Annotated in this window: 53 protein-coding genes and 1 tRNA gene (2 of these 54 only partly in view); 38 read left to right on the top strand and 16 right to left on the bottom strand. The window is 68.9% G+C overall.

Translation table 11 applies throughout. From position 1 onward, the window contains the following. Positions 1 to 308, top strand: partial view of an ADP-ribosylglycohydrolase family protein gene (locus ABZX79_RS26430; RefSeq protein ID WP_355262544.1) — the 3' portion only. The gene continues 577 nt to the left of window position 1, outside the view; 308 of the gene's 885 nt are visible here — the last part of the coding sequence; the start codon falls outside the window, past its left edge; its stop codon occupies positions 306 to 308. A gap of 343 nt (positions 309 to 651) precedes the next feature. On the opposite strand, the gene ABZX79_RS26425 is transcribed toward ABZX79_RS26430, so the two are convergent. The 9 genes from ABZX79_RS26425 to ligD all read right to left on the bottom strand — a co-directional run bounded on the left by ABZX79_RS26425 (position 652) and on the right by ligD (position 9,027). Next, on the bottom strand, positions 652 to 1,128 hold the full coding sequence (locus ABZX79_RS26425) for a DUF3291 domain-containing protein (protein WP_355262541.1): 477 nt from the start codon (positions 1,126 to 1,128) through the stop codon (positions 652 to 654). Between the two features lie 66 nt (positions 1,129 to 1,194). Continuing rightward, entirely contained in the window at positions 1,195 to 2,652 is a 1,458-nt protein-coding gene (locus ABZX79_RS26420) for a penicillin-binding transpeptidase domain-containing protein (protein WP_355262538.1), read from the bottom strand. Continuing rightward, positions 2,649 to 4,028 carry an FtsW/RodA/SpoVE family cell cycle protein gene (locus tag ABZX79_RS26415; protein WP_355262535.1) on the bottom strand — a complete coding sequence of 460 codons (1,380 nt, stop codon included), beginning with the start codon at positions 4,026 to 4,028 and terminating at the stop codon, positions 2,649 to 2,651. Before ABZX79_RS26415 ends, ABZX79_RS26420 begins: the two co-directional genes overlap by 4 nt. A 115-nt stretch (positions 4,029 to 4,143) precedes the next feature. Continuing rightward, complete coding sequence (locus ABZX79_RS26410) at positions 4,144 to 4,563, bottom strand: SH3 domain-containing protein (protein WP_355262532.1); 420 nt, start codon at positions 4,561 to 4,563, stop codon at positions 4,144 to 4,146. 165 nt (positions 4,564 to 4,728) lie between these two features. After that, the gene (locus ABZX79_RS26405; protein ID WP_355262529.1) at positions 4,729 to 6,003 is read right to left on the bottom strand and encodes a HAMP domain-containing sensor histidine kinase; all 1,275 of its coding nucleotides are present in this window, start codon (positions 6,001 to 6,003) and stop codon (positions 4,729 to 4,731) included. Further along, a complete protein-coding gene (locus ABZX79_RS26400; RefSeq protein ID WP_355262526.1) occupies positions 6,000 to 6,749 on the bottom strand; it encodes a hypothetical protein in 750 nt (249 codons plus the stop codon). The genes ABZX79_RS26405 and ABZX79_RS26400 overlap by 4 nt, the downstream gene beginning before the upstream one ends. 46 nt (positions 6,750 to 6,795) lie before the next feature. Next, positions 6,796 to 7,095, bottom strand: coding sequence for a zinc-ribbon domain-containing protein (locus ABZX79_RS26395; RefSeq protein ID WP_355262523.1), 300 nt, complete (start codon positions 7,093 to 7,095; stop codon positions 6,796 to 6,798). A 69-nt stretch (positions 7,096 to 7,164) separates the two neighbouring features. Next, positions 7,165 to 8,100, bottom strand: a complete 936-nt coding sequence (locus ABZX79_RS26390) for an ATP-dependent DNA ligase (protein ID WP_355262521.1) — start codon at positions 8,098 to 8,100, stop codon at positions 7,165 to 7,167. Positions 8,101 to 8,133: 33 nt separating this feature from the next. Next, complete coding sequence (gene ligD, locus ABZX79_RS26385; RefSeq protein WP_355262518.1) at positions 8,134 to 9,027, bottom strand: non-homologous end-joining DNA ligase; 894 nt, start codon at positions 9,025 to 9,027, stop codon at positions 8,134 to 8,136. Between the two features lie 51 nt (positions 9,028 to 9,078). Between ligD and ABZX79_RS26380 the strand changes: the two genes are divergently transcribed. The 4 genes from ABZX79_RS26380 to ABZX79_RS26365 all read left to right on the top strand — a co-directional run bounded on the left by ABZX79_RS26380 (position 9,079) and on the right by ABZX79_RS26365 (position 14,292). Continuing rightward, a complete protein-coding gene (locus tag ABZX79_RS26380; RefSeq protein WP_355262515.1) occupies positions 9,079 to 10,074 on the top strand; it encodes a Ku protein in 996 nt (331 codons plus the stop codon). Positions 10,075 to 10,220: 146 nt separating this feature from the next. Then, positions 10,221 to 12,281, top strand: coding sequence for a phosphocholine-specific phospholipase C (locus tag ABZX79_RS26375; protein ID WP_355262512.1), 2,061 nt, complete (start codon positions 10,221 to 10,223; stop codon positions 12,279 to 12,281). 89 nt (positions 12,282 to 12,370) lie between these two features. Further along, positions 12,371 to 13,660: a sensor domain-containing protein gene (locus tag ABZX79_RS26370; RefSeq protein WP_355262510.1), complete on the top strand. Its 1,290-nt coding sequence runs from the start codon at positions 12,371 to 12,373 to the stop codon at positions 13,658 to 13,660. Positions 13,661 to 13,698: 38 nt separating this feature from the next. Then, positions 13,699 to 14,292, top strand: coding sequence for a response regulator transcription factor (locus ABZX79_RS26365; RefSeq protein ID WP_355262620.1), 594 nt, complete (start codon positions 13,699 to 13,701; stop codon positions 14,290 to 14,292). A gap of 104 nt (positions 14,293 to 14,396) precedes the next feature. On the opposite strand, the gene ABZX79_RS26360 is transcribed toward ABZX79_RS26365, so the two are convergent. After that, positions 14,397 to 15,032, bottom strand: a complete 636-nt coding sequence (locus tag ABZX79_RS26360; protein ID WP_355262507.1) for a TetR/AcrR family transcriptional regulator — start codon at positions 15,030 to 15,032, stop codon at positions 14,397 to 14,399. Between the two features lie 77 nt (positions 15,033 to 15,109). Between ABZX79_RS26360 and ABZX79_RS26355 the strand changes: the two genes are divergently transcribed. The 6 genes from ABZX79_RS26355 to ABZX79_RS26330 all read left to right on the top strand — a co-directional run bounded on the left by ABZX79_RS26355 (position 15,110) and on the right by ABZX79_RS26330 (position 24,203). Continuing rightward, on the top strand, positions 15,110 to 16,330 hold the full coding sequence (locus ABZX79_RS26355; protein WP_355262504.1) for an MFS transporter: 1,221 nt from the start codon (positions 15,110 to 15,112) through the stop codon (positions 16,328 to 16,330). Positions 16,331 to 17,220: 890 nt separating this feature from the next. After that, complete coding sequence (locus tag ABZX79_RS26350) at positions 17,221 to 17,619, top strand: SseB family protein (protein ID WP_355262501.1); 399 nt, start codon at positions 17,221 to 17,223, stop codon at positions 17,617 to 17,619. Beyond that, the gene (locus ABZX79_RS26345; protein ID WP_355262498.1) at positions 17,616 to 18,242 is read left to right on the top strand and encodes a hypothetical protein; all 627 of its coding nucleotides are present in this window, start codon (positions 17,616 to 17,618) and stop codon (positions 18,240 to 18,242) included. Before ABZX79_RS26350 ends, ABZX79_RS26345 begins: the two co-directional genes overlap by 4 nt. A 3-nt stretch (positions 18,243 to 18,245) precedes the next feature. Then, positions 18,246 to 22,943 (top strand): putative T7SS-secreted protein, encoded by a 4,698-nt coding sequence (locus tag ABZX79_RS26340; protein WP_355262495.1) that lies wholly within the window; start codon positions 18,246 to 18,248, stop codon positions 22,941 to 22,943. 13 nt (positions 22,944 to 22,956) lie between these two features. Further along, positions 22,957 to 23,301, top strand: a complete 345-nt coding sequence (locus tag ABZX79_RS26335; protein ID WP_355262492.1) for a hypothetical protein — start codon at positions 22,957 to 22,959, stop codon at positions 23,299 to 23,301. Between the two features lie 94 nt (positions 23,302 to 23,395). Next, positions 23,396 to 24,203 (top strand): IS5 family transposase gene (locus ABZX79_RS26330; protein WP_355262617.1). Its coding sequence is split into 2 segments (ribosomal slippage): positions 23,396 to 23,710 and positions 23,712 to 24,203, totalling 807 coding nucleotides; the frame shifts between segments, so codons are not numbered across the junction. 141 nt (positions 24,204 to 24,344) lie between these two features. Here the strand turns inward: ABZX79_RS26330 and ABZX79_RS26325 are convergent. The 3 genes from ABZX79_RS26325 to ABZX79_RS26315 all read right to left on the bottom strand — a co-directional run bounded on the left by ABZX79_RS26325 (position 24,345) and on the right by ABZX79_RS26315 (position 25,684). Continuing rightward, a complete protein-coding gene (locus tag ABZX79_RS26325) occupies positions 24,345 to 24,758 on the bottom strand; it encodes a PIN domain-containing protein (RefSeq protein WP_355262489.1) in 414 nt (137 codons plus the stop codon). Next, on the bottom strand, positions 24,755 to 25,018 hold the full coding sequence (locus ABZX79_RS26320; RefSeq protein WP_355262486.1) for a CopG family transcriptional regulator: 264 nt from the start codon (positions 25,016 to 25,018) through the stop codon (positions 24,755 to 24,757). The genes ABZX79_RS26325 and ABZX79_RS26320 overlap by 4 nt, the downstream gene beginning before the upstream one ends. Before the next feature lie 216 nt (positions 25,019 to 25,234). Beyond that, positions 25,235 to 25,684 (bottom strand): GIY-YIG nuclease family protein, encoded by a 450-nt coding sequence (locus ABZX79_RS26315; RefSeq protein WP_355262483.1) that lies wholly within the window; start codon positions 25,682 to 25,684, stop codon positions 25,235 to 25,237. Between the two features lie 458 nt (positions 25,685 to 26,142). Between ABZX79_RS26315 and ABZX79_RS26310 the strand changes: the two genes are divergently transcribed. After that, positions 26,143 to 26,718: a hypothetical protein gene (locus ABZX79_RS26310; protein ID WP_355262480.1), complete on the top strand. Its 576-nt coding sequence runs from the start codon at positions 26,143 to 26,145 to the stop codon at positions 26,716 to 26,718. 813 nt (positions 26,719 to 27,531) lie between these two features. Here ABZX79_RS26310 and ABZX79_RS26305 read toward each other — a convergent pair. Beyond that, a tRNA-Arg gene (locus ABZX79_RS26305) sits at positions 27,532 to 27,603 on the bottom strand. 151 nt (positions 27,604 to 27,754) lie between these two features. On the opposite strand from ABZX79_RS26305, the gene ABZX79_RS26300 reads away from it, so the two are divergent. From ABZX79_RS26300 to ABZX79_RS26175, 26 genes are all read left to right on the top strand, one after another. Then, the gene (locus ABZX79_RS26300) at positions 27,755 to 28,189 is read left to right on the top strand and encodes a response regulator (RefSeq protein WP_355262477.1); all 435 of its coding nucleotides are present in this window, start codon (positions 27,755 to 27,757) and stop codon (positions 28,187 to 28,189) included. Between the two features lie 78 nt (positions 28,190 to 28,267). Then, positions 28,268 to 29,248 carry an ArgS-related anticodon-binding protein NrtL gene (gene nrtL, locus ABZX79_RS26295; protein WP_355262474.1) on the top strand — a complete coding sequence of 327 codons (981 nt, stop codon included), beginning with the start codon at positions 28,268 to 28,270 and terminating at the stop codon, positions 29,246 to 29,248. 16 nt (positions 29,249 to 29,264) lie between these two features. Beyond that, on the top strand, positions 29,265 to 30,656 hold the full coding sequence (lysA, locus tag ABZX79_RS26290) for a diaminopimelate decarboxylase (RefSeq protein WP_355262471.1): 1,392 nt from the start codon (positions 29,265 to 29,267) through the stop codon (positions 30,654 to 30,656). A gap of 95 nt (positions 30,657 to 30,751) precedes the next feature. After that, the gene (locus ABZX79_RS26285) at positions 30,752 to 32,053 is read left to right on the top strand and encodes a homoserine dehydrogenase (RefSeq protein WP_355262467.1); all 1,302 of its coding nucleotides are present in this window, start codon (positions 30,752 to 30,754) and stop codon (positions 32,051 to 32,053) included. Between the two features lie 6 nt (positions 32,054 to 32,059). Then, entirely contained in the window at positions 32,060 to 33,130 is a 1,071-nt protein-coding gene (thrC, locus tag ABZX79_RS26280; protein ID WP_355262464.1) for a threonine synthase, read from the top strand. Positions 33,131 to 33,378: 248 nt separating this feature from the next. Next, a complete protein-coding gene (thrB, locus tag ABZX79_RS26275; RefSeq protein WP_215133561.1) occupies positions 33,379 to 34,299 on the top strand; it encodes a homoserine kinase in 921 nt (306 codons plus the stop codon). Positions 34,300 to 34,633: 334 nt separating this feature from the next. Next, positions 34,634 to 36,703, top strand: coding sequence for a transcription termination factor Rho (rho, locus tag ABZX79_RS26270; protein WP_355262461.1), 2,070 nt, complete (start codon positions 34,634 to 34,636; stop codon positions 36,701 to 36,703). A 325-nt stretch (positions 36,704 to 37,028) separates the two neighbouring features. Next, complete coding sequence (locus ABZX79_RS26265) at positions 37,029 to 38,702, top strand: trypsin-like serine protease (protein ID WP_355262614.1); 1,674 nt, start codon at positions 37,029 to 37,031, stop codon at positions 38,700 to 38,702. 109 nt (positions 38,703 to 38,811) lie between these two features. Then, the gene (locus tag ABZX79_RS26260) at positions 38,812 to 39,924 is read left to right on the top strand and encodes an LCP family protein (RefSeq protein ID WP_355262459.1); all 1,113 of its coding nucleotides are present in this window, start codon (positions 38,812 to 38,814) and stop codon (positions 39,922 to 39,924) included. Positions 39,925 to 40,060: 136 nt separating this feature from the next. Beyond that, positions 40,061 to 40,279, top strand: coding sequence for a 50S ribosomal protein L31 (gene rpmE, locus ABZX79_RS26255; protein ID WP_069926921.1), 219 nt, complete (start codon positions 40,061 to 40,063; stop codon positions 40,277 to 40,279). Positions 40,280 to 40,393: 114 nt separating this feature from the next. Then, positions 40,394 to 41,482, top strand: coding sequence for a peptide chain release factor 1 (gene prfA, locus ABZX79_RS26250; RefSeq protein ID WP_355262455.1), 1,089 nt, complete (start codon positions 40,394 to 40,396; stop codon positions 41,480 to 41,482). A gap of 51 nt (positions 41,483 to 41,533) precedes the next feature. Beyond that, positions 41,534 to 42,379: a peptide chain release factor N(5)-glutamine methyltransferase gene (gene prmC / locus ABZX79_RS26245; protein WP_215133566.1), complete on the top strand. Its 846-nt coding sequence runs from the start codon at positions 41,534 to 41,536 to the stop codon at positions 42,377 to 42,379. A 44-nt stretch (positions 42,380 to 42,423) separates the two neighbouring features. Then, on the top strand, positions 42,424 to 43,071 hold the full coding sequence (locus ABZX79_RS26240; protein ID WP_355262452.1) for an L-threonylcarbamoyladenylate synthase: 648 nt from the start codon (positions 42,424 to 42,426) through the stop codon (positions 43,069 to 43,071). After that, positions 43,068 to 43,718, top strand: a complete 651-nt coding sequence (locus ABZX79_RS26235; protein ID WP_214971949.1) for a protein-tyrosine-phosphatase — start codon at positions 43,068 to 43,070, stop codon at positions 43,716 to 43,718. Before ABZX79_RS26240 ends, ABZX79_RS26235 begins: the two co-directional genes overlap by 4 nt. 310 nt (positions 43,719 to 44,028) lie before the next feature. Beyond that, complete coding sequence (gene glyA / locus ABZX79_RS26230; RefSeq protein ID WP_355262448.1) at positions 44,029 to 45,291, top strand: serine hydroxymethyltransferase; 1,263 nt, start codon at positions 44,029 to 44,031, stop codon at positions 45,289 to 45,291. A 105-nt stretch (positions 45,292 to 45,396) separates the two neighbouring features. Further along, a complete protein-coding gene (locus ABZX79_RS26225) occupies positions 45,397 to 46,734 on the top strand; it encodes an MraY family glycosyltransferase (protein ID WP_355262445.1) in 1,338 nt (445 codons plus the stop codon). Positions 46,735 to 47,019: 285 nt separating this feature from the next. After that, positions 47,020 to 47,454 carry a hypothetical protein gene (locus ABZX79_RS26220; RefSeq protein WP_355262442.1) on the top strand — a complete coding sequence of 145 codons (435 nt, stop codon included), beginning with the start codon at positions 47,020 to 47,022 and terminating at the stop codon, positions 47,452 to 47,454. Positions 47,455 to 47,676: 222 nt separating this feature from the next. After that, positions 47,677 to 48,492, top strand: coding sequence for a F0F1 ATP synthase subunit A (atpB, locus tag ABZX79_RS26215; RefSeq protein WP_355262439.1), 816 nt, complete (start codon positions 47,677 to 47,679; stop codon positions 48,490 to 48,492). Between the two features lie 73 nt (positions 48,493 to 48,565). After that, positions 48,566 to 48,811, top strand: a complete 246-nt coding sequence (locus tag ABZX79_RS26210; RefSeq protein WP_138894101.1) for a F0F1 ATP synthase subunit C — start codon at positions 48,566 to 48,568, stop codon at positions 48,809 to 48,811. A gap of 41 nt (positions 48,812 to 48,852) precedes the next feature. Further along, positions 48,853 to 49,401, top strand: a complete 549-nt coding sequence (locus tag ABZX79_RS26205; protein ID WP_355262435.1) for a F0F1 ATP synthase subunit B — start codon at positions 48,853 to 48,855, stop codon at positions 49,399 to 49,401. Then, the gene (locus ABZX79_RS26200) at positions 49,398 to 50,213 is read left to right on the top strand and encodes a F0F1 ATP synthase subunit delta (protein ID WP_355262433.1); all 816 of its coding nucleotides are present in this window, start codon (positions 49,398 to 49,400) and stop codon (positions 50,211 to 50,213) included. The genes ABZX79_RS26205 and ABZX79_RS26200 overlap by 4 nt, the downstream gene beginning before the upstream one ends. Before the next feature lie 128 nt (positions 50,214 to 50,341). Then, a complete protein-coding gene (gene atpA, locus ABZX79_RS26195; protein WP_355262430.1) occupies positions 50,342 to 51,937 on the top strand; it encodes a F0F1 ATP synthase subunit alpha in 1,596 nt (531 codons plus the stop codon). A 20-nt stretch (positions 51,938 to 51,957) separates the two neighbouring features. Next, positions 51,958 to 52,875, top strand: coding sequence for a F0F1 ATP synthase subunit gamma (locus ABZX79_RS26190; protein ID WP_355262427.1), 918 nt, complete (start codon positions 51,958 to 51,960; stop codon positions 52,873 to 52,875). Further along, entirely contained in the window at positions 52,875 to 54,317 is a 1,443-nt protein-coding gene (gene atpD / locus ABZX79_RS26185) for a F0F1 ATP synthase subunit beta (RefSeq protein WP_214971971.1), read from the top strand. The genes ABZX79_RS26190 and atpD overlap by 1 nt, the downstream gene beginning before the upstream one ends. Positions 54,318 to 54,458: 141 nt before the next feature. Next, positions 54,459 to 54,833, top strand: coding sequence for a F0F1 ATP synthase subunit epsilon (locus ABZX79_RS26180; RefSeq protein WP_355262423.1), 375 nt, complete (start codon positions 54,459 to 54,461; stop codon positions 54,831 to 54,833). A gap of 138 nt (positions 54,834 to 54,971) precedes the next feature. Further along, positions 54,972 to 55,418, top strand: a complete 447-nt coding sequence (locus tag ABZX79_RS26175) for a DUF2550 domain-containing protein (RefSeq protein WP_214971977.1) — start codon at positions 54,972 to 54,974, stop codon at positions 55,416 to 55,418. 68 nt (positions 55,419 to 55,486) lie between these two features. Here ABZX79_RS26175 and ABZX79_RS26170 read toward each other — a convergent pair whose 3' ends face one another. After that, entirely contained in the window at positions 55,487 to 57,337 is a 1,851-nt protein-coding gene (locus ABZX79_RS26170; RefSeq protein WP_355262420.1) for a glycoside hydrolase family 18 chitinase, read from the bottom strand. A 187-nt stretch (positions 57,338 to 57,524) separates the two neighbouring features. Then, positions 57,525 to 57,671 carry the final stretch of a response regulator transcription factor gene (locus ABZX79_RS26165; RefSeq protein ID WP_355262417.1) on the bottom strand. It continues 504 nt past the right edge of the window, so 147 of the gene's 651 nt are visible here — the last part of the coding sequence; its start codon lies off the right edge, out of view; it ends in the stop codon at positions 57,525 to 57,527.

Below are 57,671 nucleotides of genomic sequence, written 5' to 3'. Positions count from 1 at the left end.
GTACGCCCGAGGGGCCGGTCCGCGACGGGCTGCTGCGGGCGGCGGCCCTGCCGTTCACCACCGCGCCGTGGAAGGCCGCCGACGTGCTCGGCAACGGGCAGCGGATCCGCGCCGACGACACGGTGCCGTTCGCGGTCTGGACGGCGGCGCGGCACGCGGACGACCTGGAGGCGGCGCTGTGGTCGACGGCGGAAGGCTTCGGGGACGTCGACACGACGTGCGCGATAGCGGGCGGAATCGTCGGCGCCCGTACGGGAATTGACGCGATGCCGGCGCAGTGGCTGGAGCGGCGGGAGGCGCTGCGGTAGCGAGGGAGCCGGGGGCGGTTTCCGCGCGCGTACGAGAAGCATCCTCGGCCATGACCATGCCACCGCCGGGCATGGAGCGGCCCGGCCACCGGGAGCGTGCCCATGCGGGCTGAGTGCGCGCAGGGGGATGCCGGCAGGCGCGGAGGGCGGTCAGGGTGCGACGCCGGCCGCGCCCGCCAAGGAGATCGATCCGGCGGGCACCCTCATCACGCTGAGCTGCCGGGAACACGGGCGCCTCGGTGGCCGTCGTACTCCGGAGATCTCCCGGCAGGACCCGGAGTCCGTGGACCTCGCCGAGCTCGCCGTCAAGGTCCGCGAAGAGGTCATGGAGAAGGCCGGCGGATTACGCCGCGGAACCGCCGCCGGGGGCCGGGAACGGCGTACGCAGCGTGAAGGCCTCCTGGGTCGGGCCGTGCTCGCGCAGACGCAGGAGCGCCTTCTCGGCGTCCGCCACCGTCGGGCGGCAGCCCGCCTCCACCCACCACAGCGCCGTCATCGCTTCCTTCACGCGCTCGAACCACTCGTGGCGCCGGCCGAGCAGCTCCCGGTGCTGCCCCTGGTACATGAAGGCCGTAAGGGCATTGGTGTCGCGCCACACCGACATGTTCACGATCAGCCACTCGTCCCCGAACACCGGAACGTCCGTCGCGTTGCCGGTCTCGCTCTGCAGCCGCCATATGAATCCGTCGGCGCTGTCGGCCACCGCGTTCACCGGGTCCAGCGCGTCCACGAAGTCCTTCAACTCCGGTGAGTCGAGCGGGAACTTGAGGCGGGATATGTTGACTTGGGCCAGCTCGTACGCAGGGGAGTCAGTAGTCATGGCCGCACGATAAGCGCCTGCGACAGGCGAACGGTGAACGTTTCGCTGACCGAGACGATCACACGGTCAGTCGTCCAGCGCCGCCCGCATCACCGCCCGCGCGATCGGCGCCGCGCTGCCCCCGCCGCTGATGTCGGCACGGTCCGCCGACGCGTCCTCCACGACGACCGCCACCGCGACGGCCGGCTGGCCGTCGCCGTTCTCCTGCGCCCAGGAGATGAACCAGGCGTACGGCGTCCCGGTGTTGTCGATGCCGTGCTGCGCCGTGCCGGTCTTGCCGCCGACCCTGACCCCGGGGATGGCGGCGTTCGTGCCCGTCCCGTTCTGCACGACGTCGACCATCATCTGCTGGAGCTGCGTCGCGGTGGCCGGATTCATCGCCTGGTGCAGGGACTTCTGGCTGTTCTGCGCGACGACGTCGCCGTCCGACCGCGTCACCTTGTCCACCAGGTACGGGGACTTGAGCTCGCCGCCGTTGGCGACCGCCGCCGCGACCATCGCCATCTGGAGCGGCGTCGCCCTGGTGTCGTACTGGCCGATGGAGGACAGGGCGAGCTGGTCGGCGGTCATGCTGGTGTCGAAGTTGCTCCTGGAGACCCCGGACGGGATCTTCAGCCCGCCGTCGTTGAACCCGAACTTCCGTACGGTGTCGAGCATTCCGGCGAGCCCCACCCGCACGCCCAGATCCGCCATCACCGTGTTGCACGAGACGCGGATCGCGTACTCCAGCGACGCGTTGCGGCAGCCGCGCGCCTCGTTGGGCAGTGTGGTGCTGGTGCCGGGCAGGACGTACGGCTCCGGGGTCTTCGTCGGGGCGTCGATGTCCGTCACCACCTCCGTGTCGAGCGCCGCCGCAGCCGTCACGATCTTGAAGGTGGACCCGGGCGGGTACGTCTGACGGATGGCCCGGTTGAGCATCGGCTGACTCGGCGCGCCGTTCAGCCGCGCCCACGCGTCCGTGACCCGCTTCCCGGTCCCGGAGAGCTCCTGTGGATCGTACGACGGGCTGCTGACCAGGCCCAGGATCTTCCCCGTCGAAGGCTGGATCGCCGCGACGGCGCCCTTCCTGCCGCGCAGTCCTCTGTACGCCGCCCGCTGGACCGCGCCCTTGATGGTGGTGACGGCGTGGCCGCCGGGTTGGCGCGAGCGCGTGATCTCGTTCCACAGGGGGAGCGGGGCGAGCATCGAGTCGGTGCCGGAGAGGACGTCGTCCTCGGCGTTCTCGATGAAGGTCGTGCCGTACGTCTGGGAGGCATAGCCGGTGACAGGCGCGTACAACGGCCCGTGGAGATACGTTCTTTCGTACCGCAGCTGCTCGCCGCTGTCCCTGGACCCGGTGACCGGCTTCCCGTCGACGATGATGTTGCCGCGCTCCTGCTGGTAACGGCCGATCGTCTTCCGCCGGTTGGCGGGATTGTCGTCGAGCGATTCCGCCTGGAATACCTGGATACGGGCGGCGTTCAGCAGCAGCGCGACGAGCAGCAGCAGGCAGAACCCGGCCGCTCGCCTGATGTAGCGGATCACTGGTCGTCCTCCACGACGGGGGCGATGATGCCGGTCTCGACGTGCTCCGGGTGCGGGCTGCGGGCCGAGTCGCTGACCCGGATCAGCAGCGCCACGATGATCCAGTTGGTGACGACGGACGAGCCGCCCTGCGCGAGGAACGGCATCGCCATGCCGGTCAGCGGGATCAGTCCCATCACGCCGCCCGCGATGACGAACACCTGGAGCGCGAGGATCGAGGCGAGGCCGATCGAGAGCAGCCGCCCGAACGGGTCGCGCAGCGCCAGGCCCGCCCGGTAGCCGCGGGCGACGAGCAGGGCGTAGAGCAGGAAGATCGCGGTGAGGCCCGACAGGCCGAGCTCCTCGCCCGCCGTCGCCAGGATGAAGTCGGACTTGGCGGCGAAGCCGATGAGGACGGACTCGCCGGCGCCGAGCCCCGCGCCGAGCATGCCGCCCGCCGCGAAGGCGAAGAGCGACTGGGCGAGCTGGCTGGGGCCCTGGCCGGCGTCGATGGAGGCGAAGGGGTTCAGCCAGTCCTCGACGCGGCTGTTGACGTGCGGTTCGAGCGATCCGACGACGAAGGCGCCGACCGCCGCGAGGAGCAGGCCGACGGCGATCCAGCCGGTGCGGCCGGTCGCGACGTACAGCAGGATCACGAAGAGGCCGAAGAACAGGAGTGACGTGCCGAGGTCGCGTTCCAGGACGAGTACGCCGACGCTGAGCAGCCAGATGGCGACGATCGGGCCGAGCACACGGCCGGTGGGGAGCTGGAGCTTCCAGATCTTGCGGCCGGTGTAGGCGAGGGCGTTGCGGTTGGCGGCGAGGTAGGCGGCGAAGAAGACGGCGAGCAGGATCTTCGCGAACTCGCCGGGCTGGAAGGAGAAGCCGCCTACGCGGATCCAGATCTTCGCGCCGTTGATGGCGGGGAAGAAGATCGGCACGGTCATCAGGACCAGGGCGGCGGCGACCGAGAGGTAGGCGTACCGCTGGAGGACGCGGTGGTCGCGGAGCAGGATCACGACGCCGATGAAGAGCGCCACGCCGAGGGTCGACCAGACGAGCTGGGTGGGGGCCGCCTGGTCCCTGGGGGTTTCGAGGTCGAGGCGGTAGATCAGCACCAGGCCGAGGCCGTTGAGGAGGACCGCGATGGGGAGGAGCAGCGGGTCGGCGTACGGGGCGCGGAAGCGGACGGCGAGGTGGGCGAGGAGCGCGAGGACGCCGAGGCCCGCGCCGTAGCCGGCGGCGTCGGGGGGTACGGCGCCGTCCTTGGTGAGGCCTACGGCGATGTACCCGTACACGGCGATGAGGACAGCGCCGACGAGGAGCGCGAGTTCGACGCCGCGCCGCTTGGGGAGGCGTACGTCGGGCGGGGGAGCGTCCACCGTCGTTGCGGTCATGTCAGGCAACGTAGCAAGCCGGCAGGCCGTATCTCCGTATATGTCCGCTCACGCCCAAGGGGTTCGCGCGGCGGGGGCCGAACTCCTCGGGCGTGAGCGGGGCACTAACGGTGCGTCAGCACCAGCGCGGGGCGGCGCCGATGTTCGCGATGTAGTGGGCCGAGCCCCAGGCCCAGGTGCCGTCGGTGAGCAGGTACCAGCGGTTGTTCCCGTGCACGTTGTCGCCGCGGGTCTTGCAGAAGATGTGGACGATCGCCCCGTAGGGCTTGCTGCCGATGACCCGGCTGCTGCGGGTGGGCTTGTCGCGCAGCAGCAGCCTGGGCTTGGCTATGACGCGGCCCTTGTAGAGGTGGGAACTCTGGCTCTGGGCTCTCTGGGCGCTCTTGGCACTCTGGGCGCTTTCGGCGCGCTCGGCCGGGGGCTTGACAGGGTCCGCCGCGGCGAGCGCGGGGCTCGTGGCGGTGAGGGCGGCGATGGCGCCGGCGGCGACGTACAGGCCGAGCCTGGGGAGCGGAGACCGGGGGAGCAGGGGCATGTTGGCTCCTGACAAGTGAGAGGCCTTCGCCGTGGCGAAGGGCGGCGGGGGACTCCGGTCCGTAATGAAACCGGTCCCCGACTCGCGCGATTCACACTAATTTCGACACTTACTGATCGCAATCCGTCACTTTGTGTGCACGGTGTCGCTGTCGCTGCCGCCCGGCTAAGGGGCCTCCTGGACCTCCTGGACCTCCTGGACCTCCGGCAGCTTCAGCGTCGCCACCGCCCCGCCGTCCGGCGCGTTCGCGAAGCTCAGTTCGGCGCCGATGGCCTCCGCCTGTCCCACGGCGATCGTCAGGCCGAGGCCGTGCCCCTTGCCGCCGGCGCGCGGCTCCGTTCTGAAGCGCTGCGGGCCGTGCTCCACCAGGTACTCGGGGAAGCCCTCGCCGTGATCCCGCACGCTCACCACGGGTCCGTCCACGGTCAGTACGACCGGCTCCCGGCCGTGCTGGTGCGCGTTGCCGATCAGGTTGCCCAGCACCCGCTCCAGCCGCCGCCGGTCGGTCTCGACACAGGCGTCCCGTACGATCCGGACCTCGGTCGGCGTCCCCGGCCCGCGCGCCACGCGCTCCGCCAGTGGCCCGATCCGGTGCACGTCGAGGCTGATCTGCTCACTGCCCGCGTCGAGCCGGGAGATCTCCAGCAGGTCCTCGGTCAGCAGCCGCATCGCGCGCACCCGGTCCTGCACGAGCTGGGTCGGCCGGCCGGGCGGCAGCAGCTCCGCCGCCGCGTGCAGACCGGTCAGCGGCGTGCGCAGTTCGTGGGCCACATCGGCGGTGAAACGCTGCTCGCTCTGCAGCTTGCCCTGGAGGGTGGAGGCCATCGCGTCCAGCGCGCCGGCGACCGTGGCCACCTCGTCCTGCGGGCGCGAAGACGCCTTCGTACGAGGGTCGTTGACGCGGGCGTCCAGGTCGCCCGCGCTGATCCGGCGCGCCACCGAGGCGGTCTGGTGCAGGCGGCGCGTCACGCGGGTGACGGCGAAGACGCCGACGAGCAGCGTCGCGGAGATGGCGAGGAAGGACGAGCCGACGATGGCCCGGTCCAGGCCCGTGATCGTACTGACGCCCTGGCTGTAGTCGATCTCGGCGGCCATGGCGCGCCGGCCGGCCGGGGCCGCCGCCCACATGGTGGGGCGGCCGTCGTGCTCACTGACGAGCGTGCCGTGCCGGCCGGAGAGGGCGAGAGCGCGCAGCGAGGCGGGCAGACCTTCCGGATCGATGCCGGTGTCCGGCGGCAGCGGATCCCCGGCCTCGTACGCCCGAGTCGCCTCCTCCAGCCGCGTGAGCGCCTTCTCGCGGGCCTGGTTGACCGTCTGGTGCGTCACGGAGACGTGCACGAGTGCGCCGAGCAGCGCCGCGAGCGCGCAGCACATCACGGTGATGAAGGCCGCGGCCTTCCAGGTGAGGCGCCCGGTCCAGGCAGGCAGACGGGGTCTCATGGGCGACCGCCGGGCCCGTTGGGGGGCGTGGGGCTCGTGTGGGAGTGGGTGTGGGAGGGCAGCGGGTCGCCTCCGTCCTTGTGCACCCGCAGGATCTCGTCGCGGGTCGGCAGCATGGCGTGCTGGTGGCCGTCCCAGGACCAGGCCGTCCTGTACTCGTACCCCGGCAGGTTCGACGGCGCCCGGATGATGAGGTCCCGGCCCGCCAGCGAGACCCCGATCACGGCGTCGCTGGTGCCCATGATGCGGGTCAGCCGGCCCTTCTCGGCCAGGTAGCAGCGCACCACGAGCTGGCCCTTGGGCATGGAGACGCCGAGGATCAGCTCGACCTTGCCGTCTCCGGTGAGGTCGCGGTAGTACGCCTTGAGCACCGGGCAGGACTTCGGCCGCGTGTCGCACTCCCGGAGCTGCCTGGCCGTCTGCTCGTACCGCCCGTCGGGTCCGCTGAGGGCGTCGGGATGTGCCGCCTGCTCCGCCTGGGCGACGGCCACCGGCCGCACCCTGCGCACATCGTCACCCGGCACTTTGATCCCGCGAACCGTCTCCGTCTCGCCCTCGCCGTAGTCCATCGGAGGGACCGTGGCGGCCGGCCGCTCCGGCCACAGACGGGTGGGCCCGACGGCGGTGGGCGTGGGCCCGGCGCTTTCGAGCTCCCCCGCGTCGGCGCAGCCGGACAACGCGGCTGCCACCGCTGCTGCGGCGGCGGTCAGCAGCAGTGCCGCGCGGGCGGTGCGGTGCGCGCTCAAGGCTCCCTCTCTGCGCAGTGGCTTTGTCTACTTCACGACCGGCGGCTCAGCGCTGATACGGATTCTGCCCCGGCTGCTGCTGGTGCGCCTGCCCGTAGCCGCCGTCGGCGGCCTGCTCCTGCGCCTGGAGCTGCTCCGCCTGCTCCTGGGTGACTTTCTGCTCGGCGCCGCAGAAGGTGCACTGGGTCGTGTACTTCGTCGAGTACGGAAACAGCGGAACGAAGAACAGCGTGAACTTGCTGACGCGCTTCCTGAGCGTGTGCGCCGCCGGGTTCCCGCAGCTTCCGCACACCAGTGTGAGCATGGCCAGTTGGTAGAGGTAGCTCTTGCTGCCAAAGATGATCATCAGGTGGTCCCCTCCGTACGTACGCGATCGTTTGTTGCCGAGTCTGCACCAACCGGGTCTGGGCAGGACTCACGCACCCTCCGGCGGGGCCAGGTCCGGGCGCAACCGGTGCCACGACGGCTGGCGCAGGAGCCCCGCCTTCGTCCGGGTGTTGTACGCGACCTCGCCGACCAGGCGCGGCAGCACCCACCGCGCCCCCGCGACGGGCGGCACCACGTCGAACGGGCACGTGTCGACGGCGGCAACGCGCAACAGCTCGGCGAGCAGGGCCCGTTCGCGGTCGTTCCACCCCGTCCCCACGCTCCCGATGAACCGCAGGACCCCACTCTCGTACTGGCCAAGGAGCAGCGCTCCCGGAAGCCCCGACAGGCGGCCCCGGCCGGGCACCCAGCCACCGACGATCGCGTCCACCGTCCGGACGTTGCGGATCTTGATCCAGTCGCGGGAACGCAGCCCCGGTGTGTACACGGAGTCGAGCCGCTTGCAGACCACGCCCTCCAGGCCCCCCTCCTTGGTCGCCCGGAGCGCCTCCTCACCGTGCCCGACGATCGCGCCGGGCGTCGACCAGTGCGACCCCCGCAGACCGAGGCTCTCCAGCTCCCGCCGGCGTTCGCGGTACGGAAGCCTGATGAGGCTGCGGCTGCGCAGATGCAGGGCGTCGAACAGCATCAGATGGGCCGGCACGTCCGGCGCCAGCCGGGCGGCCTTCGCGGGCGATCCGGACAGGCCCATCCGGGCCTGCAGACGCTCGAAGTCCGGACGGCCGTCGTCGTCGAGCGCGACGATCTCGCCGTCCAGTACCGCCGCGACCCCCGCGCCGAGGGCGGTGCCCAGCGGCAGCAGCTCGGGGTAGGCGGGCGTGATGTCCGCGCCGGACCTGGCCCGCAGCATCAGTGAGCCGTCACCCGGCAGATAGACAACGGCCCGCTGGCCGTCGTGCTTGCTTTCGAACGCCCACCGTCCCTGCTCCCGCGCCGGCGGCAGCGTGCCCGGCGTCGCGAGCATGGGCTCGATCCGGGGCAACGTGACCACGGCCGATCACGCACCGGGCAGCGGCCGGGCCCGGCCCGGATCGAGCAGCGGGCCGAGCAGGTCGCCGTACCGCTCCAGCCGTACGCCGATGTCCGCCGCCCGGAACACCAGCCGCCCGGGCTCCGCCCGCCCGTCCTCGACCTCCTCCCAGGTCACCGGCGCCGACACGGTCGGTTCCTCCCTGGCCCGGAGCGTGTACGGCGCGGCAGTCGTCTTCGCGGCGGCGTTCTGGCTGAAGTCGACAAAGACCTTCCCCGGCCGCAGCGCCCGCGTCATCCGGTGCACGACCAGCTCCCCGAGCGCCTGCTGCGCCTGGACCGCGAGCCCCTTCGCGTACGCCGAGACCTCCTCCGACGGCGTCGGCTCCAGCGCCGCGCACAGGTGCATCCCCTTGGACCCCGAGGTCTTCGCGTACGCCTCGATACCGTCCGCCGCCAGCCGCTCCCGCAGCCACAGCGCGACCTCGCAGCACTCCGCGACGCCCGCCGGCGGCCCGGGGTCGAGGTCGACGACCAGCCGGTCGGCGATGCCGGGATCCGGGGCCAGCCACTGCGGCGTATGGAACTCCACCACCAGGTTCGCCGCCCAGATCAGCGTCGGCAGGTCCTGGATGAGGACCTGGCGCGCCTTCTCGCCCTCGGAGCGCTCCACCTCCACCGTCCGCACCCAGTCGGGCGTACCCTGCGGCGGATTCTTGGTGAAGAACAGCTGCCCGCCGGGGCCGTCCGGATAGCGCAGGAAGGAGATGGGCCGGTCGTAAAGGTGCGGGAGGAACGCGTCCGCGATCGTGGCGTAGTAGTGCAGCACCTCGGCCTTGGTGGTCCCGGTTGCGGGATAGAGGACCTTGTCCAGATTGCTGAGCGCCAGGCGCCGCCCCTCCACCTCTGTGATAGGCGACATACGATGAGAATCCCACGGATATGTGATGAATGATGCCCAAGGGGGCGAATCGTGCGACCCATCTGGAACGGTGCCATCTCCTTCGGCCTGGTCAGCATCCCGATCAAGCTGGTGAACGCCACCGAGCACCACTCGGTCTCGTTCCGCCAGATCCACACCGCCGACGGCGGCCGCATCCGCTACCGGAAGGTCTGCGAACTCGACGGCGAGGAGATCCCGGCGTCCGAGATCGGCAAGGGGTACGAGGAGCCGGGCGGCGGAATCATGCCGATCACCGACGAAGACCTGGCCGCGCTCCCGCTGCCGACGGCCAAGACGATCGAGATCGTCACCTTCGTGCCGGCGTCCGAGATCGACCCCCTCCAGATGGATTCGGCGTACTACCTGTCCGCGAACGGCGTGCCCGCGGCCAAGCCGTACGTCCTGCTGCGCGAGGCACTCAAGCGCAGCGACAAGGTGGCCGTGGCGAAGTTCGCGCTGCGGGGGCGCGAGCGGCTCGGGATGCTGCGGGTGGTGGACGACGTCATCGTCATGCACGGTCTGCTCTGGCCCGACGAGGTACGGGAGCCGGAGGGCGTCGCACCGGAGACGAAGGTGACGGTGCGCGACGCCGAACTCGACCTGGCGGACGCGCTGATGAACACGTTGGGCGACGTAGACCTCGAATCGCTGCACGACGACTACCGCGAGGCGGTTGAGGAGATGATCGCCGCGAAGGCGTCCGGCGGTGAGCTCGTGGAGCGGGCGCCGGCGGCGGGTGGTGGCCAGGTGATCGACCTGATGGCGGCGCTGGAGAAGAGCGTGCGGGCGGCGAAGGAGTCGCGCGGGGAGGGGGCGGGGGAAGGCGCCGACGTCACGCAGATGGCCGGGCGCAAGACGGCCACCGGGGAGAAGTCCAAGCCGGTGGCGAAGAAGACGGCCACCGCGAAGAAGAGCACCGCGGCGAAGAAGACGGCTTCAGCGGCCGAGAAGCAGTCGTCCGGGTCCTCCGGGGCGAAGAAGAGCACCGCCAAAAAGGCCACCCCGAGGAAGCGCACGTCCGCCTGACCGCCGACCGCCGCCCCCCACGCCCGCGTTGGCGACATATACCGCAACACTTCACCGGGACGGCACGCGCCCTTCCCTTCCAATCGCTCCTCTTGGACCATTCAGATCCGCTTCTGTCCCCTCACACTCCAAGAGGCCCCACACCCATGCCAGAACTCAATAGGCGCCGCTTCCTCCAGATAGCCGGCGCGACCGCGGGCTTCGCCGCCCTGTCGGGCAGCATCGACCGCGCCGCCGCCATCCCGGCCAACCGTGTGTCCGGCACGATCCAGGACGTCGACCACATCGTCGTACTGATGCAGGAGAATCGTTCCTTCGACCACTACTTCGGCGCGATGAAGGGCGTACGGGGCTTCGGAGACCCGCGCCCGGTGACGCTGCCGAGCGGAGAGTCGGTCTGGCACCAGGCGGACGGCAACAAGAAGGTGACGCTGCCGTTCCACCCGACGGCCGACGACCTGGGCATGCAGTTCCTCCAGGGCCTCAACCACGACTGGGCGGGCGGCCACAAGGCGATCAACAAGGGCAAGTACGACCAGTGGGTGCCCGCGAAGACGCCGACGACGATGGCGTACCTGACGCGGGAGGACATTCCCTTCCACTACGCCCTCGCTGACAAGTTCACGGTGTGCGACGCGTACCACTGCTCGTTCATCGGAGCCACCGACCCGAACCGCTACTACATGTGGACGGGTTACACCGGCAACGACGGCGCCGGTGGCGGCCCGGTGCTGGGCAACGAGGAGTCGGGGTACGGCTGGACGACGTACCCCGAGCGGCTGGAGAAGGCCGGGGTCTCCTGGAAGATCTACCAGGACACCGGCGACGGCCTGGACGCAGCCGGTCACTGGGGCTGGATAAACGACGCGTACCGGGGCAACTACGGGGACAACTCCCTCCTCTACTTCAACCAGTACCGCAACGCCAAGCCCGGCGACCCGCTCTACGACAAGGCCCGTACCGGCACCAGCGTCAAGAACGGCGACGGCTACTTCGACGACCTCAAGGCCGACGTCCAGGCAGACAACCTCCCGCAGATCTCCTGGATCGCCGCCCCGGAAGCCTTCACCGAGCACTCCAACTTCCCCTCGAACTACGGCGCCTGGTACATCGCGCAGGTGCTGGACGCGCTGACCTCGAACCCCGAGGTGTGGAGCAGGACGGCCCTGTTCATCACGTACGACGAGAACGACGGCTTCTTCGACCACGTCGTGCCGCCGTACCCGCCGGCCTCCGCCGCGCAGGGCAAGTCGACCGTCGACACCTCCACCGAGCAGTACGCGGGCGGCACGTCGTACGCGGCGGGCAACTACGGCCTCGGTCCGCGCGTCCCGATGCTCGTCGTCTCGCCCTGGAGCAAGGGCGGTTACGTCTGCTCCGAGGTCTTCGACCACACCTCGATCATCCGCTTCATGGAGCGCCGCTTCGGCGTGAACGAGCCCAACATCTCCCCGTGGCGGCGAGCGATCTGCGGTGACCTCACCTCGGCCTTCGACTTCGGTACGCCGGACCCGGAGCCCGCCGCGCTGCCCGACACGGCCGCGTACGAGCCGCCGGACCACGAGCGCCACCCCGACTACCGGCCCACGCCGCCGGCTGTCGGCAGCCTGCCCAAGCAGGAGCCAGGCACGCGCCCGGCGCGTGCGCTGCCGTACGCCCCGTACGTGGACGGCGCCGTGAACGCGGCCGACGGCCGTATCGCCCTCACCTTCAGCCCGGGCGCGGCAGCGGGCGCACAGTTCTACGTCACGTCGGCGAACCGCACCGACGCGCCCTGGACGTACACCGCCGAGGCCGGCAAGAAGCTCACGGACACCTGGAACTCGGCGTACTCCAAGGGCACGCACGACCTCACGGTCCACGGCCCGAACGGCTTCCTGCGCACCTTCAGGAGCCCCGCGAAGACGGCGGGCCCCGAGGCGACGGCCCGCCACAACGCGACCACGGGCAACCTCGACCTGACCCTGACGAACCCGGGCACCACAACAGCCAACCTCACCGTCACCAACGCCTACGGCGGCGCACGTCAGACCTTCGCGGTGCGCGCGGGCGCCACGGTGACGCACACCGTGGACCTGCGCACGACCAAGCGCTGGTACGACGTATCGGTGGTCTCCGACACGAACACCACCTTCCTGCGTCGCTTCGCGGGCCACGTGGAGACGGGTGCGCCGGGCGTGAGCGACCCGGCGACGATCACCGCCTGACGTGGCCTCTGCGGAGGTAGGGCAGGCCATACCGCTGCCCTACCTCTGGGGGGATGGCCTGGGCGAAGATCCACTCCTACGGTGAAGCCATGCGACCGATCAACGTGTGGCAGGCCCTGGCCCGGCCCGGCTACCTGCTGTCGTCCTGGCCCTGGCGGTCGGCCGGCTACCTGCTCAGCAGCGCGCCGGTCGGCATCGCGGCGCTGGTGGTGATCGTCGTAGGGGCGACGCTCGGCACGGTACTCGCCGTCGTACTGCTAGGCCTGCCGCTCCTGGCCCTGCTGGCGCTCTCCGGGGTGCCGGTGGCGGCCACCGAGCGGCTGCGGCTGCGGCTGGTAGACCACCGTCCGGCTCCGACACCGCATCAGGTTCCGTCGGAGCCCGGGCTGCTGGCCTGGGCGCGTACCCGGTTCTGGGAGCAGGCGACCTGGCGGGAGCTCGGTTACGCGCTGGTGTTCGCGACGGTGCTGTGGCCGCTGGACCTGATCGTGGTGGGCACGGTGCTGGCCGTGCCGCTGGGCCTGCTGGCGACTCCGGTGCTGATGATGACGGTCGGGGGCGGTGAGGAGGCGCGCGTACTGAAGTTGTGGACGGCGACCTCGATGCCGGAGGCGATCGCCACCGCCGCCGCCGGTCTCCTCATGTTCACCGTGTGCGGTTACGCGCTCGGGATCGCGGCCGTGGCGCGGGCGGAGCTGACCCGGTTCCTCATCGCCCCGCCGGCGCCGACCGTGAGTGCGGAGGTCACCGAACTCGTACGCTCGCGGGTCCGGTTGGTCGACGCCTTCGAGGCGGAGCGGCGCCGCATCGAACGCGACCTCCACGACGGCGCCCAGCAGCGCATCGTCGCCCTCACCATGGCCCTTGGCATGGCCCGCCTCGACGCGCCCCCCGGGCCCCTCGCGGACCAGCTCGCCAAGGCCCACGACGAGGCGGGCAAGGCGCTGGCCGAACTGCGCGAACTGATCCAGGGCATCCACCCCAAGGTGCTCGCCGACTTCGGGGTCGCGGCGGCCGTGGCCGACGCGGCCGACCGCTCCGCGATCCCCGTCGACGTAACCCTCGACCTTTCCGGTCGCCTCCCGGAATCGGTCGAGGCGGCGGCGTACTTCGTGGTCTGCGAGGCACTCGCGAACGTCGGGAAGCACAGCGGGGCGCGGCGCGCCGAGGTGACCGGCAGGCACACCGACGGGCGCCTTGTCGTCGAAGTCCGCGACGACGGAAGGGGCGGCGCGGACGCGGAGAACGGCAGCGGCCTGACCGGCCTCGCCGACCGGGTGTCAGTGCTGGATGGCAGACTCGCATTGTCCAGCCCACCTGGTGGCCCAACTCTGTTGCGTGTGGAGATCCCGTGCGAGCCGATCGATCACTCCGCGTAGTCCTGGCCGAGGACAGCGTGCTGCTGAGGGAAGGGCTGATGGCTCTGCTGGCGCGCTTCGGTCACGAGGTGGCGGCGGCGGTGGGCGACGCCGAGACCCTCCTGACCGCCGTGGCCGAACACGCCCCGGACATCGTGGTCACGGACGTCCGCATGCCTCCCGGCTTCCAGGACGAGGGCCTCCAAGCGGCGGTAGAACTCCGCACGGCGCGGCCTTCCCTCCCGGTCCTGGTCCTCAGCCAGTACGTCCAGCGCACCTACGCGTCGGAACTCCTGGACTCCGGCGACGGCACGGGCATCGGCTACCTGCTCAAGGACCGGGTCGGCCAGGTCGAGGAGTTCCAGACGGCGCTCCAGGAGGTGGCGGCGGGCGGTACGGTCGTCGACCCCGAGGTGGTACGCCAGCTCCTGCGCCGCCGCCGCGACCCCCTGGAGCGCCTGACGCCGCGCGAACGCGAGGTGCTGGCGCTGGTGGCGGAGGGCAAGTCCAACGCGGCGGTGGCCGGCCAACTCGTCGTATCGGAGGCGGCGGTGGGCAAACACATCGGCAACATCCTCGCCAAACTGGACCTGCCCCCAGCAGACGAAACGCACCGCAGGGTCCTGGCGGTGCTCACGTTCCTACGCGCTTAAGCTCCCCGACGGCGCTCGCGTGACACACCCGGGGAGAGCGCGGCCGTACGGCGGCTCCTTACGCACGCGAGCATCGCGGGTTGCGAATGCCAGCAAGTTTGCCGCTACTTCACCGTTTCGACGGCGGGGGCTTCGCTTTCGTCTGCCACCCGCTCGCGGGCCACGCTTCCGGCCGCCACGCGCCCGGCCAACTCCACCACGTACGCGCGTACGACCGCCCCCAAGTCCCCGCCCCCCACCCGCGACCCGACGATGAGGCGGGAAAGCTGCGGTACGGCACTCGGCCAGGCGGCCAGGCCGATGAGCGACAGCAGCATCACGGCGGCCTCCGGCCCCGGCTCAATACCCAGCCGCTCGGCCAGCGCGTCCACCTTCAGCGAGTAACCCTCGGCGCGGTCCTGCTCGCCGGAGGTCGCCGGCTCCCGCTGGTGCAGTGCCTCCCACAGCAGCAACCGCAGCAGCTCGGGCCGCTCGCGGTGGAAGTCGTACACCGAGCCGACCCACTGGGCGACGTCGTCGCCGGGCTTGCCCACGGCTTCGGTGAGTTCGTCCATCGCGGCGCCGACGGTGGCCGCGAACAGGCCTTCCTTGCTGCCGAAGTGCCCGTAAACGCGCTCCTTGTTGACCCCGGCGAGCTCCGCGATGCGGTCGACGCGGGCTCCGGCCACACCAAAGGCGGCGAACTCTTGCCGAGCAGCTCCCAAGAGCTTTTGCTTCGTGACTGCTGTGTCCCGTGCCATGACCCCACACTACCAACTAGCCAACCAACCAGTTGGCCCGCATTGACATCCAACTAGTTGGTTGGTTCCATGTCGCCATGCCCCCTGCGACGACGCCACTGACCGAGACCAAACCATCCAAAACCGCACCCGAGTCGGCCTCCTTCCTCAGGACTGTGCCGGCCCTGTGCGCGGTGGGCGTGCTGATCGTCGGCCAGCTCTACACCGCGCTTCCGGTGCTCGGCCTGTTAGCCGACTCGTGGTCCACCACAACGGCCGCCGCAGGCTGGACGACAACAGCCTTCGGCTTCGGATACGCCGCCGGCTTCCTCTTCTGGGGCCCGCTGTCGGACCGCTACGGTCGCCGGAACCTGATCGTCCTGGGCCTGCTCGTCACCGCGCTCACCACAGCCGCCGTGGCCACCGCACCCAACCTGGCGGTGGGCTGCACCATCCGCGTCGTACAAGGACTGAGCGCGGCCACTTTCGCGCCCCCCGCCTTCGCGTACATCGCCGAGCGCATAGAGCCCACCCGGCGCGTGGCGGCCATGACGTGGCTGACGAGCTCGTTCCTCTCCGCGGGAGTGCTGGGCCAGGTGTACGCGCAGTCGATAGCTGACGCCACCGGCTGGCGAACAGTGTTCCTGACCTGCGCGGCCGCAATGACCGGCGGCGCGCTGCTGCTGCACAAATTGCTGGAGCGAGAAGACCCCTCACCCCCCACCCCCTCGACCACCTCCGTGACCGCCTACCGCGAGATGGCCAGACTCCTCACCAAGCCATCCATGGCCCTCCTCCTACTGACAACGGCCACGCTGCTGTGCGGCTTCGTAGCCGTCTACACGGCCCTGCAAGTGGCAGGCCCCGCAGCTCTCTCCGGCCACCCGGACAAGATGCTCCTCCTACGCGCCAGCTCGCTGCCCGCCATGCTGCTGGTGCCGCTGATCACCCCGTACCTGGTCCGACTCCACGCCGCGCACCGGGTGGTGGGCGCCCTTCTACTGGCCGCCATGGTCAGCGCCGCAACGGCGCTCCTCTCACACGACGTCAACGTCGTACTACTGGCCGCGCTGCTGTTCGTTTTCGTCTTCGCGATCGCGGTGACGGCGCCCGCGCTGGTAGAAGCAATTACCAAACACGCACCCGAAGCCCGCGGCACAGCGGTAGCCCTCTACACCTTCGCCCTCTTCACAGGCGCCAGCACCGGCCCGCACCTGACAACAGCCGCAGGCACCTACTCCACCGCCTTCACACTCACCGCCGCCGTACTGACCACGGGCGCGCTGCTAGCGGCCCTGGGCCAACGAGTACGCACCTGACGCCGCAAGCCCGCACAACCAACCGACCAGGACACCCAGGTCCGTCGCCACGTACTTCGCCACCAGGTACGCGAGCCACTCCAGCGCCTGCGCCCCCACCACTCACACGCAATCAGTGATGGGGAACGACAAAGAGCCGGACCCAGTGGGACTGGGTCCGGCTCTTGAAGTCTGGCACTTCCGCAGGTCAGCGGGTGTTTCACGCTGGTCCGGCTTCTGTGCCCCCGGCAGTCAGCCTCGCGGTCCCGTGTATGTCCCGCGAAAACGAAATGCCCTATACAGCCCCCAATATCCCATGGGTATGGCCTTCGGGGCGTGCCGCCGAGCCTTCGTTCCTTGGTCGCTGCCCTCGGCGTCCGGTGCGAGAGTGGTGGGGCAGGCTGCCAGCTGTCCGGCGGGTCTTGTTTGTAGGTGCGGTGAAGGTAGGTCCGGCGTTTGGCGTCCCGATCGCGTGTACGCGCCTGGCGGGCGCGCACTGGCTCTTCGCTGGATTCCGTAGCCATGACAACGCTGTGGCCGGCACGGACACGCTGCTTGACCAAGGCATACAGCTGCCCCTGGTGGTTCCGGCGAGCCTGTGCTTGACCAAGTCACTGAGCTCTTTCAGCGCGACCTCTGATCGGGGGACGACGTAGGTGTCCGCAACGGACAAGCGCCACTGCCTTTGAGGGAGGTGTTCGACGCCTCAACTTACCAGCGCAGGAGCCTGTGTTGATGGCCAGGCTGCGCAGGGTGGCCATGCTCTCCGGGCCGTGCCCGCTGCGGACCTGCGAGGCGTCCTCCGCGAAGGTGGTGTCGCGGGCGAAGTGCATTTGGTTCTCGATCACCCATTGCAGGACGGTTCTACGGCGTCCGGCTAGAGTCGAGGGGCTGTTCGAACGGGGAAGCAGGTGGCAATTGTGCTGTTGGAGGACGTAGGGGGCCCGAACCTGGCGCTGCCCCAAGTGCAGTCCGTACTGGGTGAGTTCCGCAGGTCTCTGGTGCTGGTGCCGATCCGGGACGGCGGGATCCTCACAGGTGACCAGGCCGGTCTGCGCTGGGTCTTCGCGTTCACGGACACGGACACGTTGACGGCTTTCGCGCAGGCGCGTGGTGAGGGCGGTCGGTGGGAGTTCCGGCGTGTGTACGGTGCTCGCCTCCTGGACGAGACCCTCGCGGAGATCGGAGTGCCGTGTGGAGTCGCGGTGGATGTGGGCAGTGAAGGGGCGTTCCTGCTGCCTCCGGCGCAGGGCATCGTGCCCGATCACGTGGCGGTGGCTGAGGGCTCGGACCAGGAGGCGCCGTCGTGAGCGGCTACACGTTCGATCCCGAGTCGGCCCGGCAGGTCGAGCGCGGCTTGACCGCTGCGATCAACGAGCTGGAGGAGACGGGCTACTTCTCGATTACCGCGCAGCAGGGGCACGGTTTCCAGTCCCTGAGCATGTCGGGGTTGGAAATGGGTTCAGGCGAACTGGCGGATGCGTTCGGTCAGTTCTGCGACCGCTGGGCGCTAGCCATTCATTCGAAAATGCAGGACGCGAACGACATCGCACGAAAGCTCGGCCTGTCGGCGGGTCTGTACCACGAGCAGGAGGAGTACGTGGTCGGCGCCCTGAAGGAGACCGCGGTCACGGCTGGCTCGTACAACCCGCAGCAGGGCATTGCCGAGGGGGACAAGGCGGCGGACAAGTCGTGGGGCGAGGTGTGGGACACCGTACGGCCACGGGTGCCGGAGGTGGACACCTCGCAGCCGGACTGGGACGCGATGGGTGACCAGTGGCAGCAGGTCGGCGAGGACTTCACCACCTCTCCGTGGCAGGACGTGACGGGCCCGGCCGGGCAGGACCGCAGTGACTGGCAGTGGGACGGACCGCCGCCCGAGAACGACCATCAGGGCAGCCAGGAGAATCAGACGGGCAACGGGGGGAATTAGACCGTGGGACTGGGGGGTTTCATCAACGACGTCACCGGCGCGGCCAAGGACGGCCTCGAGGCGGTGGGCGACGGTGTCGAATGGGTCGGTGACAAGACCGCCGACGGTCTCGACGCCGTGGGACTGGATGGCGCGGCCGAGGGCGTACGGGACGCATCCGAGTGGACGGCGGACAAGCTCGGCGCGGACGTCGCCGAACGGCAGCTCGGCGAGACCGAGGATCCGAAAGAGATCATCCACGGTGACGTGGAGAAGCTGACGGACCGGGCGGAGCATCTGCGGGACTTCTACAAGGCGTTCGACCGGCTGGGCATGGGGATGAAGGGCCTGGACGTCCACGGCTGGGAGGGCGAGGCAGGGGACGCGTTCCGCGCCGAGTTCGAGCCGCAGCCGAAGTTCTGGCTGTCCGCCGCCGATGCGTGCGAGGAAGCGGCGAAGGCGCTCGTGGCATACGCCTCCACTGTGCAGTGGGCCCAGGGCCAGGCCAGAGAAGCCGTCGCGATCTTCAAACGGGCCAAGGCGGCGTCAGACAGGGCCGTGGCCGATTACAACGCGACGGCGGATGAATGGAACCGGAGGAACGAGGCCGGGCAAGACCCCGGCCCCCGTCCCGCCCCGTTCCAGGATCCGGGTAAGTCCGGTCTGGAGCTGGCACAGCACATGGTGGCCGAGGCCCGCCACCAGCGGGATGACACCGCCCGCCGGACCAAGGACACAATGATGGGCCTGGTGCGGCTGGCGCCGGAGCCGCCCGGCGGCTGGGACCTGGTCACGTCCATGGGCCGGGACATGGTCGAGGGCATGGCACTCAACAGCATTCACTTCACCGGCGGTGCCCTCAAGGCCGTCGGCGAGACGGTCGGCCTGGTGCGGATGCTCAACCCCAATGACCCGTACAACCTGACCCACCCCGGCCAGTACCTCCAGAACGTCAACGGCGTCCTCACCAGCCTGGCCTCCACCGTCGCCCACCCGGAACGTCTGGTGGGCATCGTGAAGAACCAGAACTGGCGCGACCCCGCCGAAGCCCTCGCCAGCATCGCCGTCGACCTCGTCGGCGGCAAAGGCGCGGGCGGTTCCGTCAAGGGCGGGCTGAAGGCCGGCTTGAAGGGGGCGGGCAAGGAGGCCATCGAGCAGGGGGCGAAGGAAGCCGCCCGCAAGTCCGTGAAGGAACGTCTCAGCGACCTGGCGCGGGACTTGAACTGCAAGGTTCTGCGGAACGAGCCGGTCGACATGGCCACCGGGCGCATGGTGCTGGCGCAGACCGACATCACCCTCCCCGGCACCCTCCCGCTGGAGTTCATCCGCACTTTCGAGTCCGCATACCGCAACGGCGGCTGGTTCGGGCCCGCCTGGGCCTCCACCATCGACGAACGCCTTGAGATCGACTCCGAAGGCGTCATCCACGTCGCCGCCGACGGCAGCGTCCGCGCATACCCACATCCGGCTCCGGGCCTACCCGTGACGCCGTCGCAGGGGGTTCGATGGTCACTGGAGCGGAACCCCGACGGCTCCTATGCGCTCACCGATCCCGTCACGCGCACCACCCGCACCTTCGAGCCGCCGCCCGGCACCGACCCCGGAGGGGACGGCATCGCGAGCCTGACCTCCATATCCGACCGCCTCGGAAACTGGATCTCCGTCGAATGGGTCCTCGGCCGCCCTCACTCCATGACCCACTCCGGCGGCTACGAACTCCATTTCACCTGCGATGCCGGCCGCATCACCCGTCTCTCACTCTCCACACCCGACGGACTGATACGGCTGCGCACTTACGCGTACTCCGATCAAGGCTTCCTCACCTCCATAGCCGACTCGGAAGACCGCGCCACCCAATACCAGGTCGACCAGCGGGGCCGCATCGTCGCCTGGACCGACAGCAACGGACGCTCGTTCTCGTACACCTACGACGACGAGGACCGGTGCGTCCATCACGAGGGCGAGGCCGGACATCTGCGGGCCCGTTTCGAGTACGGACTGGACAGCCCTGAGCCGAGATGCACCACGACGCGCGTCACCGACTCCCTCGGCCACATCTCCCTGTTCACCGTCGACTCCCAACTGAGGATCGTCGCCGAGACCGACCGCTCGGGGCGGACCACCCGTACGACGTACGACGACCAGCACCGCCCCCTGACCGTCACCGACCCCCTCGGTGCCACGACCAGCTACACCTACGACGACCTGGGCCGGCTCCTGAGCCTCAAGCGCCCCGACGACACCACCGCCTCCCTCACGTACGACGAGGTCGGCAACCTGGTCGAGACGCGGGAACCGGGCGGGGCTGTCACCCGCCGCGTGTACGACGAGGCAGGACGACTGACCAGCACGGTACGGTCGGACGGCACCGCCATTGCCCTGGCGTACGACGAGCAAGGCCACCTGGCAGCGGTCACCGACCCGCTGGGCCGGACAACGCGCGTCGACAGCAACGCCGCCGGGCTGCCGCTCAGAGTGACCGACCCGCTGGGCGCCACGATCACGTACGGGCGCGACGCATTCGGCCGCCCGGTCACGGTGACCGACCCGCTGGGCAACGTCACCCATATGAGCTGGACGGTGGACGGCAAGCTCGCCCGACGCACCGGCCCGGACGGAGCCGTCGAGTCCCTGGAGTGGGACGGCGAAGGGAACCTGATCCGCCATACCGATCCCGTCGGCGCCGTCACGGAGTACGAGTACACGCATTTCGACCTTCTCGAAGCCCGCACCGAACCGGACGGCACCCGGCAGGAGTTCCGCTACGACACCGAACTCCGGATGCGCCAGGTCATTAACCCCCAGGGCCTGACCTGGGGCTATGAGTACGACCCCAGCGGCCTCGTCACCACCGAACGCGACTTCGACGGCCGCCTCCTTGTCTACGCCCACGACGAAGCCGGGCGCCTGCGGCAGCGGGCGAACTCCATGGGCCAGACCGTCTCCTACAAACGGGACCTACTCGGCCGCGTCACCGTCAAGAACGCCGACGGCGATGAAACCCACTACACCTACGATCTCGCAGGCCGCCTCGTCGCCGCCGCGACACCGGAGTCCGAACTCGTCCTGCAGCGCGACCGCATGGGCAGGCCGCGTACCGAGATGTACGAAGGCCGCATCCTCACCCTGGACCGCGACGCGCTCGGCCGACCGGTGCGCCGGATCACTCCGACCGGCGCTGTCACGACCTACGCATACGACGCCGCAGGCAACCGCGTGGGCCTCGGCATCGACGGCCACACCCTCGACTTCGCCTTCGACGCCGCCGGACGTGAAACCAGGCGCCATGTCGACACGGCGCTGACCTGGGCCAACCAGTGGGACCCCGCCGGACGCCTCCTCACCCGGACCGTCACCGCGGACGGCGTCACCGGCGACCCACGCGCCGCGATGTACCGGCACAGCGGCGGTGCGGTGGTGCAGGACCAGGCGTACGAGTACCGGACCGACGGCTGCCTCACCGGCGTAACCGACCGTCTCAACGGCACCCGGCGCTTCCGCCTCGACCGCGCCGGCCGCGTCACACAGGTCACCGGCGAGGGCTGGACCGAGACCTATGCGTACGACACCGCGGGCAACCTGACCCAGGCCACCTGGCCCACGTCCCACGGCGAGTCGGCAGTCGGTGAGCGTGAGTTCAACGGTACCCGGCTGCACAAGGCAGGCCGGTGGACATACGTCCACGACGAGGCCGGCCGTGTCATCGAACGCCGCAAGACCCGCCTCTCCCGCAAACCCGACGTCTGGCGCTACACATGGGACGCCGAGGACCACCTCACCACCTGCACCACCCCCGACGGCATCACCTGGCGTTACCACTACGACCCCCTCGGCCGTCGCACCGCCAAACAGCGGGTCGACGCCGACGGCAACGTGGCCGAGGAGACCGTCTTCACCTGGGACGGCATCCAGGTCATCGAACAGACCACCACGACGCATGCCGGAGCCCCGTCGGTCGCGCTGACGTGGGACTACGACGGCGTCGCTCCCGTCGTCCAGGCCGAGCGAGCTCTGGACCCCGAAACCCAGCAGGCCGTCGACGCCCGCTTCTTCGCCATCATCACCGACTTGGTCGGCACCCCCACCGAACTGGTTACCCCCGACGGCGACCTCGCCTGGCGGACCCGCAGCACCCTCTGGGGCACCACCGCCGTGGCTCGCGGTGCCACCGCCCACACCCCCCTGCGCCACCCCGGCCAGTACGCGGACCCGGAGACCGGCCTCCACTACAACCTCTTCCGCCACTACGACCCCGCCACCGCGCGTTATACCAGCCCGGACCCCCTCGGCCTCGCGCCTGCCGCCAACCCTGTGGCGTGGGTCCACAATCCCCACACGTGGGCGGACCCGTCCGGTCTCGCTGGCTGTGAGGTCGCTTACGGCAGGACAGCGGGTGAGGGCGAGAACCTCAAACGGTGGGCCAAAGTCGGCGACGACGACTGGCAGTTCAACACCGGACACGGCTATGACCGTGAGCACACAGGGCCCGGCGGGGTGAAGAACGACCTACGGAGCACTGGCCTGTCCGCGGACCAGATTGAGAAGTCGATCGTCAGGGATGTATACGATTTCATCAAGGGCGGAGGAAGCGTTCCGCAACCTGGTCCCGGCGTTCGACCCCTGGAGGGGGCTGTTGACGTAGACGGGCACAGCATCGGATATCGCGTGTCGCAGACGCCCGACGGTACATACCGGGTTGCGACCTACTGGTTGAACCCATAACGGAAGGCTGACTGTGCCTGAACTGACGCAACTCATGTCACAGGTCTCCACGGGCGGGGTGAATGGCGGCGCCATGGGAATCCCCGTCGAGGTCCAGCAATTTATCGAGAAGCTAACTTTCGCGGATCCTCAGGATATCTGGGAGTCGCTGCAGGAATCCCTGGCCGAAGACTGGATGGCACTCCCGGTCTGGGCACGCAACCTGGCCTTCCGCCTGCTGTGCCTACAGCGGCCTGACGACGCCGAAATCCTAGGGCAAGCCGGATCGGATCTCCTGAGTTTCGGCCCCGACTGGGATGAGTTCGCCGAGAAATTGCTGGCTCGATCCGAGGCGCTGAAGGTAAGGAAGAAGGAGTGAGCTCATTGAGGTTCTGGGGCGGGAATTGGGTAGATGCTGCTCAATTCTGCACTTGCCCTGGTTGGTGTCGAGTTCGTTCGCGCTCAGATTCACTATAAGTACTCGGCCGTGGATCGTGGACGACGACTTGTGGGCGCTGATCGAGCCGCTGCTGCCGGCCTGGCCGGAGCGGTCGCCGGGGCCTCGGCCGGTGCCGGACCGGCTGTGCCTGCAGGGCATCCTGTATGTCCTGCACAACGACATAGCCTGGCAACTGCTGCCGCTGGAGCTGGGGTTCGGCTCCGGGCAGACCTGCTGGCGCCGCCTGGAGCGGTGGCAGCAGGCCGGTGTCTTCGACCAGTTGCATCGGATCTTGCTCGCCGAGCTGAACGCGGCGGGTGAGCTCGACTGGTCCAGGGCGTGTGTGGACGGCTCCCACATCCGCGCGAAAAAGGGGTGCTGACACCGGTCCGTCGCCGGTCGACCGCCGCAAGACGGGCAGCAAACACCACCTGATCTGCGACGGACGTGGCACCCCGCTCAAGGTCATCACCACCGCGGCGAACGTCAACGACGTCACCCAGACTCTCGCCCTGGTCGACGGCATCCCGCCCGTCGCCGGCCGCCGCGGCCGTCCCCGCCGCCGTCCCGAGGCCCTGCTCGGCGACAAGGGCTACGACTCCAACCCCAACCGCGACGAGCTGCGCAGACGCCGGATCCTGCCCGTCATCTCCCGCAAGGGCACCCCGAACATCCAGGGCATGGGCAAGCTCCGCTACGTCGTCGAGCAGACCTTCGCCCTGCTCCACCAGTTCAAACGGCTCGCCGTGCGATGGGAACGCCGAACCGGACTCCACGACGCGTTCGTATCCCTCGCCTGCAGCCTCATCTGCTGGAGGCGACTCAAGAAGCACCGATCATGATCGTGTTACGAGCTCTAAAGGCCACGTTTGGGCCTTAGAGCGGCGGCTACTGCCATGGTTCAGATCGGAATGGCTCCGCGGTTGGTGGCCCTGTTGTGGGGAGCGCCGAAGGGGATCGGTACCGCGGGCGAGAGTCGATGCTTAGACCTTGATGACGGTGATGCGAGAGCCGCACAGGGTGGTTAGATCCTCGGGGTCTGAGGTGAGAACCGTCGTCGGACTGGGGGCGGCGAGGGCGGTGGCGCTGAGCATGGCGTCGATGGCGTACTTGTGGCCGTGCAGGCCGGCGTCGGCGAGGAGGGCGGCCGCGTGGCGGGCGATGGGTTCGGTGACCGGTTCGACGACGAGGCGGGAGAGGGTCCACTCCAGGGCCGGGCGGTTGATCCGCGGGTGGACGACTTCCACCAGAGTGGCTGCGGAGGTGATCACGCGTAGGTCGTCGGCGCGGGCGAGGGCGAGCCAGGCGGTGACGGTCCGGTCGCGGAGGACGGCCTTGGCCAGTCCCTCGCTGTCCAGCACGAGTGTGCCGCCGGGGATGGCGGGGGAGCGGCTCACGCGGCGTTCGCTCCGCCCGCCGCCTGGTTGTCGCGGGCCTGGTGGAGCTGGTCGCGCAGTGCCTGGATCTCCTCGTCGGTGACAGGCCCGTGTTCGGCTTCGGCGACGGTGATGAGTTCGTTGAGGTTGTCGCGCTCGATCTGGCGGGCGACGGCTGCGGCGACGTACGCGGACAGGCCGGAGGGGCCGCTGCGGGCCTTGGCGGCTTCGGCGATGTCGCGTGGCATGGTGATCGAGTACTTTCCGGTAGGGTCGCTCATGCTACCTATCCTACCGCCCATCTCCCCGGTTGGCGTGTGCGGGACTCAAGCCCGTTCAGGCGAGGCGGGGCGGGTACTGGCCGGCCGGTGATCCGTCCCTGTGGGAGTCCTCGGACGAACCGGTGCAACGGCCGGGCCCATGCCGTGCTCGCCGCCGGTCGCGCGCGCAGGGCAGCCGCCGAGGTATACGGGCCCGCGACAAATGGACTACGCCGGCTACTTGTCCGGGCGCGGGCCGGCACTGGCGTAGTAGAAGGCTCGTGCCTGCTTGACGCGGTCCCGGGAGGCGCCATGCTCCGCTCCCTCGACGTTCAGCGGCGGGTGCAGCTGGGAGATCAGTTCCGTCTCCAGCGGGACCGGGTCGGGGCGCTTGGTCCACGTGAGGGTGAGCTGCCGGTGCATCCAGTGGATAAGGCGCTGCTCGTCCTCGGGGATCAGGACGACGCGGTTGGTCCAGGTGGTGCGGTAGCTCTCGGCGGGCATGAGGAGTCCGGCCAGGGTCCGGCGCAGGGTGGACCGTCCGGAGCCCCTCAGGTGGTTCGAGACGACGTGGGCCCGCAGCCGGCCGGCCTTGCACAGGTAGAGCAGTCGCCGTCCGGCATCGCCGGTGTTGACTGGTCCGGGGAAGGAGGTCAGGACCTCGGGCGGCGCCCACCAGGCGTACACCCGTGCGGTTGTGGGCAGGGCGCTAGCCGCGCGCCCGGAGGTCTGGGGTGCGGAGAGCAGATCGGCTGTGGCCCCGCTGAACGGTCGCGTCGTCGAGCATGGGCGCACCCTAGGCGCGACGGAGCGGCTCTGTCGTCGCCTACGGCATCACCCCGCAGCTTGATCCGACAGGCTGCTCAGGGGGCGTGCTCACCTGCGGGTTCATCTCGTTGGCGCGGGTAGCAGGCGTGGTGCGCCACTCAGGACCAAGACCCCGGCGGTTTACGGCCGGTGGTGGATTTCCGTTGCTCAGCCCGCGCGCGAGTGTCCGCCCTTCAACTGCTGCACCATGTCGATGAACACTCCCACGGCATCATGGAGCAGCCGTATCCCCTAGCGGCAGGTGAGCTTCAGGATGACAATGCGGCTGTTGCGAGCTGCTGTCATATCATCGACGCAGCGTAGCCAGGGGGAAGCGAATGACGTACAAGCTGGGCGGGTCGGTCACCTTGAGCAGGGAGCCCGGAGCCACACCGGTGACGGGGGAGACCTGCACTGGAGAGTCCTCCAGTGGGATCAGGACAGAGTGGCGTCTCACCATCGAGGGGCATCCCGACCTGCTCCTCCATGACACCGAGTGGCGAACGGCAGAGCGCGACATAGTCACGGCCCGGCCGCTGCAGGTACCGAAGATGCCGAAGCCCCTGTCGGCTCTTCTTGGCAGGAAACGATCAGGCGTACGACACCTGACAGAACGCGGGCGCCTTCATCTGCTGATGGCGGTCTGCCTCATTCTTCCCGACAAGGAGGGGTGGCCGAGGCAGAAGTGGTGTACGGCCGATCAGTTGCTCGACGTCTGCGGGGCCGAGCTTCTCAACGCCGTCCATGGCCACGGTGTCAGCAGGATCGACACCAGAGAGGCGATCCTCCGGGAGGAAGGGCGGCAGAGGAACCGGTTATGCGCGCTTGTTGGCCCCGCAAATGAGGTGGCCCCCGTCGCGCTGCATGCGATCACGCATGTCGTGCCCACTCTCAAGCACGTGGGGTGGCTCTGACCAAGCAGCTAGGTAACCGACTCCGCCCTGGTCCCGGGCGTGGTCGAGGAAATCCCGCGCGTGCCGGGGCGGAACGGCGGAGACATACCGCGCTATGCCCGTACCGACATCGAGGCTGGGGGCGTGACGATCCAGGCTGGCGATCTCGTCATGCTGGACAGCGGCGCCGCCACACGATGCCTCCGTCTTCCATGCCCCGGACCGCATAGACGCCACCTGTACGACGCCCCAACCCCTGAGCTTCGGTCGCGGTGCGCTATTTGCATCGGCGCCCCTGGCCGTATGCAACTCCAGATCGCCTTCTCTCATCTCGTCAACGCACTGTCCCCAGATGCGCCTCGCTGTGCCGGTCGAGGAACTGCGCCTGCGGCCCGACATCCTGACCGGCGGCTTGGACGCAGGACCCGTCACCTGGTGAGCGATGTGGCAGGAGCAGGCAGCATGCAGGGTGACGGGCCGGGGCCGCCAGCATCAGATCAGTAGCGTCCACGCGAAAAGAGTGACGACCCACCAGACCGCTTACGTTTCCGTGTGGCCTCAGCCGCATTCAGGCAGGTCAGAAGCGGTTCTCGGTGCGAAGACGACGTTGCTCGCCAGATCCGTGCCAGGGTCGGAATTTTGTCACAGTATTGCTGCCGAGTGTCTCGCGAAGTGGCTTTGACCTGCGGAAATCCGTGAACAGAGAAGGCTGGCCAGATTGTTCGGGGCGCTACGGGGCTTCAAAAGAGCAACGGTCGGGAGACCGTGTGCGTCTTGGCGTGAACGCAAAAACTCCCAACCTGTATTTCTGCAGGTCAGGAGTCTTTCCCGGAGTGCCCCCGGCAGGATTCGAACCTGCGCACACGGCTCCGGAGGCCGTTGCTCTATCCCCTGAGCTACGGGGGCGTACCGCCGTGGTTAACCGGCGACGGGTTGAACACTACCAGCTCCGGCCGGGTGTCCATGAACAGGTTTTGCGGGCTCCCGGCGTCCCTCTCCCGGGGTGGAAGTCGCCAAAAGCCGGACGCGGCGGTCCGGCGCAACCTACTCTCGAGTTGTGCCAGGCGTGTCCGGCCGCGTGCTTGTTGTGGACGACAACAAGGTCATCCGGCAGTTGATCAGGGTCAATCTCGAGCTGGAGGGCTTCGAGGTGGTGACCGCGGCCGACGGTGCCGAGGCTCTGGACATCGTTCACCGGGTCTGCCCCGATCTCGTGACGCTGGATGTCGTGATGCCCCGGCTCGACGGGTTGCGTACGGCCGCCCGGCTCCGAGAGGATCCGCGGACCAGTCGGCTGCCCGTCGCGATCATCAGTGCCTGCACGCAGTACGAGGTGGAGAGCGGCCTCGCCGTAGGCGTCGACGCCTTCCTCTCCAAGCCCTTCGAGCCCGCCGAGCTGGTCAGGCTCGTACGGCAGTTGATGCACCGGGAGGGCCCGCCGGCTGCTGACGGCAGGCATGAAGCCGGGCAGGCGGGGCGTACGGTCGGCTGAGGTGACCGCCGACCCCTTGGTGCCCGGATGGCGAAACCGGTTCGCGTGGTGACCCCCCTCCTCCCATACGCTGGTCCCGTGACCCCCGCAGAGCTCTCCCGTACCGTGCTGCGCGCCGTGCGTCGCGCCGTGGACGAGGACGTGCTGCGGGCGCCGGTGCCGGATCGCGCTGTCGTCGAGCGGCCGCGGCCCGGCGGCCGCGGCGATTACGCCACCAACGTCGCCCTCAAGCTCGCCGGCCCCGCCGGCCGCCCCGCCCACGAGGTGGCCGAGATTTTGCGGGCCGTGCTGATGGAGATGGGAGTGGGGGAGGGGGGCATTGTTGACGTCGAGGTCACCGGGCCCGGGTTCCTGAACCTCACGCTCGCCGAGGACGCTCACGCTTCCGTCGTACGTACCGTCCTCTCCCAGGGGCATGCCTACGGGCACGGCCGCGCGCTCGCCGGTGACGTCGTCCGGGTGGGCAGCGGGCCCCACGCCGACGCCGTGGCCCGGCTCGTCCATGCCCAGGGCGGGACCGTCGTGCGTACGAGTGCGACTGATGTCCCGGGGGCCGACCTTGGCGACCTTGGCGACCTTGAGGCTCTCCGCGCCCGGCTCGGGCGCGACGGCGCCACGTGGCGGCTGCTCTGGCCCACCGCGACCGCCGCCCCCGACGACCTCCTCGTGCAGCGCGAGACCAACCCCCTCTTCCGGGTGCGGTACGCCCACGCCCGTTGCCGCGCCCTGGTCCGCAATGCCACCGCACTTGGGTTCATGGGGGATGGAGACGGGCGAGTGGGAGTGCGAGAGGGGTGCGGGGTGGCTCGGGTCCTTGCCGACTACCCCGGCATCCTTGAAGCCGCTGCCCGCCATCGCGCGCCCGACCGGCTCGCCCGGCACCTCGACATGGCGGCGGAGGCATTCTTCCGCTTCCACGACACCCACCCCGTCCTTCCCCTGGGCGACGAGAAACCCTCGGTCGCCCACCGTTCCCGGCTGGCCCTCGCCGAGGCCACCGGGACGGTGCTCGCCGGCGGCCTGTCCTTGCTCGGCGTCAGCGCCCCCGAACATCTGTGAGAGAGACAGAAGAGACATGAGCCGTTCCGCACACCCCGCCGGGCCCCGCCACGCCGACGTCTACCCCGAGGGGCACTACACCGCCCCCGCCGCCGACCTCAACGTCCTCGACGAGAAGGTCTGGGCGCGGACTGTACGGCGTAACAGCGACGGTGTCGTTTCCGTCGGTGGCATCGAAGTGACCCGCCTCGCCGAGGAGTTCGGCACGCCCGCCTACTTCCTCGACGAGAGCGACTTCCGCGCCCGCTGCCGCGCCTGGGCCGACGCCTTCGGGCCGGACGCCGATGTGTTCTACGCCGGCAAGGCCTTCCTCTCGCGGGCCGTCGTCCGCTGGCTTCAGGAGGAGGGGCTGAATCTCGACGTCTGCTCCGGTGGGGAGCTCACCACCGCGCTCGACGCCGGGATGCCCGCCGACCGCATCGCCTTCCACGGCAACAACAAGTCCGTGGAGGAGATCGAGAGGGCCGTGCGCCTGGGTGTCGGGCGGATCGTGCTCGACTCCTTCCAGGAGATCGTCCGTGTCGCGCACATCGCGCAGAGCATGGGCCGCCGGCAGCGCGTCCAGATCCGCGTGACGGTGGGTGTCGAGGCGCACACTCACGAGTTCATCGCCACCGCCCACGAGGACCAGAAGTTCGGGATCGCGCTCGCCGACGGGCAGGCGGCCGAAGCGGTACGGCGTGCCCTGCGGCTCGACGGGATCGAGCTCATCGGCATTCACTCCCACATCGGCTCGCAGATCTTCGACATGGCCGGTTTTGAGGTTTCCGCGCGGCGCGTGGTGCAGCTGCTGGCCGAGGTACGCGACGAGCACGGCGTCGAGCTGCCCGAGATCGACCTCGGCGGCGGGCTCGGCATCGCGTACACCTCCGAGGACGACCCCAGCGAGCCGCACCAGATCGCCAAGGCGCTCAACGAGATCGTCACCAGGGAGTGCGAGGCGCATGGGCTGGCCACCCCCCGCATCTCCGTCGAGCCCGGTCGCGCCATCGTCGGGCCCACCGCCTTCACCCTCTACGAGGTCGGGACGATCAAGCCGCTGGAGGGGCTGCGTACGTACGTGAGCGTGGACGGCGGCATGTCGGACAACATCCGCACCGCGCTGTACGACGCCGAATACAGCGTGGCGCTGGTTTCGCGCGCCTCGGACGCCGAGCCCATGCTCGTCCGTGTCGTCGGCAAGCACTGTGAGAGTGGCGACATTGTCGTACGCGACGCGTTCCTGCCTGCCGATCTCGCGCCCGGTGATCTCATCGCCGTGCCTGCGACTGGTGCGTACTGCCGGTCCATGGCCAGCAACTACAACCACTCGCTGCGGCCGCCCGTCGTCGCCGTCAATGACGGCCAGGCGCGCGTGATCGTCCGGCGTGAGACGGAGGAAGATCTCCTGCGTCTCGATGTCGGTTAATGAAATAGATGTCTCGCAATCTGGACCGGGGATAGAAACTCCCGTCCGGTGAGTGAGACTGGTTCACACTCAAGCTGAGAAGGAAACGAGGTCGGATGATGCGTACGCGTCCGCTGAAGGTGGCGCTGCTGGGCTGTGGTGTGGTCGGCTCAGAGGTGGCGCGCATCATGACGACGCACGCCGACGACCTCGCCGCCCGCATCGGGGCCCCGGTCGAGCTCGCCGGGGTCGCGGTCCGCCGCCCCTCCAAGGTTCGCGAGGGCATCGACCCCGCCCTGATCACGACCGACGCGACCGCCCTGGTCAAACGGGGCGACATCGACGTCGTCATCGAGGTCATCGGCGGCATCGAGCCGGCCCGCACCCTCATCACCACCGCGTTCGAGCACGGCGCGTCCGTCGTCTCCGCGAACAAGGCACTGCTCGCGGAGGACGGCGCGGCCCTGCACGCCGCCGCCGAGGAGCATGGGCGCGATCTGTACTACGAGGCCGCCGTCGCCGGTGCGATTCCGCTCGTACGGCCGCTGCGCGAGTCGCTGGCCGGGGACAAGGTCAATCGCGTTCTCGGGATCGTCAACGGCACTACCAACTTCATCCTCGACAAGATGGACACGAGCGGAGCCGGTTACTCCGAGGCGCTCGACGAGGCCACCGCCCTCGGGTACGCCGAGGCCGACCCCACCGCCGACGTCGAGGGCTTCGACGCCGCCGCCAAGGCCGCCATCCTGGCCGGCATCGCCTTCCACACCCGCGTGCGGATCGGCGACGTACACCGGGAAGGGCTGACCGAGGTCACAGCCGCGGACATCGCTTCCGCGAAGCGCATGGGCTGCACCGTCAAGCTCCTCGCCATCTGCGAGCGCGCCGCCGACGGCCAGTCCGTCACCGCGCGCGTCCACCCGGCGATGATCCCGCTGACGCACCCGCTGGCCTCGGTCCGCGAGGCGTACAACGCGGTCTTCATCGAGGCCGAGGCGGCCGGGCAGCTGATGTTCTACGGTCCGGGTGCGGGCGGCGCTCCGACCGCCTCCGCCGTGCTTGGCGACCTTGTGGCCGTCTGCCGGAATCTCGTAGCCGAGACCACCGGGCCCGGTGAGTCGGCGTACACCCAGCTTCCTGTCAGCTCCATGGGCGAGGTCGTCACGCGGTACCACATCAGCCTCGATGTGGCCGACAAACCGGGCGTTCTCGCCCAGGTCGCGACGATCTTCGCCGAGCATGGTGTCTCCATCGACACCGTGCGCCAGCAGAGCCGGCAGGACGGAGGCGGCGAGGCATCCCTCGTCGTCGTCACCCACCGCGCGCCCGACGCCGCCCTTTCGGGGACCGTCGAGGCGCTGCGCAAGCTCGACACCGTGCGCGGTGTCGCCAGCATCATGCGTGTTGAAGGGGAGTAAGGACCCATGACCAGCATCGGCACCCACCAGTGGCGCGGCATCATCGAGGAGTACCGGGACCGTCTTCCGGTGACGGAGACGACGCCGGTCGTCACGCTCGGCGAGGGTGGCACGCCGCTCGTACTGGCGCAGGTCCTCTCCGAGCGCACGGGCTGCGAGGTGTACCTCAAGGTCGAGGGCGCCAACCCGACCGGGTCCTTCAAGGACCGCGGCATGACGATGGCGATCACCCGCGCCAAGGAGGAGGGCGCGAAGGCCGTCATCTGCGCCTCCACCGGCAACACGTCGGCCTCGGCCGCCGCCTATGCCGTACGCGCCGGGATGGTCTGCGCCGTCCTCGTGCCGCAGGGCAAGATCGCGCTCGGCAAGATGGGACAGGCGCTCGTGCACGGCGCCAAGATCCTCCAGGTCGACGGCAACTTCGACGACTGTCTGACGCTGGCCCGCAGCCTGTCGGACAACTACCCCGTCGCGCTGGTGAATTCGGTGAATCCGGTCCGCATCGAGGGGCAGAAGACCGCCGCCTTCGAGATTGTCGACCGGCTCGGTGACGCCCCGGACATTCACGTACTTCCCGTCGGCAACGCCGGCAACATCACGGCGTACTGGCGCGGGTACCGCGAATACGCGGCCGACAAGATCTCCACGCACAACCCCCGAATGTGGGGCTTCCAGGCCTCCGGCTCGGCGCCGATCGTGCGCGGCGAAGTCGTCAAGGACCCGCACACCGTCGCCACCGCGATTCGCATTGGCAACCCCGCCTCGTGGCAGTACGCCCTTGAGGCCCGGGACGAGTCGGGCGGCTTCATCGATGAGGTGACGGACCGGCAGATCCTGTCCGCCTACCGGCTGTTGGCCGCGCAGGAGGGCGTCTTCGTCGAGCCCGCCTCGGCAGCCAGCGTCGCCGGTCTGCTCAAGGCAGCCGACGAGGGCAAGGTCGACCCGGGCCAGAAGATCGTGTGCACGGTGACCGGAAACGGCCTCAAGGACCCGGACTGGGCGGTGGCCGGAGCGCCGCAGCCCGTCACGGTGCCCGTGGACGCCGCCACGGCCGCGGAGCGCCTCGGCCTCGTGTAGGCGGCGTGGGCAGCCGTGGGCAGCCGTGGGGAGACGTAAAACCCCGTAAGCCCAGACATAGGCGCACAGGATGGCTCGCGACACGCATCGTGCGCCTCCTGTGCGCCCTATGTCGTCACTGAACCTTCCTTCGATAGGCTGTACTGAACCCGCCCCGCCGCATATGCCGCGGTGCTGTTGCCGTCATGGCCTTCGGGTGTTCGTACTTCGTCAAAATCTCGCAGTCCCACAAGGAGAGTCGTCGAGCGATGGCCGGTCCCGCGTTCCGCGCCGCCGCCGTAAGGGTGCGCGTCCCCGCCACCAGCGCAAATCTTGGTCCCGGCTTCGATGCCCTGGGCCTGTCGCTGGGGCTGTACGACGATGTCGTCGTCCGGGTCGCCGACTCCGGGCTGCATGTAGACATCGCTGGTGAGGGCGCCGAGACGCTGCCCCGCGACGAGAGCCATCTGCTCGTACGGTCGCTGCGCACCGCCTTCGACCTGCTCGGCGGACAGCCGCGCGGCCTCGAGGTCGTCTGCGCCAACCGCATCCCGCACGGCCGCGGCCTCGGCTCCTCCTCCGCCGCCATCTGCGCCGGCATCGTCGCCGCGCGCGCCGTGACCATAGGCGGCGACGCGCGCCTCGACGAGGCCGCGCTGCTGGAGCTGGCGACCGAGATCGAGGGGCACCCCGACAACGTCGCCGCCTGCCTGCTCGGCGGCTTCACGCTCGCCTGGACCGACGGGGGAGCGGCCAGGGCGATCAGGATGGACCCCGCGGCTTCCGTCGTTCCGGTGGTCTTCGTCCCCGGAAAGCCGGTGCTGACCGAGACCGCCCGCGGCCTGCTGCCGCGCACCGTCCCCCATGTGGACGCCGCCGCCAACGCCGGCCGCGCCGCCCTGCTCGTAGAGGCCCTGACCAGGCGTCCCGAGCTGCTGCTCGCCGCGACCGAGGACCGACTCCACCAGGACTACCGTGCCCCGGCGATGCCGGAGAGCCTGGCCCTGGTCAACCGACTGCGCGCGGACGGCGTCCCCGCAGTCATCTCCGGCGCGGGCCCCACGGTGCTCGCGCTGGTCGAGGACAGTGCGGCCGACAAGGTCGCACAGCTGGCGGGCGAGGGGTGGGCGGCCAACCGGCTGGCTCTCGACGCCGCCGGAGCGAGTGTTCTGCCGCTCGGAGCGCAGTGACACGCGATTGCCGGTGAACGAGAGGGGGAATATTTGTTGGATCCGGTAGTGTTAATCTCAAGTCTGCACCCGGCGTCCTTGTGGCGCGGTGCACCGTGTCCCCGTTCGGGACCACCATTCTTCCGGGAGCCTCCCCAACTGCCTGAGCAGCCTGCCTGAGCAGTTTCGAGCACGCTCCGGAACCGGTAATGCAAGAGCCGGACCCCCAGCACGTTATTCCTCCGCCATATCCGGCGGACCACCGCCCCGGCACGGTTTACCAAGACCGCAGTCGGACAGCACAACCGGTCGCCGAGCCAGACAGGCCGACGTCCGCTCCAGGGAAGGACCCTTCGTGAGCGACACCACCGATCTGATGGGCGTGACTGCCGACAAGAATGTCGACAACACCGCGTCCGCCGCAGGTGCTGCCACTGGTAGTGCCGCACGGCGCCGCCGCTCCGGCACCGGCCTCGACGGCATGGTCCTGGCCGAGCTGCAGCAGGTCGCGTCCGGCCTCGGCATCAGGGGCACCGCGCGTATGCGCAAGAGCCAGCTGATCGAGGTCATCAAGGAAACGCAGGCCGGCGGCTCTGCCCCGGCGAAGAGCGCCGACACGGCCGGCTCCGCTGCCGAGACCAAGCCGAAGCGCCGCGCCACCTCCAAGGCTCGTACGGGAGACGAGGCCGCTGCGGCCCCGGCCGCCGCGCCCGCCGCCGAGAAGGCTGTGGCCCAGCAGCAGATCGAAATTCCCGGTCAGCCCGCCAGTGACGACCAGCCGGCCGGCGAGCGCCGCCGGCGTCGGGCGACCGCCCAGGCGGGCAGCCCCGACACGGCCGTCGCCACCGAGGTGAAGGCCGAGCCCACGGGCGACGTCAAGACCGAGCCGAGGACCGACACGCAGCCCGAGGCCAAGGCCGAGGCAGCAGTCGACACATCCGAGGGCCGCCGGGGTGACCGCCAGGAGCGCGGTCAGCGCGGCGACCGCCGCGAGCGCGGCGACCGCCAGCGTGACCGCGGCGACCGTGGTGACGGCGCGCGTGGCGACCGCCAGGACCGTGGCGACCGCCGTGACCGTGGCGGCAAGGGCGACGACCAGGGCGGCCAGCGCCAGCAGCGCCAAGGCGGCCAGGGCCAGGGCCAGGGCGGCCCCCAGGGCGCCGGACCGCAGGACGACGACGATTTCGAGGGTGGCCGTCGTGGCCGCCGCGGCCGCTACCGCGACCGCCGGGGCCGTCGTGGCCGCGAGGAGTTCGGCAGCGACGCGCCGCCGGTCTCCGACGACGACGTCCTGATCCCCGTCGCGGGCATCCTGGACATCCTCGACAACTACGCGTTCATTCGTACGTCCGGCTACCTGCCGGGCCCGAACGACGTGTACGTGTCGCTGGCCCAGGTCCGCAAGAACGGCCTGCGCAAGGGTGACCACGTCACCGGCGCCGTCCGCCAGCCCAAGGACGGCGAGCGCCGCGAGAAGTTCAACGCGCTTGTCCGCCTGGACTCTTCGAACGGCATGGCGGCCGATTCCGGCCGCGGGCGCCCGGAGTTCAACAAGCTGACGCCGCTGTACCCGCAGGACCGACTGCGCCTCGAGACCGACCCGGGCGTCCTGACGACCCGGATCATCGACCTCGTCGCGCCGATCGGCAAGGGCCAGCGTGGCCTGATCGTGGCCCCGCCGAAGACCGGTAAGACCATGATCATGCAGGCGATCGCCAACGCGATCACCGTCAACAACCCCGAGTGCCACCTGATGGTCGTCCTCGTCGACGAGCGTCCCGAAGAGGTCACCGACATGCAGCGGTCGGTGAAGGGCGAGGTCATCTCCTCGACCTTCGACCGCCCGGCCGAGGACCACACCACCGTCGCCGAGCTGGCCATCGAGCGCGCCAAGCGTCTCGTCGAGCTGGGTCACGACGTGGTCGTCCTGCTGGACTCGATCACCCGTCTGGGCCGTGCGTACAACCTCGCGGCTCCCGCCTCCGGACGCATCCTGTCCGGTGGTGTCGACTCGACCGCGCTCTACCCGCCGAAGCGCTTCTTCGGTGCGGCGCGCAACATCGAGGACGGCGGCTCGCTGACCATCCTGGCCACCGCGCTGGTCGAGACCGGCTCGCGCATGGACGAGGTGATCTTCGAGGAGTTCAAGGGCACCGGCAACATGGAGCTCAAGCTCGACCGGAAGCTCGCCGACAAGCGCATCTTCCCGGCTGTGGACGTCGACCCGTCCGGCACCCGTAAGGAGGAGATCCTCCTCAACGCGGAAGAGCTCGCCATCGTCTGGAAGCTGCGCCGGGTGCTGCACGCACTCGACTCGCAGCAGGCGATCGAGCTCCTGCTGGACAAGATGAAGCAGACGAAGTCGAACGCCGAGTTCCTGATGCAGATCGCGAAGACGACTCCTTCGGGCAACGGCGGCGACTAACCGCCGTCGGCGTGAACAGCGCCAACTGAGCCGCCCCGTCACGAAAGTGGCGGGGCGGCTTTGTCGTGTCCGGACATAAACGTCCTCCGCGCGCAGATGTTGCCAAGTTGTGTTCACTGGTTGGTCACAAGTGGCTGTTGGTGTACGGGAGTCGGTCATACGATCGGTCGGCCACAGGTGGGGGGATCCATTTGGGGCGCCTCATCGATATCTGAATCAGGAGTCCCGAGTGATCTCTGGCAAGCAGGGCGGCAAGCACCGCCGCCGGATACGCATAGCCGTGCCGACCGCGGCCGTCGCGATCGCGGTAGCCGTCGCCGGAGCGATGCTGATGGCCCCGGCCAACGCCGCCGCCGAGCCGCTGCCCAAGCCCACGATCAAGCCGGCCATCAGCTCGGCCACGCAGGCCGAGCTGGAAGCGCGTCTGGAGGCCGCGGCCAAGAAGGCCGAGGAGCCGTCCAAGGGCGCGAAGTTCTCCGGCTCGTCGGGCTCGTCGGACTCTTCGGTCGACCCGAAGGTCATCGGCGGTACGGAGACCAGCATCAGCTCCGCCCCGTGGATGGCGCAGCTCTTCTACGAGGACGGCGACAACTCCTTCTTCTGTGGCGGCGCCGTCATCGCGCCGACGAAGATCCTCACCGCGGCGCACTGCGTCAAGGGCGCGGACTGGAAGAACAAGGGTGTCGTCGTCACCGGCACCGAGACGCTGGCGACCGACGCGAACCACGGCGGCACCGTCACCGGTGTCTGGCGCCAGTGGAACCACCCGTCGTACAGCGACTACACGCTCGACAACGACATCGCGGTGCTGACCCTGGCCTACCCGGTCACGGCCAAGCCGATCAACATCACGAAGTCGGACGACACCACGTCGTACAAGCCGGGGACCATGGCCACGGTCTACGGCTGGGGCCGTACCTCCTCCACCAACAACGACATCTCGCCGACGCTGAAGAAGGCGAGCCTGCCGATCAACTCCGACGCCACGTGCGCCGATTGGCAGCTCGGTGGCGAGTTCATCCCGAAGCACATGGTCTGCGCGGGCAACCCCGCGAGCGGCCAGGACGAGGGCACGGAGACCGCCTGCAACGGCGACTCGGGCGGCCCCCTGGTCGTCGGCGGCAAGATCGTCGGTGTGGTCTCGTGGGGCATCGAGGACTGCGTGGAGGAGGGCGCGTACAGCGTCTACTCCAAGGTGAGCTGGTACGCCGGCTCCGTCGTTCCGCGCGTCGACGACGCCAACATCACCAACGACCACCGGTCCGACGTGCTGGCCCGTCGCAGCGCCTCCGACGGCACGCTCTACTACTACGCGTCCAAGGGCACCTCGTTCGCCACGCGCGAACCGGTCGGCGACTACGGCAACACCAATGTGATCCTCCAGACCGACCTCAACCGGGACGACTACGAGGACCTCATCTTCCGGACCAAGTCCGGTGACGTCTGGTGGCAGCACTTCGTGCCGTCCACCGAGCAGTGGGCCGACACGAAGATCGCGTCCGGCTGGGGCTCCAGGAAGCAGATCATCGTTCCCGGTGACGTGACCGGCGACGCCGTGCCCGACCTGCTGTCCGTCGACTCCGCGGGTGTCCTGTGGATCTACCCGGGCAAGGGCAACGGCACCTTCTCGGCGCGTGTCCAGGTCGGCACCGGCTGGAGCCAGTTCAACTCGGTGCGCGGCAACGGTGACTTCACCGGTGACGGCAAGGCCGACCTGATCGTGCGCAAGGCCAGCACGTCCGAGATGTTCCTCTACAAGGGCACGGGCAAGGCCGGCACGACCGCCTTCGCGGCCAAGCAGAAGGTCCGTACGTGGAGCGGCTACAACGCCTTCGACGCGGCCGGTGACGTCACCGGTGACGGCAAGGCCGACTACCTGGCCCGTACGCCCGGCGGCACGCTGTACCTCTACCCGGGCACCGGCAAGGCCTCCTCGGAGATCTTCGCCACACGCATCACCATCGGGACCGGCTGGCAGCAGTACAACATCTTTGGCTGAAAACCCTGGTGAGAGGGGCCTTTGACCCCTTTGCGCCGGACCGTTCGAACGACGTCCTGTGGCCCCTGCCCCCAGCAGGGGCCACAGGACGTTGTGCAACCCTTCACGGATGTCCGAGCAGCAGCAGACCAGGAGCAGCCGAATACGGGGGACCGGCAGACGCCGGAAGGAACCCAGTGTCCGCACGAAGGCGGCCACCGTCACGGCGTGGGCCGCGGCGGGAGCGGTGCTGCTGGGCGGCACCGGACTCGGCTACGTGTACTTCAAGCTCAACGGCAATCTCCAGGCTGTTGACATCAACACCCAGCTCGGCGGCGACCGCCCCGACGACGTCGACAACGGCTCCCTGGACATCCTCGTCCTCGGCTCCGACTCGCGCTCGGGCGACAACGCGAAGTACGGGGAGGACGAGGGCGGCGCCCGCTCCGACACCGCGATGGTCATGCACGTGTACGAGGGTCACAAGAAGGCCAGCCTTGTCTCGATACCGCGCGACACCCTGATCACCCGCCCCACGTGCACCTCGGACAGCGGCGGCGGGACCGTCCCCGGCGGCGAGCACCGGATGTTCAACACGGCGTACCAGGTGGGCGGCCCGGCCTGCGCGGTCAAGACCGTGGAGAAGATGTCCGGCATCCGCATGGACCACTACGTCGAGGTCGACTTCACCGGCTTCAAGAAGCTCGTCGACGATCTGGGCGGCGTGGAGATCACCACCACCCAGTCCATCAACGACGACAAGAGCCACTTCGCCCTGAAGCCCGGCACGCACACCCTCGACGGCGAGCAGTCGCTCGGTCTCGTACGGACCCGCAAGAGCGTCGGCGACGGCAGCGACCTCGGCCGCATCCAGCTCCAGCAGGCCTTCATGAAGGCGCTGATCAACCAGGTCAAGGACGTCGGACTCCTCACGAGCCCCAAGAAGCTGTACGACCTGGCCGACAGCGCGACCAAGACCGTCACCACCGACTCCGACCTCGCCTCGGTCAACGAGCTGGTGAGCTTCGCGGGCGGCCTCAAGGGCATCGGCCCGGGCGACATGAAGATGGTGACGCTGCCCGTACGGTACGACCCGGCCGACCCCAACCGCGTCCTGCCGCTCCAGCGCCAGTCCAAGCGGGTCTGGGACGCGCTGCGCCAGGACAGGCCCGTACCGGCCTCCGCGACCAAGGGCTCGGCGGGCGACCAGGGCGGCGCGGGCAAGGTCGTACAGAGCCAGTAGCGGGATGGGAATAGTTCCGCACCGTCCCCGGTTTTGGGAGATGCGGCCAGTGCTGGCAGACTGGTACGTCGGCCCCGGTTCACGTCCGCGCAATCCGCGCGTGCGACCCGGCGCCCTCCCGAAACTAGGAGACACCTTGAAGCGCGAAATCCACCCCGAGTACGTCGAGACCCAGGTCAGCTGCACCTGTGGCGCGACGTTCACCACCCGCAGCACGATCTCCAGCGGCACCGTCCGCGCCGAGGTCTGCTCCGAGTGCCACCCGTTCTACACGGGCAAGCAGAAGATCCTCGACACCGGTGGCCGTGTGGCCCGCTTCGAGGCCCGCTTCGGCAAGGCTGCCGCCGCGAAGTAGCGAGCCACTGCGCCGGTCCTCGGCCGCTCCGTACAGGGGTGGGGAGGACCGGCGCTTTGTCGTGACGCACAGGCCGCAGTTCCCTTATCTTTTTTGCAACCCAGGAGCCCGAAGATGTTCGAGGCGGTCGAGGATCTGATCGGCGAGCACGCCGATCTTGAGAAGAAGCTGGCCGATCCCTCGGTCCACGCCGACCAGGCGAACGCGCGCAAGCTGAACAAGCGCTACGCCGAGCTGACCCCGATCATCGGGACGTACCGGGCCTGGAAGCTGACCGGCGAGGACATCGTCACGGCGCGCGAATACGCCCACGACGACCCGGACTTCGCCGCCGAGCTCAAGCTGCTGGAGAAGCAGCGCGACGAGCTCACGGAGAAGCTCCGCCTGCTCCTCGTCCCGCGCGACCCCAGCGACGACAAGGACGTCATCCTCGAGGTCAAGGCGGGCGCGGGCGGCGACGAGTCGGCCCTGTTCGCCGGCGACCTGCTCCGCATGTACCTGCGGTACGCGGAGCGCGTCGGCTGGAAGACCGAGATCATCGACGCCACCGAGTCCGAGCTCGGCGGCTACAAGGACGTCCAGGTCGCCGTGAAGACCAAGGGCGGCAACGGCGCGACCGAGCCCGGCCAGGGCGTCTGGGCGCGGATGAAGTACGAGGGCGGCGTGCACCGCGTGCAGCGCGTGCCCTCCACCGAGTCGCAGGGCCGCATCCACACCTCCGCGGCCGGCGTGCTGGTCACCCCCGAGGCGGAGGAGGTCGACGTGGAGATCCACGCCAACGATCTCCGTATCGACGTCTACCGCTCGTCGGGCCCCGGCGGCCAGTCCGTCAACACCACCGACTCGGCCGTACGCATCACGCACCTGCCGACCGGCGTCGTCGCCTCCTGCCAGAACGAGAAGAGCCAGCTCCAGAACAAGGAGCAGGCCATGCGCATCCTGCGCTCGCGGCTGCTCGCCGCGGCCCAGGAAGCGGCCGAGCAGGAAGCCTCGGACGTACGCCGCAGCCAGGTCCGCACGGTTGACCGCTCGGAGAAGATCCGTACGTACAACTTCCCGGAAAACCGGATCTCGGACCACCGCGTGGGCTTCAAGGCGTACAACTTGGACCAGGTACTCGACGGCGAACTGGACGCAGTGATCCAGGCGTGCGTCGACGCCGACTCCGCCGCGAAGCTCGCGGCGGCCCAGGAGAGCCAGTAAGCCAGGAACGCCAGTAAGCCAGTAAAGCCCCCTGCAAGTCGGAGGACCGGGATGAATCTGCTGCTCGCCGAGGTGGCTCAGGCCACCCAGCGGCTGGCCGACGCCGGCGTGCCCTCACCGCGATTCGACGCGGAGGAGCTCGCCGCGTTCGTGCACGGCGTCAAGCGGGGAGAGCTGCACAACGTCAAGGACGCCGACTTCGACGCGCGCTACTGGGAGACCGTCGCGCGCCGCGAGGCCCGCGAGCCGCTGCAGCACATCACCGGACGCGCCTTCTTCCGCTTCCTGGAGCTCCAGGTGGGCCCAGGCGTCTTCGTACCGCGACCGGAGACCGAGTCGGTCGTCGGCTGGGCGATAGACGCCGTACGGGCCATGGACGTCGTCGAGCCGCTCATCGTCGACCTGTGCACGGGATCGGGCGCCATCGCGCTCGCCATGGCGCAGGAGGTGCCGCGCTCGCGCGTGCACGGCGTGGAGCTGTCCGACGACGCCATCAAGTGGACCCGCAAGAACGCCGAGGGCTCGCGCGTCACCATCCACCAGGGCGACGCCAAAGACGCCCTCCCGGAGCTCGACGGGCAGGTGGACCTGGTCGTCTCCAACCCGCCGTACATCCCGCTCACCGAGTGGGAGTACGTCGCTCCCGAGGCCCGCGACCACGACCCGCAGATGGCCCTCTTCTCCGGCGAGGACGGCCTCGACCTGATCCGCCACATCGAGCGCACCGCGCACCGGCTGCTGCGGCCCGGCGGCGTCGTCGTCATCGAGCACGCCGACACCCAGGGCGGCCAGGTGCCGTGGATCTTCACCGAGGAGCGTGGCTGGGCCGACGCGGCCGACCACCCCGACCTCAACAACCGGCCCCGCTTCGCGACCGCCCGCAAGGCCATGCCGTGACCGCCGGCCGTAAAAACCAGTTCCCGCACGAGGAGGCCCGTTAAATGGCACGGCGATACGACTGCAACGACGCGACCGACCGCAAGACCGGTCTTCGTGAAGCCGCGGCCGCCGTCCGTCGTGGCGAGCTGGTCGTCCTGCCGACCGACACCGTCTACGGCATCGGGGCCGACGCCTTCAGCGCGGAGGCCGTCGGCGACCTCCTGGAGGCCAAGGGCCGTGGCCGCAACATGCCCACGCCCGTCCTCATCGGCTCGCCGAACACCCTGCACGGGCTGGTCACGGACTTCTCCGAGCAGGCGTGGGAGCTTGTCGACGCGTTCTGGCCGGGAGCTCTGACCATCGTCGCCCGCCACCAGCCGTCCCTTCAGTGGGACCTGGGCGAGACGCGTGGCACGGTGGCCGTGCGCATGCCGCTGCACCCGGTCGCGATCGAGCTGCTGACCGAGTTCGGCCCGATGGCGGTCTCCAGCGCCAACCTCACGGGACACCCGGCGCCGGAGGACTGCGACGCGGCGCAGGCGATGCTGGGCGACTCTGTCTCCGTGTACCTCGACGGCGGCCCCACTCCCGGGATCGTCCCGTCGTCGATCGTCGACGTCACGGGCAAGGCCCCGGTCCTGCTGCGAGTCGGCGCGCTGTCCGCCGAGGAACTGCGCAAGGTCGTACCCGACCTCGAGGTGGCCAGTTGACCGCCCTTGACGGGCGTGGCATAGCCGAAGGCAGCACCAGCGACACCTTCCGTATCCTCCACGTCAGCACCGGCAACGTCTGCCGCTCGCCGATCACCGAGCGGCTGACTCGCCATGGCCTCATCGACCGGCTGGGCGACCCTTTGACGCGTGGCCTCGTGGTGGAGAGCGCGGGCACGTGGGGGCACGAAGGCGCGCCCATGGAGGCCAACGCCGCCGCGGTGCTTGCCGACTTCGGGGCGGATGCGGCGGGGTTCACCGGGCGTGAGCTGCTCGACGAGCACGTGATCCGCGCGGACCTTGTGCTGACCGCGACGCGGGACCATCGGGCGCAGGTCATTTCGATGGGCCATTCGGCGGGCCTGCGCACCTTCACGCTGAAGGAGTTCACGCGGCTCGTACGGGCCATAGACCCGGCGACTCTGCCTGACCCCCTTCAGGACGGCGTGGTCGAGCGCGCGCGGGCCCTGGTGCGGGCTGCGGCGGCGCTTCGGGGGTGGCTGCTGGCTCCGAGTGTCGAGGCCGACGAGGTGTACGACCCGTACGGGGCGCCCATCACTTTCTTCCGGTCGATCGGCGACGAGATCAACACGGCGCTGGACCCGGTCGTCACCGCGCTGACGGGGATGCCGGCCCGCACGGGCTGAGGGTGTTCTTCCCCTCCCTGAACTGGGGCGCTGCCCAGCCCCGCTCCTCAAACGCCGGAGGGGCTGAAGGCGCCGGGGGTAGCTGGGGCTCCGCCCCAGACCCCGGTCCTCAAACGCCGGACGGGCTGGATTTTGCGCTCGGGCGGAATTGCCCGCTCGGCGGGCACATTGCTTGCCGCTCAGCGGCACCATCCAGCCCGTCCGGCGTCTGAGGACCGGGGTAAAGAGAACGCCGCGTACGGCGGGCGGAGCGACCTGGCCCGGCCTACATTGGAGGGGCCGCACCCCTTCGCCAGGCCCGGAGCCAGCCATGCCGGTCACCGCCGCACCCGTTCAGCAGGAGCACGCCGCCCTCGGGAAGGGGTTCGACGAGCTCCGCCGTCAAGACCCGGAGATCGCCGACGTCATCCTCGGTGAACTCCAACGCGAAGCCACCGGCCTCCAGCTGATCGCGGCCGAGAACTTCACCTCGCCCGCCGTCCTCGCGGCCCTCGGCTCCCCGCTCGCGAACAAGTACGCCGAGGGCTACCCCGGCGCCCGCCATCACGGCGGCTGCGAGCTGGTCGACGTCGCCGAGCGCATCGCCGTCGAGCGCGCCGCGAGCCTTTTCGGCGCCGAGCACGCCAACGTCCAGCCGCACTCCGGCTCCGCCGCCGTCCTCGCCGCGTACGCCGCCCTGCTGCGTCCCGGTGACACCGTGCTCGCCATGGGGCTTCCGTACGGGGGACACCTCACCCATGGCTCCCCGGCCAATTTCTCCGGCCGCTGGTTCGACTTCATCGGGTACGGCGTCGACCCCGACACCGGTCTCATCGACTACGACCAGGTGCGCCTCCTCGCCCGTACGCACCGCCCCAGGGCCATCGTCGTCGGGTCAATCGCCTACCCCAGGCACCCGGACTACGCGCAGTTCCGCGAGATCGCCGACGAGGCCGGGGCGTACCTCATCGCGGATGCCGCGCACCCCATCGGCCTGGTCGCCGGGGGAGCGGCGCCCAATCCGGTCCCGTACGCCGATGTCGTCTGCGCCACCACCCACAAGGTGCTGCGCGGCCCGCGCGGCGGAATGCTGCTGTGCGGCGCGGAGCTCGCCCAGCGCATCGACCGCGCGGTCTTCCCCTTCACCCAGGGCGGCGCCCAGATGCACTCGGTGGCCGCCAAGGCGGTCGCGTTCGGGGAGGCGGCGACGCCCGCCTTCTCGACGTACGCCCATCAGGTCGTCACCAACGCGCGCGCACTCGCCGACGGCCTGGCGGCGCAGGGTTTCGCCGTCACCACCGGCGGCACGGACACCCACCTGATCACCGCGGATCCCGCCCCGCTGGGCGTGGAGGGCCGCACCGCACGCGGCCGGCTGGCGGCGTCCGGTCTGGTGCTGGACTGCTGCGCTCTCCCGTACGGCGACGAGCGCGGCCTGCGCCTCGGCACCGCGGCCGTCACCACCCAGGGGATGGGCGAGGCCGAGATGGCGCGTATCGCGGAGCTTTTCTCACTGGCTTTGCGGGGGGACGGCCGGGAGGCGGCAGCGGAAGTACGCGATCTGGCCGCTGTTTTTCCGCCGTATCCCGCCTGAGAGCGAGTCGTGCAACCATCTGCGGATACCCGAATGTCCTGAAGCATGTGGTCGCGAAGCTAGGGTGTGGGGCTGAGATGGCCGTCGATACCTGTGGGGCAGCCCGTGCGTGAATACCTGCTGACGCTCTGTGTCACGGCGGCGGTGACTTACCTGCTGACCGGACCGGTGCGGAAGTTCGCCATCGCGACCGGCGCGATGCCGGAGATCCGTGCTCGCGACGTGCACCGGGAGCCGACACCGCGGCTCGGTGGCATCGCGATGTTCGGCGGTCTGTGCGCCGGGCTGCTGGTCGCGGACCACCTGCAGAACCTCAGCAGTGTCTTCGATCTGTCGAACGAGCCGCGGGCGCTGCTCTCGGGCGCCGCCGTGATCTGGCTCATCGGCGTACTGGACGACAAGTTCGAGATCGACGCGCTGATCAAGCTGGGCGGCCAGTTCATCGCCGCCGGCGTGATGGTCATGCAGGGTCTGACGATCCTGTGGCTGCCGGTGCCCGGCGTCGGCCCCGTCTCGGTGACCGCCTGGCAGGGCAATCTGCTCACGGTCGCGCTCGTCGTCATCACCATCAACGCGGTGAACTTCGTCGACGGCCTCGACGGCCTGGCCGCCGGCATGGTCTGCATCGCCTCGGCGGCGTTCTTCATGTACGCGTACCGGCTCTGGTACGGATACGGCATCGAGGAAGCCGCTCCGGCGACCCTTATCGCCGCCATCCTGCTGGGCATGTGCCTCGGCTTCTTGCCACACAACATGCATCCGGCGCGCATCTTCATGGGCGACTCGGGATCCATGCTCATCGGCCTGGTGATGGCGGCGGGCGCCGTCTCGATCACCGGCCAGGTGGACCCGGACCGGCTCGGGCTCTTCACGGGAAGCCAGCGCGAGGTCACGCACGCGATGCTGCCGGTGTTCATCCCGCTGCTGCTGCCGCTGACGATCATCGCGATTCCGGTCGCGGACCTGCTGCTGGCGATCGTGCGGCGTACCTGGCAGGGCAAGTCCCCGTTCGCGGCGGACCGCGGTCACCTGCACCACCGGCTGCTGGAAATCGGCCACTCGCACAGCCGCGCCGTGCTGATCATGTACTTCTGGTCGGCCCTGATCGCCTTCGGTGCCGTCGCGTACTCCGTGCACTCGGCGAGCATGTGGATCCTGCTCGGCATCGTCGCGCTCAGCGCGGTCGGCCTGGTGCTGCTGCTCCTCCCGCGCTTCACACCGCGCGCCCCGCGCTGGGCGGAGTCCTTCATTCCGCCGCGCTACCGCCGGAGCAGCAGGGCATTCTCCTCGGCGGCGTACGAGACGCAGGAGGCGGCAGAGGTCTGTGGGGCGGTGGAGGAGCCGCAGGAGCGCACCCCGATCCCGGCGGGCGTCAACGGGGCGACCGCGATCGGGCCCCGTTCGCGCTTCCCCGAGCGGCGTAAGGCCGGAACGTCCCGATGACGTCCCCTGACGTCCCGCTGCCGATTTGCCGCGTCAGGCGCCAATAGCAGACAAAGGGCCGAGTTGTCGTGCACAGACGGGCGGTGTCACTCTCATGTGTGACAGTTGGCACACCGCTTGGTAAAGACCTCATCAAATAGTTTGTGATACCGTTCACGAGACCGGGCGACAGAGCCCAAGGGCCGTAGTGCGACGGCTCTTTGGGCGTGAGGTGACACCTCAGTCCCCGCTTACGCTCGTCCCTGACGACCTCTACTGCCCCCACCAGCAAGCGGAGTTACCGCCATGCCGTCCACTGCCCGAAATCTCCTCCCTGTAGCCCTGCCCACCGCTGCCGCCGGCGCCGTCGCCGTCGTGGTCAGCGCTGTGGTCGCGGGCGGCAAGGGAGCGATCGGAGCGGTCGTCGGAACGCTGGTGGTGATGCTCTTCATGGGCATCGGACTGTTCGTCCTGGAACGCACTGCCAAATCTTTGCCGCACCTGTTCCAGGCCATGGGGCTGATGCTCTACACGGCACAGTTGCTGCTGCTCTTCATCTTTGTCGCCGTGTTCAAGAACACGACGTTGTTCAATCCGAGGGCCTTCGCCATCTCGCTGATCGTCGCGACCGTTGTATGGGTCGCGGCACAGATCCGCGCCCATATGAAGGCGAAGATTCTTTACGTCGATCCGGAAGCGTCCGACGGCAAGAAGCCCGAAAACACTGGGCCGTCGACGTGAGGGGTAGGGCCGGGATAAGTCCGCGTTCGAGATCCTGCTATCGTCCGGTTCCAACTGCGGCACTGCGGGCGCGGGCATTCGAGCTGACGCCTGCTCCATCGCGAGGCTCTATGCCTGAGCCGCCCCCCATCCGTAACACCAGTCCAGTGCCGACCAGCGGCTGCTTGCCGCGCCGACACAACGAGGTTGCCGTACCTATGCGCCACGCTGAAGGAGCCCGCGGTGAGTGCTGACCCGACGACGGTGCTCGCCTTCGAGACCGATTGCCACATCTTCGACGGGTGCGGCTTCCCGGCTCCTGGCCTGCACTCCTTTCTGTTCGAGCCGATGTTCACCGCCGGCGGCGTCGACTTCAACAAGCCGATGCTGCTGGCCCTGCTGAGCACCATCCTCGTCGTCGGCTTCTTCTGGGCGGCCTTCAACAAGCCGAAGCTGGTTCCCGGAAAGCTCCAGATGGTGGCCGAGGCCGGCTACGACTTCGTCCGCCGCGGCGTCGTCTACGAGACGCTCGGCAAGCGCGAGGGCGAAAAGTACGTCCCGATCATGGTCTCGCTGTTCTTCTTCATCTGGATCATGAATATCTGGGCCATTGTTCCGGTCGCCCAGTTCCCGGTGCCGTCGATCATCGGATTCCCGGTGGCGCTGGCGCTGATCGTGTACGTCATCTGGGTCAGCGTGACCTTCAAGCGTCACGGATTCGTCGGCGGCTGGAAGAACATCGCCGGTTACGACAAGTCGCTCGGCCCGGTCCTGCCGGTCGTCATGCTGATCGAGCTCTTCTCGAACCTGCTGATCCGGCCGTTCACGCACGCGGTGCGACTGTTCGCGAACATGTTCGCCGGTCACGTGCTGCTGCTGATCTTCACCATCGCGAGCTGGTACCTGCTCAACGGCATCGGTATCGCCTACGCCGGCATCTCCTTCGTGATGGTCATCCTGCTGACCGCCTTCGAGCTGTTCATCCAGGCGTTGCAGGCCTACGTCTTCATTCTGCTGGCCTGCAACTACATCCAGGGCGCTCTCGCCGAGCACCACTGACCAGCCGGCACCACCCCCGATAGTCGTCCGGTGGCCAACCCCCACCGGTTCTGAAAGAGAAGGAAGAAACGGCATGTCCGCTCTCCAGACCCTCGCCGCAGTCAACATCACGGGCAACCTCGGTGCGATCGGCTACGGCCTCGCCGCCATCGGCCCCGGCGTCGGCGTCGGCATCATCTTCGGAAACGGCACCCAGGCGCTGGCCCGCCAGCCCGAGGCGGCCGGCCTGATCCGTGCGAACCAGATCCTCGGCTTCGTTCTCTGTGAGGCGCTTGCCCTCATCGGTCTCGTCATGCCGTTCGTCTACCCGGTCGACTAATCGCGGCATTCCAACTGCCCGATTCGACGAAAGGCAATGAAGTGATCGCTCTCCTAGAGCTGGCGCAAGAGGGGGAGACGCAGAATCCCCTCCTCCCGGCGGTCCCCGAGATCGTCATTGGCCTGATCGCCTTCTTCATCGTCTTCGGTTTCCTTACCAAGAAGCTCCTCCCGAACATCAACAAGGTTCTGGAAGAGCGTCGCGAGGCGATCGAGGGCGGCATCGAGAAGGCCGATGCAGCTCAGACCGAGGCCCAGAGCGTGCTTGAGCAGTACAAGGCTCAGCTCGCCGAGGCCCGCCACGAGGCTGCCCGCATGCGCCAGGAGGCGCTTGAGCAGGGCACTGTCCTGAAGGAAGAACTTCGGGCAGAGGGTCAGCGCCAGCGCGAGGAAATCATCGCCGCAGGCCACGCCCAGATCGAGGCGGACCGCAAGCAGGCCGCACAGTCGCTGCGTCAGGACGTGGGCAAGCTCGCCACCGACCTGGCCGGCAAGCTCGTCGGCGAGTCCCTCGAGGACCACGCCCGGCAGAGCCGCACCATCGACCGTTTCCTCAGCGAGCTCGAGGAGAAGGCCGAGGCTGCCCGATGAACGGAGCGAGCCGCGAGGCACTGGCTGCCGCACGTGAGCGTCTCGACGCGCTGACCGACACCACGTCGGTCGACGCTGCGAAGCTCGCTGGCGACCTGGCCGCCGTCACCGCGCTGCTCGACCGCGAGGTGTCGCTGCGTCGGGTCCTGACCGACCCGGCGCAGGCCGGATCGGCCAAGGCCGACCTGGCCGCGCGACTGCTGAGCGGTCAGGTGGGTGGCGAAGCCGCCGACCTGGTCTCCGGCATGGTCCGCCCCCGCTGGTCGCGGTCGCGTGACCTGGTCGACGCGATCGAGGAGCTGGCGGACACCGCCGACCTCACCGCGGCGCAGCAGGCCGGCGTACTCGACGACGTGGAGGACGAGGTGTTCCGGTTCGGCCGGATCGTCGCGTCCGACACCGGGCTGCGGTCCGCGCTGACCGACAAGGCGGCTTCGGTGTCCGCCAAGAGCGAGCTGCTGCGCAGCCTGCTCGGCGGCAAGGTCCAGCAGGTCACCGAGCGTCTTGTGGTGCGTCTCGTGGTTCAGCCGCGTGGACGTAGCCTGGAGGCGGGACTCGAGTCCCTGTCCAAGCTCGCCGCGGCGCGCCGGGACCGTATGGTCGCCGTCGTCACCACGGCGGTGCCGCTCACCGACCAGCAGAAGCAGCGCCTCGGCGCCGCACTGGCGAAGCTGTACGGGCGCCAGATGCACCTGAACCTCGAAGTGGACCCCGAGGTCCTCGGCGGGATTCAGGTACAGGTCGGTGACGAGGTCATCAACGGGACCATCGCGGACCGTCTCGAAGAGGCGACCCGCCGCATGGCCGGCTGACCAGCCAGTAACTGAACACGTATCACCAGCGGCCCGGTTGGGCCGTGCAGAGATTGCAGAAGATTCCTGGGGGACGGCCCCCAGACCCCCAAGAACTTCGGGCCCAACAAGGAGAGCAGGGAACCCAGATGGCGGAGCTCACGATCCGGCCGGAGGAGATCCGGGACGCGCTGGAGAACTTTGTCCAGTCGTACCAGCCGGACGCGGCCTCGCGCGAGGAGGTCGGAACGGTAAGCGTTGCCGGCGACGGCATCGCGAAGGTCGAGGGTCTTCCCTCGGCCATGGCGAACGAGCTGCTGAAGTTCGAGGATGGCACCCTCGGTCTCGCCCTCAACCTTGAGGAGCGCGAGATCGGTGTCGTCGTCCTCGGCGAGTTCAGCGGTATCGAGGAGGGACAGCCGGTGCAGCGCACCGGTGAGGTCCTCTCCGTCGGCGTCGGCGAGGGTTACCTCGGCCGCGTCGTCGACCCGCTCGGCAACCCGATCGACGGTCTCGGCGAGATCGCGACCGAAAGCCGTCGCGCCCTCGAGCTGCAGGCCCCCGGCGTCATGGTCCGCAAGTCGGTCCACGAGCCGATGCAGACCGGCTACAAGGCCGTCGACGCGATGGTGCCGATCGGCCGTGGCCAGCGTCAGCTGATCATTGGTGACCGTCAGACCGGCAAGACCGCTCTGGCTGTCGACACGATCATCAACCAGCGCGACAACTGGCGCTCGGGCGACGTGAACAAGCAGGTGCGCTGCATCTACGTCGCCATCGGCCAGAAGGGCTCCACCATCGCGTCCGTTCGCGGTGCGCTGGAGGAGGCGGGCGCGCTCGAGTACACGACGATCGTCGCCGCCCCGGCTTCCGACCCGGCCGGCTTCAAGTACCTCGCCCCGTACACCGGTTCGGCCATCGGCCAGCACTGGATGTACGCCGGCAAGCACGTCCTGATCATCTTCGACGACCTGTCGAAGCAGGCCGACGCCTACCGCTCGGTTTCGCTGCTGCTGCGCCGTCCGCCGGGCCGCGAGGCCTACCCGGGCGACGTCTTCTACCTGCACTCGCGTCTGCTGGAGCGCTGCGCCAAGCTCTCCGACGACATGGGTTCCGGTTCGATGACCGGTCTGCCGATCGTCGAGACCAGGGCGAACGACGTGTCGGCGTTCATCCCGACCAACGTCATCTCCATCACCGACGGCCAGTGCTTCCTGGAGTCCGACCTGTTCAACGCGGGCCAGCGCCCGGCGCTGAACGTCGGTATCTCGGTCTCGCGTGTCGGTGGCTCCGCCCAGCACAAGGCCATGAAGCAGGTTTCCGGCCGACTGCGCGTGGACCTCGCCCAGTACCGTGAGCTGGAGGCGTTCGCCGCCTTCGGTTCCGACCTGGACGCGGCCTCCAAGGCGTCGCTGGAGCGCGGTAAGCGCATGGTCGAGCTGCTGAAGCAGCCGCAGTACGCCCCGGTCCCGGTCGAGGAGCAGGTTGTCTCCGTCTGGGCCGGCACCACCGGCAAGATGGACGACGTACCGGTCGAGGACATCCGCCGCTTCGAGTCCGAGCTGCTGGACTACCTGCGCCGCGAGCGCAAGGAGCTCCTCACCTCGATTCGCGAGGGCGGCAAGATGTCGGACGACACGCTGCAGTCCGTCGCCGATGCGATCAAGGCGTTCAAGCGGCAGTTCGAGACCTCGGACGGGCAGCTCCTGGGCGAGGACGCGCCGGCCGTCAACGTCTCCAAGTGACGACGGAAGGGACCTGACTCATGGGAGCGCAGCTCCGGGTCTACAAGCGTCGCATCCAAGCCGTCACCGCGACCAAGAAGATCACCAAGGCGATGGAGATGATCGCCGCCTCGCGCATCGTCAAGGCGCAGCGCAGGGTGGCGGCATCGATGCCGTACGCGACCGAGCTCACCCGTGCGGTGACCGCGGTGGCGACCGGCTCCACCACCAAGCACCCCCTGACCACCGAGGTCGAGGCGCCGACCCGCGCCGCGGTTCTGCTCATCACGAGCGACCGCGGTCTGGCCGGCGGCTACTCCTCCAACGCCATCAAGGCGGCGGAGCGGCTCCGTGAGCGCCTCGCCGGCGAGGGCAAGGAGGTCGACACGTACATCGTCGGCCGCAAGGGTGTCGCCTACTACAACTTCCGCGAGCGCAAGGTCGCGGAGTCGTGGACCGGCTTCACCGACAGCCCGTCGTACGGGGATGCCAAGAACATCGCCGCACCGCTGATCGAGGCCATCCAGACGGAGACGGCCGAGGGCGGTGTCGACGAGCTGCACATCGTCTTCACGGAATTCGTGTCGATGATGACGCAGAACCCGGTGGAGAACCGGATGCTGCCGCTCTCGCTCGACGAGGTAGCGGACGAGAACAGCAAGAAGGGCGAGATCCTTCCGCTGTTCGACTTCGAGCCGTCGGCGGAGGACGTCCTCGACGCCCTTCTGCCGCGCTACGTCGAGAGCCGTATCTACAACGCACTGCTCCAGGCCGCCGCTTCCGAGCACGCCGCCCGCCGCCGTGCGATGAAGTCGGCGACCGACAACGCCGGGGATCTCATCAAGAGCCTCTCCCGGCTTGCCAACGCGGCCCGCCAGGCCGAAATCACCCAGGAAATCAGCGAGATCGTCGGTGGCGCCAGCGCTCTGGCCGACGCGACCGCGGGGAGTGACAAGTAATGACGACCACTGTTGAGACGGCCGCCGCCACGGGCCGCGTCGCCCGGGTCATCGGCCCGGTCGTCGACGTGGAGTTCCCCGTCGACGCGATGCCGGAGATCTACAACGCACTGCACGTCTCGGTCGACGACCCGGCCGAGGAGGGTGCGCGCAAGCTGCTCACCCTCGAGGTCGCCCAGCACCTCGGTGAGGGCGTCGTCCGCGCGATCTCGATGCAGCCCACCGACGGTCTGGTCCGCCAGGCCCCGGTGACCGACACGGGCGCGGGCATCATGGTGCCGGTCGGTGACATCACCAAGGGCAAGGTGTTCAACACCCTTGGTCAGATCCTGAACGACCCGGAGGCCGAGGCTCAGATCACTGAGCGCTGGCCGATCCACCGCAAGGCTCCGGCCTTCGACCAGCTCGAGTCCAAGACCGAGATGTTCGAGACCGGCCTGAAGGTCGTCGACCTTCTCACCCCGTACGTCAAGGGTGGAAAGATCGGTCTGTTCGGTGGTGCGGGCGTCGGCAAGACGGTCCTCATCCAGGAAATGATCATGCGTGTGGCGAAGCTGCACGAGGGTGTTTCCGTGTTCGCCGGTGTCGGTGAGCGCACCCGTGAGGGCAACGACCTCATCGACGAGATGACGGACTCGGGTGTTCTGGACAAGACCGCGCTGGTCTTCGGCCAGATGGACGAGCCGCCGGGCACGCGTCTGCGCGTCGCCCTGTCCGCCCTGACCATGGCGGAGTACTTCCGCGATGTGCAGAAGCAGGACGTGCTGCTCTTCATCGACAACATCTTCCGCTTCACCCAGGCCGGTTCCGAGGTCTCCACGCTGCTCGGCCGCATGCCGTCCGCAGTGGGTTACCAGCCGACCCTGGCTGACGAGATGGGTGTGCTCCAGGAGCGCATCACCTCGACGCGTGGTCACTCGATCACCTCGATGCAGGCGATCTACGTCCCCGCGGACGACCTGACCGACCCGGCGCCGGCGACCACCTTCGCCCACCTGGACGCGACGACCGTTCTGTCGCGTCCGATCTCGGAGAAGGGCATCTACCCGGCGGTCGACCCGCTGGACTCGACGTCCCGCATCCTGGACCCCCGCTACATCACGCAGGACCACTACGACGCGGCCAGCCGCGTCAAGGGAATCCTGCAGAAGTACAAGGACCTCCAGGACATCATCGCGATCCTCGGTATCGACGAGCTGGGCGAAGAGGACAAGCTTGTTGTCCACCGCGCCCGTCGCGTCGAGCGCTTCCTGTCGCAGAACACCCACGCCGCCAAGCAGTTCACCGGCCTGGACGGTTCGGACGTGCCGCTCGACGAGTCGATCGCCGCGTTCAACTCGATCTGCGACGGCGAGTACGACCACTTCCCCGAGCAGGCGTTCTTCATGTGCGGTGGCATTGAGGACCTCAAGGCCAACGCCAAGGAGCTCGGCGTCTCCTGAACGAAGTGAGCCACGTGAGTCACGGAAGTGACTCACGCGACTCGTGGGAGAGGGGCGGGTGCGTCCCGCCCCTCTCCGTACGCCCCCTAGAATTGACCCAACACCCGGCACAACCGCCGGGTGGTGACCCGAGGAGCCACCTTGGCTGCTGAGCTGCACGTCGAGCTGGTCGCGGCGGACCGTAACGTCTGGTCCGGCGAGGCCACCCTGGTTGTCGCGCGCACCACGTCCGGCGACATCGGCGTCATGCCCGGTCACCAGCCGCTGCTTGGTGTGCTGGAGTCGGGCCCGGTGACCATTCGTACGAGCGACGGCGGCACCGTCGTCGCCGCGGTGCACGGCGGTTTCATCTCTTTCGCCGACAACAAGCTGTCTCTGCTCGCGGAGATCGCCGAGCTGGCGGACGAGATCGACGCCGCGCGCGCCGAGCGGGCGCTGGAGCGGGCGAAGTCGGAGGCGGATGCCGCCGCCGAGCGCCGCGCCGACGTCCGACTGCGCGCGGTTGCGGGACACTGAGTCTCGCGACGACGAGTTTTGACCTCAGCCGCGGCCCGTACTGGATACTCCAGGGCGGGTCGCGGCTGAGGCGATACATCTGCAAAGTTTTGTTTTGTTGCCGGTACTGGACGAGATGACGCGAGGAGGTCGGTGGAGATGTTCCTCGCTCTGCTCGTGAGCGGCTCGGTAGTCGCGCTGGTACTGGTGGGACTCTTCGTCTTCGGGCTGCGCCGGCGGCTGATCCAGCGCTCCGGCGGCACCTTCGACTGCAGTCTGCGCTGGAACATCCCCGAGGAGCCCGACCGCTCCGGCAAGGGATGGGTGTACGGCGTCGCCCGTTACAGCGGCGACCGCATCGACTGGTTCCGCGTCTTTTCGTACGCCCCACGCCCGCGCCGCACCCTCGAACGCTCGGCGATCGAGGTGCTCTCGCGCCGTTCCCCCGAGGGCGAGGAGGAGCTGGCGCTGCTGTCCGACGCCTGCATCCTCGGCTGCTCGCACCGCGGTACGCGGCTGGAACTGGCGATGAGCGAGGACGCTCTCACCGGTTTCCTCGCCTGGCTGGAGGCCGCGCCTCCGGGCCAGCGCGTCAACGTGGCGTAGACGGCGAAGAAATAGTCGGGGGGATGGGTCACAGGACCCGTCCCCCCGACTATTTCAAGCCTTCTTTACTACTTCAGACCGTTGTTGATCGCGGTCACCAGCTCGCCATTGGCGGTGTCGCCGCTGAACTCCCAGAAGAACGCGCCTCCCAGGCCCTGCCCCTTCGCCCAGCTCATCTTCGAGCCGATGGTGGCGGGGGTGTCGTAGCTCCACCAGTCGGTGCCGCAGTGGGCGTACGCCGTGCCCGCGACCGTACCGTTGGCGGGGCACTTGGTCTTGAGGACCTTGTAGTCCTCGATGCCGGACTCGTACGTACCGGCGGCCGCGCCGGTCGCGGTGCCACCCGGCTCCTTCTGCGTCACACCCGTCCAGCCGCGCCCGTAGAAGCCGATGCCGAGCAGCAGCTTCTTCGCGGGGACGCCCTTCGCCTTGAGCTTGGCGATGGCCTCGGCCGAGTTGAAGCCGGCCTGCGGGATGCCGGGGTACGACGTCAGCGGGGAGTGCGGAGCCGTCGGGCCCTTCGCGGCCCAGGCGCCGAAGAAGTCGTACGTCATCACGTTGTACCAGTCGGAGTACGCGGCCGCTCCGGCGTAGTCGGTGGCGTCGATCTTGCCGCCGGCCGAGGCGTCGGCCGTGATGGCGGCGGTGACCAGGTTGTTCGTACCGAACTTGCCGCGCATCGCCTGCATCATGTTCTTGAACGCGGCCGGGCCGCTGGTGTCGCAGGACAGACCGCAGGCGTTCGGGTACTCCCAGTCCAGGTCGATGCCGTCGAAGACGTCGGCCCAGCGCGGGTCCTCCACCAGCTTGTAGCAGGAGTCGGCGAACGCGGCCGGGTTCTTGACGGCCTCGGTGAAGCCGCCGGACCAGGTCCAGCCGCCGAACGACCACAGCACCTTGATGTTCGGGTACTTCGCCTTGAGCTTGCGCAGCTGGTTGAAGTTGCCGCGCAGCGGCTGGTCCCAGGTGTCGGCCTTGCCGTCGACGCTCTGGTCGGCGGTGTACGCCTTGTCTATCGCCGCGAAGCTGTCGCCCATGGTGCACTTGCCACCCTGGACGTTGCCGAACGAGTAATTGATGTGCGTGATCTTGCCGGCCGAGCCCGAGGTGTCCAGGTTCTTCACGTGGTAGTTGCGTCCGTAGATGCCCCACTCGGTGAAGTACCCAAGCTTGACCTGGTCGCCGGGGCCGGGCCCCGGGTCGGTGCCACCGCCGGTGGTCCTGACCGCGCGGGCGCCGCTGACCGGGCCCGTCTGGTCGGCGGTGTCACGGGCCTGCACGGAGTACGAGTAGTCGGTGCCGGCGGTGAGCCCGCTGTCCGTGTACGTCGTCGCTGTCACCGTCGCGATCTTGGCGCCGTCGCGCAGCACGTCGTAGTTCTTGACGCCCTTGTCGTCGGTGGCGGCGGTCCACGACAACTTCACCGACGTGTCGGTGATGGTGCTCGCGGAAGGCGTGCCGGGTGCGGTCGGCGGAGTGTCACCGGGCACGGAACCGCCGTTGCACGACCCGCCATTGAGCTTGCAGCCGCTGGGGGAGCCGGAGCCGGTGCCGTTGAAGCCGAAGGACGCGCTGGCGCCGGGCGCGAGGTTGCCGCCCCAGCTCTTGTTCTTGGCGGTCCAGTGGTTGCCCGAGTTGGTGACGTCGGCGTCCCAGGCGGAGGTGACGGACGTACCGGCGGGGAAGTCCCACTCCACGGTCCAGGTGCTGAGGGTGGTGGTGCCGGTGTTCTTCACCGTCCACTTGCCCTCGAAGCCGGTGCCCCAGTCGGAGACCTTGGTGTACGAGGCGGTGGCCGAGGTGGCGGCCTGCGCGGGGGAGGCCAGGCCGACCATGGCGGCGAGCGGGACGATCAGCGCGGTGAGACCGGCTGCCGCTCTGGTTCTGAAACGGGTGCGTAGGGGGGTGGTTGTACTCAAGGGTGCTCCCAAGAGAGAGGTCCGGCGGTGAACGGGGATAGGACCTGCGCCGCTCGGCGAGCACACCTGTTGTCATGACACGCTCACCACTGCGGTGCGGTGAGCGTAGGAAGGTCTGGACCAATCGTCAAGAGGTCTGGACCAGAGCCCTCCCTAATGTGGCTGTTGCCTGGAGGACACCAAGCCGTCAGATTCCCAACTCCTGAGCGAGTACGGCGGCTTGCACCCGGCTGCGCAGCTCCAGCTTCCCGAGCAGGCGGCTCACATGGGTCTTCACCGTGGCCTCGGCCATGGTCAGACGTACGGCGATGTCCGCGTTCGACAGCCCTTTCCC

The organism is Streptomyces sp. NPDC002994, from assembly GCF_040611155.1.
Taxonomy (GTDB): Bacteria; Actinomycetota; Actinomycetes; order Streptomycetales; family Streptomycetaceae; genus Streptomyces.
Note: the sequence above shows the minus strand (reverse complement) of the source record. Positions and strands in the feature narration are given on the sequence as shown.

Coding starts and splice junctions, on each gene's coding strand:
- ABZX79_RS26425 (WP_355262541.1), bottom strand. CDS start 1,128: ATGACTACTGACTCCCCTGCGTACGAGCTGGCCCAAGTCAACATATCC.
- ABZX79_RS26415 (WP_355262535.1), bottom strand. CDS start 4,028: ATGACCGCAACGACGGTGGACGCTCCCCCGCCCGACGTACGCCTCCCC.
- ABZX79_RS26410 (WP_355262532.1), bottom strand. CDS start 4,563: ATGCCCCTGCTCCCCCGGTCTCCGCTCCCCAGGCTCGGCCTGTACGTC.
- ABZX79_RS26405 (WP_355262529.1), bottom strand. CDS start 6,003: ATGAGACCCCGTCTGCCTGCCTGGACCGGGCGCCTCACCTGGAAGGCC.
- ABZX79_RS26395 (WP_355262523.1), bottom strand. CDS start 7,095: ATGATCATCTTTGGCAGCAAGAGCTACCTCTACCAACTGGCCATGCTC.
- ABZX79_RS26390 (WP_355262521.1), bottom strand. CDS start 8,100: ATGCTCGCGACGCCGGGCACGCTGCCGCCGGCGCGGGAGCAGGGACGG.
- ligD (WP_355262518.1), bottom strand. CDS start 9,027: ATGTCGCCTATCACAGAGGTGGAGGGGCGGCGCCTGGCGCTCAGCAAT.
- ABZX79_RS26375 (WP_355262512.1), top strand. CDS start 10,221: ATGCCAGAACTCAATAGGCGCCGCTTCCTCCAGATAGCCGGCGCGACC.
- ABZX79_RS26370 (WP_355262510.1), top strand. CDS start 12,371: ATGCGACCGATCAACGTGTGGCAGGCCCTGGCCCGGCCCGGCTACCTG.
- ABZX79_RS26365 (WP_355262620.1), top strand. CDS start 13,699: ATGGCTCTGCTGGCGCGCTTCGGTCACGAGGTGGCGGCGGCGGTGGGC.
- ABZX79_RS26360 (WP_355262507.1), bottom strand. CDS start 15,032: ATGGCACGGGACACAGCAGTCACGAAGCAAAAGCTCTTGGGAGCTGCT.
- ABZX79_RS26355 (WP_355262504.1), top strand. CDS start 15,110: ATGCCCCCTGCGACGACGCCACTGACCGAGACCAAACCATCCAAAACC.
- ABZX79_RS26320 (WP_355262486.1), bottom strand. CDS start 25,018: ATGAGCGACCCTACCGGAAAGTACTCGATCACCATGCCACGCGACATC.
- ABZX79_RS26310 (WP_355262480.1), top strand. CDS start 26,143: ATGACGTACAAGCTGGGCGGGTCGGTCACCTTGAGCAGGGAGCCCGGA.
- lysA (WP_355262471.1), top strand. CDS start 29,265: ATGAGCCGTTCCGCACACCCCGCCGGGCCCCGCCACGCCGACGTCTAC.
- ABZX79_RS26285 (WP_355262467.1), top strand. CDS start 30,752: ATGATGCGTACGCGTCCGCTGAAGGTGGCGCTGCTGGGCTGTGGTGTG.
- thrC (WP_355262464.1), top strand. CDS start 32,060: ATGACCAGCATCGGCACCCACCAGTGGCGCGGCATCATCGAGGAGTAC.
- thrB (WP_215133561.1), top strand. CDS start 33,379: ATGGCCGGTCCCGCGTTCCGCGCCGCCGCCGTAAGGGTGCGCGTCCCC.
- ABZX79_RS26265 (WP_355262614.1), top strand. CDS start 37,029: ATGCTGATGGCCCCGGCCAACGCCGCCGCCGAGCCGCTGCCCAAGCCC.
- ABZX79_RS26260 (WP_355262459.1), top strand. CDS start 38,812: ATGTCCGAGCAGCAGCAGACCAGGAGCAGCCGAATACGGGGGACCGGC.
- prfA (WP_355262455.1), top strand. CDS start 40,394: ATGTTCGAGGCGGTCGAGGATCTGATCGGCGAGCACGCCGATCTTGAG.
- prmC (WP_215133566.1), top strand. CDS start 41,534: ATGAATCTGCTGCTCGCCGAGGTGGCTCAGGCCACCCAGCGGCTGGCC.
- ABZX79_RS26240 (WP_355262452.1), top strand. CDS start 42,424: ATGGCACGGCGATACGACTGCAACGACGCGACCGACCGCAAGACCGGT.
- glyA (WP_355262448.1), top strand. CDS start 44,029: ATGCCGGTCACCGCCGCACCCGTTCAGCAGGAGCACGCCGCCCTCGGG.
- ABZX79_RS26220 (WP_355262442.1), top strand. CDS start 47,020: ATGCCGTCCACTGCCCGAAATCTCCTCCCTGTAGCCCTGCCCACCGCT.
- ABZX79_RS26210 (WP_138894101.1), top strand. CDS start 48,566: ATGTCCGCTCTCCAGACCCTCGCCGCAGTCAACATCACGGGCAACCTC.
- ABZX79_RS26200 (WP_355262433.1), top strand. CDS start 49,398: ATGAACGGAGCGAGCCGCGAGGCACTGGCTGCCGCACGTGAGCGTCTC.
- atpA (WP_355262430.1), top strand. CDS start 50,342: ATGGCGGAGCTCACGATCCGGCCGGAGGAGATCCGGGACGCGCTGGAG.
- ABZX79_RS26190 (WP_355262427.1), top strand. CDS start 51,958: ATGGGAGCGCAGCTCCGGGTCTACAAGCGTCGCATCCAAGCCGTCACC.
- atpD (WP_214971971.1), top strand. CDS start 52,875: ATGACGACCACTGTTGAGACGGCCGCCGCCACGGGCCGCGTCGCCCGG.
- ABZX79_RS26175 (WP_214971977.1), top strand. CDS start 54,972: ATGTTCCTCGCTCTGCTCGTGAGCGGCTCGGTAGTCGCGCTGGTACTG.